This window comes from Mycobacterium sp. FW102-FHT13B02 (genome assembly GCF_058790275.1).
Map to the genome: position 1 here is coordinate 29437 of NZ_JBYTCM010000017.1, position 55196 is coordinate 84632.

General features: G+C 66.1%; 57 protein-coding genes and 2 pseudogenes (1 of these 59 running past the window's edge). 28 read left to right on the top strand and 31 right to left on the bottom strand.

The window, feature by feature from the left end; all coding sequences use genetic code 11:
- Nucleotides 1–31: 31 nt before the first annotated feature.
- From AC3WTE_RS23665 to AC3WTE_RS23680, 4 genes are all read right to left on the bottom strand, one after another.
- Entirely contained in the window at nt 32–1000 is a 969-nt protein-coding gene (locus tag AC3WTE_RS23665; RefSeq protein ID WP_492441442.1) for a hypothetical protein, read from the bottom strand.
- A 108-nt stretch (nt 1001–1108) separates the two neighbouring features.
- On the bottom strand, nt 1109–1981 hold the full coding sequence (gene mmsB / locus AC3WTE_RS23670; RefSeq protein WP_492441444.1) for a 3-hydroxyisobutyrate dehydrogenase: 873 nt from the start codon (nt 1979–1981) through the stop codon (nt 1109–1111).
- A 22-nt stretch (nt 1982–2003) separates the two neighbouring features.
- Nucleotides 2004–3170, bottom strand: a complete 1167-nt coding sequence (locus tag AC3WTE_RS23675; RefSeq protein WP_492441577.1) for an acyl-CoA dehydrogenase family protein — start codon at nt 3168–3170, stop codon at nt 2004–2006.
- A gap of 15 nt (nt 3171–3185) precedes the next feature.
- Complete coding sequence (locus AC3WTE_RS23680; RefSeq protein WP_492441446.1) at nt 3186–4706, bottom strand: CoA-acylating methylmalonate-semialdehyde dehydrogenase; 1521 nt, start codon at nt 4704–4706, stop codon at nt 3186–3188.
- A gap of 288 nt (nt 4707–4994) precedes the next feature.
- On the opposite strand from AC3WTE_RS23680, the gene AC3WTE_RS23685 reads away from it, so the two are divergent.
- The 3 genes from AC3WTE_RS23685 (at nt 4995) to AC3WTE_RS23695 (ending at nt 7565) form a co-directional block, all read left to right on the top strand.
- Nucleotides 4995–5252, top strand: a complete 258-nt coding sequence (locus AC3WTE_RS23685) for a hypothetical protein (RefSeq protein WP_492441447.1) — start codon at nt 4995–4997, stop codon at nt 5250–5252.
- A gap of 193 nt (nt 5253–5445) precedes the next feature.
- On the top strand, nt 5446–6888 hold the full coding sequence (locus AC3WTE_RS23690) for an RNA polymerase sigma factor (RefSeq protein WP_492441449.1): 1443 nt from the start codon (nt 5446–5448) through the stop codon (nt 6886–6888).
- A 98-nt stretch (nt 6889–6986) separates the two neighbouring features.
- Nucleotides 6987–7565, top strand: coding sequence for a hypothetical protein (locus tag AC3WTE_RS23695; protein WP_492441450.1), 579 nt, complete (start codon nt 6987–6989; stop codon nt 7563–7565).
- A gap of 9 nt (nt 7566–7574) precedes the next feature.
- Here AC3WTE_RS23695 and AC3WTE_RS23700 read toward each other — a convergent pair whose 3' ends face one another.
- Genes AC3WTE_RS23700 through AC3WTE_RS23715 form a run of 4 tightly spaced genes read right to left on the bottom strand, consistent with a single transcriptional unit; the run spans nt 7575 to nt 12527 of the window.
- Nucleotides 7575–8423 carry an LLM class F420-dependent oxidoreductase gene (locus AC3WTE_RS23700; protein WP_492441452.1) on the bottom strand — a complete coding sequence of 283 codons (849 nt, stop codon included), beginning with the start codon at nt 8421–8423 and terminating at the stop codon, nt 7575–7577.
- Nucleotides 8424–8438: 15 nt separating this feature from the next.
- Complete coding sequence (locus AC3WTE_RS23705) at nt 8439–9269, bottom strand: LLM class F420-dependent oxidoreductase (protein ID WP_492441454.1); 831 nt, start codon at nt 9267–9269, stop codon at nt 8439–8441.
- A gap of 57 nt (nt 9270–9326) precedes the next feature.
- Complete coding sequence (locus AC3WTE_RS23710) at nt 9327–10802, bottom strand: ATP-binding protein (protein WP_492441456.1); 1476 nt, start codon at nt 10800–10802, stop codon at nt 9327–9329.
- A 12-nt stretch (nt 10803–10814) separates the two neighbouring features.
- Complete coding sequence (locus tag AC3WTE_RS23715) at nt 10815–12527, bottom strand: NAD(P)/FAD-dependent oxidoreductase (RefSeq protein ID WP_459366619.1); 1713 nt, start codon at nt 12525–12527, stop codon at nt 10815–10817.
- A 264-nt stretch (nt 12528–12791) separates the two neighbouring features.
- Between AC3WTE_RS23715 and infA the strand changes: the two genes are divergently transcribed.
- The 8 genes from infA to truA all read left to right on the top strand — a co-directional run bounded on the left by infA (nt 12792) and on the right by truA (nt 17375).
- The gene (gene infA / locus AC3WTE_RS23720; protein ID WP_003886926.1) at nt 12792–13013 is read left to right on the top strand and encodes a translation initiation factor IF-1; all 222 of its coding nucleotides are present in this window, start codon (nt 12792–12794) and stop codon (nt 13011–13013) included.
- 48 nt (nt 13014–13061) lie between these two features.
- The gene (gene rpmJ / locus AC3WTE_RS23725; RefSeq protein WP_003879483.1) at nt 13062–13175 is read left to right on the top strand and encodes a 50S ribosomal protein L36; all 114 of its coding nucleotides are present in this window, start codon (nt 13062–13064) and stop codon (nt 13173–13175) included.
- A gap of 153 nt (nt 13176–13328) precedes the next feature.
- On the top strand, nt 13329–13703 hold the full coding sequence (gene rpsM / locus AC3WTE_RS23730) for a 30S ribosomal protein S13 (RefSeq protein ID WP_073696973.1): 375 nt from the start codon (nt 13329–13331) through the stop codon (nt 13701–13703).
- A gap of 4 nt (nt 13704–13707) precedes the next feature.
- Nucleotides 13708–14124: a 30S ribosomal protein S11 gene (gene rpsK, locus AC3WTE_RS23735; protein ID WP_020101461.1), complete on the top strand. Its 417-nt coding sequence runs from the start codon at nt 13708–13710 to the stop codon at nt 14122–14124.
- Between the two features lie 14 nt (nt 14125–14138).
- Nucleotides 14139–14744 carry a 30S ribosomal protein S4 gene (gene rpsD / locus AC3WTE_RS23740; protein ID WP_459366618.1) on the top strand — a complete coding sequence of 202 codons (606 nt, stop codon included), beginning with the start codon at nt 14139–14141 and terminating at the stop codon, nt 14742–14744.
- An 85-nt stretch (nt 14745–14829) separates the two neighbouring features.
- The gene (locus AC3WTE_RS23745; RefSeq protein WP_020101463.1) at nt 14830–15882 is read left to right on the top strand and encodes a DNA-directed RNA polymerase subunit alpha; all 1053 of its coding nucleotides are present in this window, start codon (nt 14830–14832) and stop codon (nt 15880–15882) included.
- A 61-nt stretch (nt 15883–15943) separates the two neighbouring features.
- On the top strand, nt 15944–16495 hold the full coding sequence (rplQ, locus tag AC3WTE_RS23750) for a 50S ribosomal protein L17 (protein ID WP_492441459.1): 552 nt from the start codon (nt 15944–15946) through the stop codon (nt 16493–16495).
- Nucleotides 16479–17375: a tRNA pseudouridine(38-40) synthase TruA gene (truA, locus tag AC3WTE_RS23755; protein WP_492441461.1), complete on the top strand. Its 897-nt coding sequence runs from the start codon at nt 16479–16481 to the stop codon at nt 17373–17375. Before rplQ ends, truA begins: the two co-directional genes overlap by 17 nt.
- Nucleotides 17376–17377: 2 nt before the next feature.
- On the opposite strand, the gene AC3WTE_RS23760 is transcribed toward truA, so the two are convergent.
- From AC3WTE_RS23760 to AC3WTE_RS23780, 5 genes are all read right to left on the bottom strand, one after another.
- The gene (locus AC3WTE_RS23760) at nt 17378–18103 is read right to left on the bottom strand and encodes a cutinase family protein (protein ID WP_492441463.1); all 726 of its coding nucleotides are present in this window, start codon (nt 18101–18103) and stop codon (nt 17378–17380) included.
- Nucleotides 18104–18123: 20 nt separating this feature from the next.
- Nucleotides 18124–18729, bottom strand: a complete 606-nt coding sequence (locus tag AC3WTE_RS23765) for a cutinase family protein (protein ID WP_492441579.1) — start codon at nt 18727–18729, stop codon at nt 18124–18126.
- 114 nt (nt 18730–18843) lie between these two features.
- Nucleotides 18844–19509 carry a cutinase family protein gene (locus AC3WTE_RS23770; RefSeq protein WP_492441465.1) on the bottom strand — a complete coding sequence of 222 codons (666 nt, stop codon included), beginning with the start codon at nt 19507–19509 and terminating at the stop codon, nt 18844–18846.
- Nucleotides 19510–19565: 56 nt separating this feature from the next.
- Entirely contained in the window at nt 19566–20234 is a 669-nt protein-coding gene (locus tag AC3WTE_RS23775) for a cutinase family protein (protein ID WP_492441467.1), read from the bottom strand.
- A gap of 15 nt (nt 20235–20249) precedes the next feature.
- Nucleotides 20250–21227 carry an EamA family transporter gene (locus AC3WTE_RS23780; protein ID WP_492441580.1) on the bottom strand — a complete coding sequence of 326 codons (978 nt, stop codon included), beginning with the start codon at nt 21225–21227 and terminating at the stop codon, nt 20250–20252.
- A gap of 120 nt (nt 21228–21347) precedes the next feature.
- Here AC3WTE_RS23780 and AC3WTE_RS23785 point away from each other — a divergent pair, with 120 nt between their 5' ends.
- The 3 genes from AC3WTE_RS23785 to AC3WTE_RS23795 all read left to right on the top strand — a co-directional run bounded on the left by AC3WTE_RS23785 (nt 21348) and on the right by AC3WTE_RS23795 (nt 23965).
- The gene (locus AC3WTE_RS23785; RefSeq protein WP_492441469.1) at nt 21348–21902 is read left to right on the top strand and encodes a CGNR zinc finger domain-containing protein; all 555 of its coding nucleotides are present in this window, start codon (nt 21348–21350) and stop codon (nt 21900–21902) included.
- A 106-nt stretch (nt 21903–22008) separates the two neighbouring features.
- Nucleotides 22009–23526 (top strand): glycerol kinase GlpK, encoded by a 1518-nt coding sequence (gene glpK / locus AC3WTE_RS23790; protein ID WP_492441471.1) that lies wholly within the window; start codon nt 22009–22011, stop codon nt 23524–23526.
- Between the two features lie 115 nt (nt 23527–23641).
- Complete coding sequence (locus tag AC3WTE_RS23795) at nt 23642–23965, top strand: type VII secretion protein EccB (RefSeq protein WP_492441473.1); 324 nt, start codon at nt 23642–23644, stop codon at nt 23963–23965.
- 96 nt (nt 23966–24061) lie between these two features.
- On the opposite strand, the gene AC3WTE_RS23800 is transcribed toward AC3WTE_RS23795, so the two are convergent.
- Both AC3WTE_RS23800 and AC3WTE_RS23805 read right to left on the bottom strand, forming a co-directional pair.
- On the bottom strand, nt 24062–24574 hold the full coding sequence (locus tag AC3WTE_RS23800; protein ID WP_071289619.1) for a DinB family protein: 513 nt from the start codon (nt 24572–24574) through the stop codon (nt 24062–24064).
- 51 nt (nt 24575–24625) lie between these two features.
- Nucleotides 24626–25015 carry a heavy metal-responsive transcriptional regulator gene (locus AC3WTE_RS23805; RefSeq protein ID WP_071289620.1) on the bottom strand — a complete coding sequence of 130 codons (390 nt, stop codon included), beginning with the start codon at nt 25013–25015 and terminating at the stop codon, nt 24626–24628.
- 60 nt (nt 25016–25075) lie between these two features.
- On the opposite strand from AC3WTE_RS23805, the gene merA reads away from it, so the two are divergent.
- The 5 genes from merA to AC3WTE_RS23830 are packed head-to-tail and all read left to right on the top strand — an operon-like array spanning nt 25076 to nt 28914.
- Nucleotides 25076–26485, top strand: coding sequence for a mercury(II) reductase (gene merA, locus AC3WTE_RS23810; RefSeq protein WP_492441476.1), 1410 nt, complete (start codon nt 25076–25078; stop codon nt 26483–26485).
- A 26-nt stretch (nt 26486–26511) separates the two neighbouring features.
- Nucleotides 26512–27165 (top strand): organomercurial lyase MerB, encoded by a 654-nt coding sequence (gene merB, locus AC3WTE_RS23815; RefSeq protein ID WP_071289622.1) that lies wholly within the window; start codon nt 26512–26514, stop codon nt 27163–27165.
- A gap of 30 nt (nt 27166–27195) precedes the next feature.
- Nucleotides 27196–27501 carry a mercuric ion transporter MerT gene (gene merT, locus AC3WTE_RS23820; RefSeq protein WP_071289623.1) on the top strand — a complete coding sequence of 102 codons (306 nt, stop codon included), beginning with the start codon at nt 27196–27198 and terminating at the stop codon, nt 27499–27501.
- Nucleotides 27494–28039, top strand: coding sequence for a TlpA family protein disulfide reductase (locus AC3WTE_RS23825; RefSeq protein WP_071289624.1), 546 nt, complete (start codon nt 27494–27496; stop codon nt 28037–28039). Before merT ends, AC3WTE_RS23825 begins: the two co-directional genes overlap by 8 nt.
- Nucleotides 28036–28914 (top strand): cytochrome c biogenesis CcdA family protein, encoded by an 879-nt coding sequence (locus tag AC3WTE_RS23830; RefSeq protein ID WP_071289625.1) that lies wholly within the window; start codon nt 28036–28038, stop codon nt 28912–28914. The genes AC3WTE_RS23825 and AC3WTE_RS23830 overlap by 4 nt, the downstream gene beginning before the upstream one ends.
- On the opposite strand, the gene AC3WTE_RS23835 is transcribed toward AC3WTE_RS23830, so the two are convergent.
- From AC3WTE_RS23835 to AC3WTE_RS23855, 5 genes are all read right to left on the bottom strand, one after another.
- Nucleotides 28911–29336, bottom strand: coding sequence for a transposase (locus AC3WTE_RS23835; RefSeq protein ID WP_071289626.1), 426 nt, complete (start codon nt 29334–29336; stop codon nt 28911–28913). The genes AC3WTE_RS23830 and AC3WTE_RS23835 overlap by 4 nt on opposite strands.
- Nucleotides 29333–31552: a site-specific integrase gene (locus tag AC3WTE_RS23840; RefSeq protein ID WP_071289627.1), complete on the bottom strand. Its 2220-nt coding sequence runs from the start codon at nt 31550–31552 to the stop codon at nt 29333–29335. Before AC3WTE_RS23840 ends, AC3WTE_RS23835 begins: the two co-directional genes overlap by 4 nt.
- Entirely contained in the window at nt 31539–32744 is a 1206-nt protein-coding gene (locus AC3WTE_RS23845) for a tyrosine-type recombinase/integrase (RefSeq protein WP_071289630.1), read from the bottom strand. Before AC3WTE_RS23845 ends, AC3WTE_RS23840 begins: the two co-directional genes overlap by 14 nt.
- Before the next feature lie 28 nt (nt 32745–32772).
- Nucleotides 32773–33984 carry an ImmA/IrrE family metallo-endopeptidase gene (locus AC3WTE_RS23850; RefSeq protein WP_162625662.1) on the bottom strand — a complete coding sequence of 404 codons (1212 nt, stop codon included), beginning with the start codon at nt 33982–33984 and terminating at the stop codon, nt 32773–32775.
- A 115-nt stretch (nt 33985–34099) separates the two neighbouring features.
- Nucleotides 34100–34807, bottom strand: a complete 708-nt coding sequence (locus AC3WTE_RS23855) for a hypothetical protein (protein WP_071289629.1) — start codon at nt 34805–34807, stop codon at nt 34100–34102.
- A gap of 167 nt (nt 34808–34974) precedes the next feature.
- Between AC3WTE_RS23855 and eccB the strand changes: the two genes are divergently transcribed.
- The gene (gene eccB, locus AC3WTE_RS23860; RefSeq protein ID WP_492441479.1) at nt 34975–36045 is read left to right on the top strand and encodes a type VII secretion protein EccB; all 1071 of its coding nucleotides are present in this window, start codon (nt 34975–34977) and stop codon (nt 36043–36045) included.
- Between the two features lie 141 nt (nt 36046–36186).
- On the opposite strand, the gene AC3WTE_RS23865 is transcribed toward eccB, so the two are convergent.
- The 3 genes from AC3WTE_RS23865 to AC3WTE_RS23875 all read right to left on the bottom strand — a co-directional run bounded on the left by AC3WTE_RS23865 (nt 36187) and on the right by AC3WTE_RS23875 (nt 39728).
- Nucleotides 36187–37437 carry a YeeE/YedE thiosulfate transporter family protein gene (locus tag AC3WTE_RS23865; protein ID WP_492441481.1) on the bottom strand — a complete coding sequence of 417 codons (1251 nt, stop codon included), beginning with the start codon at nt 37435–37437 and terminating at the stop codon, nt 36187–36189.
- A 387-nt stretch (nt 37438–37824) separates the two neighbouring features.
- Entirely contained in the window at nt 37825–39210 is a 1386-nt protein-coding gene (locus tag AC3WTE_RS23870) for an aspartate aminotransferase family protein (RefSeq protein ID WP_492441483.1), read from the bottom strand.
- Nucleotides 39207–39728, bottom strand: coding sequence for an Lrp/AsnC family transcriptional regulator (locus AC3WTE_RS23875; protein ID WP_492441484.1), 522 nt, complete (start codon nt 39726–39728; stop codon nt 39207–39209). Before AC3WTE_RS23875 ends, AC3WTE_RS23870 begins: the two co-directional genes overlap by 4 nt.
- 114 nt (nt 39729–39842) lie before the next feature.
- Between AC3WTE_RS23875 and AC3WTE_RS23880 the strand changes: the two genes are divergently transcribed.
- Nucleotides 39843–41339 carry a gamma-aminobutyraldehyde dehydrogenase gene (locus AC3WTE_RS23880; RefSeq protein WP_492441485.1) on the top strand — a complete coding sequence of 499 codons (1497 nt, stop codon included), beginning with the start codon at nt 39843–39845 and terminating at the stop codon, nt 41337–41339.
- Between the two features lie 844 nt (nt 41340–42183).
- Nucleotides 42184–43656 carry an APC family permease gene (locus AC3WTE_RS23885; RefSeq protein WP_492441487.1) on the top strand — a complete coding sequence of 491 codons (1473 nt, stop codon included), beginning with the start codon at nt 42184–42186 and terminating at the stop codon, nt 43654–43656.
- Between the two features lie 41 nt (nt 43657–43697).
- Here the strand turns inward: AC3WTE_RS23885 and AC3WTE_RS23890 are convergent, their stop codons facing one another.
- Nucleotides 43698–43937 (bottom strand): hypothetical protein, encoded by a 240-nt coding sequence (locus AC3WTE_RS23890; RefSeq protein ID WP_492441489.1) that lies wholly within the window; start codon nt 43935–43937, stop codon nt 43698–43700.
- Between the two features lie 325 nt (nt 43938–44262).
- Entirely contained in the window at nt 44263–44979 is a 717-nt protein-coding gene (locus AC3WTE_RS23895) for an SDR family oxidoreductase (RefSeq protein WP_492441490.1), read from the bottom strand.
- A gap of 71 nt (nt 44980–45050) precedes the next feature.
- Between AC3WTE_RS23895 and AC3WTE_RS23900 the strand changes: the two genes are divergently transcribed.
- Entirely contained in the window at nt 45051–45926 is an 876-nt protein-coding gene (locus tag AC3WTE_RS23900) for a LysR family transcriptional regulator (protein ID WP_492441492.1), read from the top strand.
- Nucleotides 45927–46045: 119 nt separating this feature from the next.
- Here the strand turns inward: AC3WTE_RS23900 and AC3WTE_RS23905 are convergent, their stop codons facing one another.
- Complete coding sequence (locus AC3WTE_RS23905) at nt 46046–47356, bottom strand: protoporphyrinogen/coproporphyrinogen oxidase (RefSeq protein WP_492441494.1); 1311 nt, start codon at nt 47354–47356, stop codon at nt 46046–46048.
- Between the two features lie 52 nt (nt 47357–47408).
- Nucleotides 47409–47681: pseudogene (locus AC3WTE_RS23910) on the bottom strand (molybdopterin-dependent oxidoreductase); the annotation flags it as partial.
- 407 nt (nt 47682–48088) lie between these two features.
- Between AC3WTE_RS23910 and fdxA the strand changes: the two are divergent.
- The 5 genes and pseudogenes from fdxA to AC3WTE_RS23935 all read left to right on the top strand — a co-directional run.
- Nucleotides 48089–48433 (top strand): ferredoxin, encoded by a 345-nt coding sequence (gene fdxA, locus AC3WTE_RS23915; protein WP_492441496.1) that lies wholly within the window; start codon nt 48089–48091, stop codon nt 48431–48433.
- Nucleotides 48433–49071, top strand: coding sequence for a helix-turn-helix transcriptional regulator (locus AC3WTE_RS23920; RefSeq protein ID WP_492441498.1), 639 nt, complete (start codon nt 48433–48435; stop codon nt 49069–49071). Before fdxA ends, AC3WTE_RS23920 begins: the two co-directional genes overlap by 1 nt.
- Nucleotides 49072–49454: 383 nt before the next feature.
- A complete protein-coding gene (locus AC3WTE_RS23925) occupies nt 49455–49919 on the top strand; it encodes a group III truncated hemoglobin (RefSeq protein WP_492441582.1) in 465 nt (154 codons plus the stop codon).
- Nucleotides 49882–50244, top strand: a complete 363-nt coding sequence (locus AC3WTE_RS23930; protein WP_492441500.1) for a DUF488 domain-containing protein — start codon at nt 49882–49884, stop codon at nt 50242–50244. Before AC3WTE_RS23925 ends, AC3WTE_RS23930 begins: the two co-directional genes overlap by 38 nt.
- A 135-nt stretch (nt 50245–50379) precedes the next feature.
- Nucleotides 50380–50889 (top strand): annotated as a pseudogene (locus tag AC3WTE_RS23935) (4Fe-4S dicluster domain-containing protein); the annotation flags it as partial.
- On the opposite strand, the gene AC3WTE_RS23940 reads toward AC3WTE_RS23935, so the two are convergent.
- The 4 genes from AC3WTE_RS23940 to AC3WTE_RS23955 all read right to left on the bottom strand — a co-directional run.
- On the bottom strand, nt 50852–51205 hold the full coding sequence (locus tag AC3WTE_RS23940) for a carboxymuconolactone decarboxylase family protein (protein ID WP_492441584.1): 354 nt from the start codon (nt 51203–51205) through the stop codon (nt 50852–50854). The pseudogene AC3WTE_RS23935 and the gene AC3WTE_RS23940 sit on opposite strands and share 38 nt — an antisense overlap.
- 504 nt (nt 51206–51709) lie before the next feature.
- The gene (locus tag AC3WTE_RS23945; RefSeq protein ID WP_492441502.1) at nt 51710–52855 is read right to left on the bottom strand and encodes a hypothetical protein; all 1146 of its coding nucleotides are present in this window, start codon (nt 52853–52855) and stop codon (nt 51710–51712) included.
- A gap of 117 nt (nt 52856–52972) precedes the next feature.
- The gene (locus AC3WTE_RS23950; protein WP_492441503.1) at nt 52973–53326 is read right to left on the bottom strand and encodes a hypothetical protein; all 354 of its coding nucleotides are present in this window, start codon (nt 53324–53326) and stop codon (nt 52973–52975) included.
- Nucleotides 53327–54916: 1590 nt separating this feature from the next.
- On the bottom strand, nt 54917–55196 hold the 3' portion of the coding sequence (locus tag AC3WTE_RS23955) for a hypothetical protein (protein WP_492441505.1). It continues 215 nt past the right edge of the window; 280 of the gene's 495 nt are visible here — the last part of the coding sequence; its start codon lies off the right edge, out of view; it ends in the stop codon at nt 54917–54919.

Genomic DNA, 55196 nt, shown 5'->3' on the forward strand with positions numbered 1-55196 from the left:
GTGGCTTTGTCCCCCCCCTCGACTTGGCCGATCAGAAGTGCGGGAGACCGATGCTCGGCAGGCCGATCGACGGCAGACCGATCTTCGGCAGACCAATCGACGGCAGACCGATCGGCGGAGGCGGCGGCAGCTGCGGCATACCGATCTGCGGTGACGGCAGCTTGGTCAGGTCCGGCATCTGCGGGGCCGGCAGCTTGGTGAAGTCCGGCATCTGCGGCATGCCAACACCAGGCATCTTCGGCAGGCCGACGCCAGGCGGCAGCTGCGGCATGCCGATGGGGGGCAGCTTCGGCGCGGCGAGCGCCGTGAGCGAGCCGAGTGCCGGTACACCGAGGGCCGGCAGCGCCGGAGCACCCAGGGCCGGCAGTCCGCCCACAGCCGGAGCCGCGATGGCCGGGGCAGCGATCGCCGGAGCCGCGGCAGCCACGGACGAGACCTTCGCGATGTCGCTGACGGCGGACATGGTGCCGAAGGTCGCGGCGGTCGCGACCGGAGCCACCGCGGTGGCGGCGGTGGGAACTGCGGCGGCGGGCACCGCGAGATTACCCAGGGCGAGGCCCGCGAGGCCCGTGACCAGACCACCGAGGCCGGCGTCGACCACCAGGCTGGGCAGGCTCAAGCCGGGCAGGCCCAGCGACAGCGGGATGGCGACGGTGGCCTCCGGCGGCTGCATGCTGGAGAGGTTGATCGGCGGGAAGCCGCCCAGGCTCCAGTCGTCACCCCAGTCGAGGCCGTTGTCGTTGTTGCGCGCCGTCTTGCCGGTGTGGCCCGCGGTGGAGCTCGAGGGCGAGTTGGAGACGTTCTTGGTGTTGGCCGTGCCGACGTCACCCGACGGGGTGGTGGCCGACTCGTTGTTCTTGCTGTTCTGCTGCTGCGACGAATCCTGGCTGTCAGGGCTCACCGGGTCGGGCGATGCGAACGCGACGCCGGCTCCGCAGAGCGCGACAGCAACCGCCGTTGCGGAGACGGTTGCCCCCCGGGCGAAAAGTTTGAAAGTCATGCGGCGCGAATCCTCCCTGTGCGACCCACGCATCCTATGCCCTAACGCGCGCGATGTCACAGTTAACTAACGAATACCACTGTGACGTGCGGTAATGGTGGGACGACGTCATTGACGCAGCAGATTGATTACCGCGCTGAAGTCGAGATCGGCGTGCTCGGCGGCAAACTTTGCGTAGATGTCCGCCGCGTGGCTACCAAGGGGTGCCGACGACCCCGTCGAGCGCACTGCAGCCATCGCCAGGCCCAGGTCCTTGTTCATCAGGGCGGTGGCGAAGCCGGGCTGGAAATCATTGTTCGCCGGGGAGGTGGGTACCGGTCCGGGTACGGGGCAGTTCACCTGGACGGCCCAGCAGTTGCCGGTGGCCCCGGTGATCACGTCGAACAACGACTGCTTGTCCAGGCCGAGATGCTCGGCGAGCACGAACGCTTCGCCGATCGCGATCTGCTGGACGGCGAGCACCATGTTGTTGCAGACCTTGGCGGCCTGGCCGGCACCGGAATCGCCGCAGTGGATGATCTTGCCGGCCATCGGCTCGAGCACCGCACGCCCGCGCTCGAAGGCCTCGGGCTCGCCGCCGACCATGAACGCCAGCGTGCCGGCCGTCGCGCCTTTCACGCCGCCGGACACCGGGGCGTCCAGCTGAGCGAAGCCGCGCTCACCGGCCAGGCGGTGCACCTCGCGGGCGTCGTCGACCGAGATGGTGGAGGAGTCGATGAACAGCGCGCCCGGGGCCGCGGCGGGCATGACATCGGCGTAGCAGCTCTTCACCAGGTCGCCGCCCGGCAGCATCGTGATGACGACGTCGGCGCCGGCCACCGCCTCGGGGCCGCTGTCGAAGGTGGTCGCACCGTGGTCCCGTGCCGCCTGCGCCGCGGCGGGCACCGGGTCGAAGCCCCGCACGGGGTGCCCGGCCGCGATCAGGTTGGCCGCCATGGGGCCGCCCATGTGGCCCAGGCCCAGGAATGCAATCGTCGCCATCGACGGTCCTCTCTCGTTCTCGTTATGCCGGTTTACGCGCGACAGCAGAGGCAGCTCGCCCGATGACCACACGCATGATCTCGTTTGTCCCCTCCAGGATGCGGTGCACCCGGAGATCGCGGACGATCTTTTCCAGCCCGTACTCGCGCAGGTAGCCGTAGCCGCCGTGCAATTGCAGTGCCTGGTCGGCCACCGTGTAACAGGCCTCGGTGACGTGCAGCTTGGCCATTGCGCACAGTTCGACCTTGCGCGGATTGTTGGTGTCGAGGGCAGTTGCCGCCCGCCACAACATGTTTCGTGAGGTCTCCAGGGCCGTCGCCATCTCGGCGAGGGTGAAGCGGATGGTCGGCTCGTCGATCAGTGCCGAACCGAACGCCTCGCGCGAGGCCAGATAACCGAGCGCCTTGTCGTAGGCGGCCTGCGCTCCGCCGAGGGAGCAGGCGGCGATGTTGAGGCGGCCGCCGTTGAGGCCGTTCATCGCGATGGAGAAACCGGCGCCCTCGCCGTCCGAGCCGCCGAGCATGGCCTCGGCCGGCACCCGCACGCCTTCCAGGATCACCTGGGCGGTGGGCTGGGCGTGCCAGCCCATCTTCTCCTCGTTGGCACCGAAACTCAGTCCGGGCGTGTCCTTTTCGACGATGAATGCCGAGATGCCGCGTGGTCCGTCCGCACCCGTGCGGGCCATCACGACGTAGACGTCCGAGACGCCCGCGCCGGAGATGAACTGCTTGACGCCGTCCAGCACGTAGTAGTCGCCATCCCGAACGGCCTTGGTGCGCAAGGCCGCCGCGTCGCTGCCGGCACCCGGCTCGGTCAGGCAGTAGCTGGCGATGGCCTCCATCGACGCGAGCTTCGGCAGCCAGGTCTTGCGCTGTTCGCCGGTGCCGTAGCTGTCCACCATCCATGCGCACATGTTGTGGATGGACAGGAACGCCGCGATGGTCGGGTCGGCGGCGGCGAGCTGCTCGAAAATCCGCACGCCGTCCAACCGTCGCAGCCCACTACCGCCCACGTCGTCGCTGCAGTAGATGGCCGCCATGCCCAGCTCGGCCGCCTCCCGCAGCACGTCGGTGGGGAAGTGGTCGTCGGCATCCCACGCCAAAGCGTTTGGCGCCAGCCGTTTTTCGGCGAACGCGGCCGCCGTCTCGGCGATCACGCGTTCGTCGTCGTCCAGTCCGAAGAGATCGATGCTCAACGCCGGCCCTTACTTGAAGGTCGGGATCGAGAACTCGGCCCCGTCCTTGATGCCCGACGGCCAGCGCTCGGTGACGGTCTTGACCTTGGTGTAGAACTGGATCGACGCTGTCCCGTACTGGTTGAGGTCGCCGAAGCCGGACCGCTTCCAGCCGCCGAAGCTGTGGTAGGACACCGGAACCGGGATCGGCACGTTGACGCCGACCATGCCGACCTGCACGCGCGACACGAAGTCGCGGGCGGTGTCGCCGTCGCGGGTGAACACCGCGACGCCGTTGCCGTACTCGTGTTCCGACGGCAGGCGCAGTGCCTCTTCGTAGTCCTTGGCGCGCACGATCACCAGGACCGGCCCGAAGATTTCGTCGGTGTAGATCGACATGTCGGGGGTGACGTGGTCGAACAGGGTGGGGCCCATGAAGAAGCCGCCCGACAAGTCGGAGTCGTCGAACGTCAGGTCGTCGCTGGCGCGTTCGCGGCCGTCGACCACCAGCTCGGCGCCGGCGTCGACGCCCTGGCCGATGTAATTGCGCACCCGTGCCAGGGCGGCACCGGTGACCAGTGGGCCGTAGTCGGCCTTGGGGTCCAGGCTGTGGCCGACCCGCAGCTGGTTGACGCGCTCAACGAGCTTGTTGCGCAACCGGTTTGCCGTCTCCTCGCCCACAGGCACCGCCACGCTGATGGCCATGCAGCGCTCGCCCGCGCTGCCGTAGCCGGCGCCGATCAGTGCGTCGACGGCCTGGTCCAGGTCGGCGTCGGGCATGACGATCATGTGGTTCTTGGCGCCGCCGAAGCACTGCGCCCGCTTGCCGTTGGCGGCGGCGGTCGAGTAGATGTACTGCGCGATGTCCGTGCTGCCGACGAAGCCGACGGCCTTGACGTCGGGGTGCGCCAGGATGGCGTCGACGGCTTCCTTGTCGCCGTTGACCACCTGCAGGACGCCGGCCGGCAGACCGGCCTCGATGAACAGCTCGGCGAGGCGCAGCGGCACCGAGGGGTCGCGCTCGGACGGCTTGATGATGATGGCGTTGCCGCACGCCAGCGCGGGTCCGGCCTTCCACAGCGGGATCATGGCGGGGAAGTTGAACGGCGTGATGCCGGCGACGACGCCGAGCGGCTGCCGCATGGAGTACACGTCGATCCCGGATCCGGCGCCCTCGGTGAACTCGCCCTTCATCAGGTGCGGGATGCCGACGGCGAACTCGATCACCTCGACGCCGCGCTGGATGTCGCCGAGGGAGTCCTCGAAGGTCTTGCCGTGCTCCAGGGACAGCAGCCGGGCCAACTCGTCCTTGTTCTGATTGACCAGGTCGATGAACTTCATCAGCACGCGCGACCGGCGCTGCGGGTTCCAGGACGCCCACTCCCGTTGTGCGACAACGGCACCCGCCACCGCGGCGTCGACGTCGGCGACCGACGCGAGGAGCACCTGGGCCTGGGTCTGCCCGGTGCTGGGGTTGAGCACGTCGGCGGTGCGGGTGGATTCGCCGGTGGTGCGCTGTCCGTTGATGAAGTGCGGAATCTGGGTCGTCATGACGTCCGTCCAAAGGTGAGCAGAGTTCGGGTTCTCGACTCGGGCCGAGATACTTGCATATCCTAGTAATTTGGTCGTGGCTTGGCAAGGGGCTGTCGGTACCGTCCGAATTCCGCTGGTACGCAACGCGGTCGTCATTCTCGGGAGCCGCACCCACGCTGTGTGCGGCTCGACTGAAATTCACCGAAAAAATCTCTTGGAAAAAGTGTCCGAGCTTGCCGGTGGCCGCGCTCCTACCTATGACAGAGCCCACTCGGGCACCTGCACCACCTGAACAAGGAGCACGAAATGAACATCAACAACACCCCGGTCAAGCGGCAGTCACTGGCCAAGCGGGCCGCCGCGGCAGCAGTGTTGTCCGGCAGCATGGCCCTGGCCGCGCTGGGCATGACGACAGGCACCGCCCAGGCCCAGCCGCTGCCCCCCGCCCCCCAACATTTCTGGTACGACTACGACTACTGCTCGTGGGCGTGGTGGGACTGGGAGCACTGCCACTTCTACTTCCCCGACTGGGATCACCACTGGCACGAGCACGAGCACCACTGACTGATCGTGACCGCCCCGACGTCGGCGGCAATCCGACGAGGCGCAGCCGGGCCCGGCGTTGAACCGGACCCGGGCTGCACTCGTTTTCCTCTTTGAACTCAGCCGCCGGTGCACATGAATCGGCGAATCAGCTCGCCTTCGCTGGACTAGCATCACTGGATACCGGCGACAGATCGGTATGGGAGCGCGTCTCATGACCGCAGTGCCAGATTGGGACATCGTCAGCGACGCCGACTTGGTCGGCGCCGCACTCTCAGGCGACCGTGCGGCGTTCGCCGGCATCTACGACCGCTACGCCGACCGGCTGCACGACTACTGCGTGGGTATGGTCCGGGACCGGGAAGCCGCGGCAGACTGCGTCCAGGACGTGTTCTGCACCGCGGCAACAGCTTTGAACAAGTTGCGGGAACCCGACAAGCTGCGGCCCTGGCTGTACGCGATCGCCCGCAACGAGGCGCTGCGCCGCATCCGGCAGCGGCGCCGGGAAGAACCGTCCGAAGACCTGCCCGAGGAAGCGTCCGGCGATGCCGGGCCGGACACCCTGGCCGCCCGCAATGAACTGGCACAACTGGTCGCCGAGGCGGCCGGCGGTTTGTCCGACCGCGACCGCTCGGTGCTGGAGCTGGGTTACCGCCACGGGCTCGACGGACCTGAACTCGCCGAGGCGCTCGGCGTCAGCACAGCCAGCGCCAACAAGATCATGCAGCGGCTCCGCGACACGATGGAACGGTCGCTCGGCGCGCTGCTCGTCGCCCGCCGTGGCCAGGCCGGTAACAGTTGCCCGGAGCTCGGCGCCATCCTTGCGGGTTGGGACGGCACGTTCACCATCCTGATGCGCAAGCGCATCGCCCGGCACATCGAGGGCTGCGCCGTCTGTGAGCAGGACCGTCGACGGCTGGTCAACCCCGTCGCGCTGCTCGGCGGCACACCGCTGTTCATCCCGGCCCCGGCTTGGCTGCGCGACCGCACGCTGAGCCACATTCAGCTGACGTCCGCGACCACCGATCTGAACGGCGCTCCTACCGAGGCGCGAGATTCGGTGCCGGATGCGCCGACCGAGCAGTTCGCCGCGGTCGACGAGGCCGACGGGGAACCCACCGCCGCCCAGCCTGCCGGCCGCGTGATGCTGACCATGTCACTGCTGGTCGGCATTCCCCTGATCGTGTTGGCGCTGACCATCGCCTGGCGGTACGAGACGCACGCTCCTGTCACGCCGCAGGGGGTGATCAGTTCCGTGACGCCGTCGTCCAGCCGCGCGCCCGAGAACCCGGTCTCCATGTCCGTCCCGGTGCAGCCGTCCGCCCCGACGGCCGTGGTGACGGCTCCCGCCGAGCCACCCGTGACGCGTCCGCCGCGGACGGTTCCGCCGCCGCAGCAGTCCCCGGTGCCCCTGCCGCCGGCCCCGCCGGTGATAGCTCCTGAGCCATCACCGCTGCCGCCGCGCCGTCATCGGCCGCCGATCATCAGCGAACAACCGTCGCCGAGCCCGGCGCCGCCCATCACCACCGAGCCGCCGCCACCACCCCCGCCGCCGTCCGGGACGCCGAAGCCGCCTCGGCCACGGCCGCCGGTGCCTCCGGTCGGCCCGGTCGAACCCGCGCCGGTGACGACGACGCAGCCGCCGATCATCTACTGAGAACAGTTCTCCGAAAAGTTGTCCCGATGTCGGGGCCCTACTGCTCCTACTTGTGAGAGCAGCCCACCAGGGCAGCACGGCAGACCCAGGAGAACACCATGTCCACCACGTTGACCGCCACCTTCCCCGACCTGGTGTTCACCCCTGACACCGCCGGCGGAAGCATTCATGGGGCGCCGACGATGCCGATGAGCGCGCTGGCTTGGTCGCTGGCAGACGGGGCCGAAGCCGACGCGCCCGCGCCCGTCGTCGTGCACCCGGCCGCCGTGGCCCCGACGACAGCGAAGCCGCGGATCAGCCGGATGGCGATCGTCGGGATGTTGTTCGGCGGGGTCACCGTGGTCGCCGCGCTCGGTGCCATCGTGCTGGGCGGCAATGACTCGCCGTCGACGCCGCTGGCCGTCGTCGACCACACCAAGTCGGCTCCGTATGTCCCGCCGGCGCCCGCGCCGCTGCCGACCGCCAGTCATGTCGCGGCGCCGGTACCGGTCGTCAACGTGGTCACACTTCCGGTCGGGGTGCCACCGAAAGCTGTGGCCCCGACGCAACCGGCCGCCACGCCGGCAGGCTCAGCGAGCCCGAAGCCGGCGCAGGGCCGGCCGCACTGGAACTGGCCGCGCCGCATCTGGCAGCACCACGACCAGGACGGCCACGACCTGCAGGACCAACCGCGCTGAGCGCCTGGGCTATCCCCGCAAGCTCAGCGGACCCGCCAGCGCCGTCAGCGTCGGCACCAGTTTGTCCCAGCCGCCCAGCACCTGAATGGCCACGTGATCGGCGCCGGCGTCGAGATGCTCGGTCAGCCGGGCGGCGATGGCGTCGGCTGTGCCGTGGGCGACCACCGCGTCGATCAACGCGTCGCTACCCGGCTTGGAGATGTCGTCCTCGGAGAAGCCGAGTCGGCGCCAATTGTTCAGGTAGTTACTGAGATTCAGATAGAAGTCGATGGTCTGTCGGCCGATGGCCCGGGCTTCCGCGGTGGCTTCGGCCGAACCGTCGGTCAGCACGACCTTGTGCTCAGGTGCGAGGAACGCGTCGGGGCCGATGAGTTTGCGCGCCTCGGCCGTGTGCTCCGGGGTGGTCAGGTACGGGTGCGCGCCGGCGCTGCGATCGGCCGCCAGGCGCAACACCTTCGGGCCCAGCGCGGCGACCACTCGGCGCCCCACCGGAATGCCTGCGGCGTCCAGGTCGTCGAGATACTCGACGAGGACGTCGTAGGGCTTGCGGTATTCCTTGGTGTGTTCGGGGTGGCCGATGCCGACGCCCAACACGAACCGGCCCGGATATGCGGCCTCGATCCGGTGGTACGACTCGGCGACCTGCGCCGCCGGCGCGGTCCACACGTTGAGGATGCCGGTGGCCACCTGCAGCTTCTCGGTCGCGGCCAGGAGCGGTTCGACGAACGCCAGGTCGCCGGCGGGGGAGCCGCCGGGCCAGACCGCGCCGTACCCCAACTTCTCGATCTCCGCGGCCTGCTCGGGCGTGGGGGCGCCGAACGTCCACACCCCGAAGCGGCCCAGGTTCAACTGGCTCATCTGTGATCCCTCCAGTTACCGCAGGCCCAGCGGGCCGGCGAGTTCGGTCAGTGCGGGTACCAAGTTCTCGGGCGCGGTCAGTACCTGAACCGGCACGTGGTCGGCGCCGGCGTCGAGGTGTTGCTTCAGCCGGGCGGCGATCGCGTCGACCGTGCCGTAGGCGACCACCGCGTCGACGAGCCGGTCGCTACCCGGCTTGGCGACGTCGGAGTCAGTGAACCCCAACCGCTTCCAGCTGTTCAGGTAATTGTTCAAGTTGAGGTAAATCTCCAGGGCCTTGCGCCCCACCGCCCGGGCCTTGCCCGCATCCGTTGTCAGGACCGCCTTGTGCTCGGGCGCCAGGAACGGGTCCGGTCCCATCAACTCACGGGCTTGGGCGGTGTGCTCCGGAGTGGTCAGGTAGGGGTGGGCGCCGGCGCTGCGCCGGGCCGAGAGTTTCAGCACCTGTGGGCCCAGCGCGGCCACGAGGCGCTGCTCCTTCGGCACGCCGTATTCGTCGAGCTTGTCGAGGTACTCGTTCAGCGCGTCGATGGGCTTGCGGTACTCGGTGTGCGCCTCGGGGTGGCCGACGCCGATACCGAGCACGAACCGGCCCGGATAGGCAGTGTTGATGCGGTGGAACGACTCGGCCACCGGCCCGGCCGCCGCCGTCCAGATATTGACGATGCCCGTCGCGACCTTCAGCCGCTCTGTCGCGCCGAGGAGCGGCTCGACCCAGTCCAGCTCCGCGGGCGGGGATCCCCCGACCCAGATGGCGCCGTAGCCCAGCGCTTCGATTTCCGTTGCCTGTTGCGGCGTCGCGCCGCGCCCGAATACGCCGTAGCGTCCAAGGTCTGGTTTGGTCACCTCTGCGGCAACTCCCGGGCGCGGGTGGCTATTCCGTTCGGTGCTCGGTGATCCGAACTATCCCGCAGCCCCGGCCGCGAACTCTTCCGGCGCCGGTGCGTGCACGGGCAGCGTGACGATGAACGTGGTGTCTCCCGGCTTGGACTCGACGTAGATGTTCCCGTGGTGCTTTTCGCAGACGATGCGCCACGCCAGGTCGAGCCCCAGCCCCGTGCCCTCACCGAACGGTTTGGTGGTGAAGAACGGTGTGAAGATGCGCTCGATGACGTCGGGGGGAATGCCCGGGCCGTTGTCGTTGAACTCGATCCGGACGCTGTCCTCGCCGACGCGCTTGGTCCGGATGGTCAGCACCCCACAGCCCGTCATCGCCTGCAGCGCGTTGTCGATGATGTTGGTCCACACCTGGTTCAGATCGGCTGGGTAGCACTGCAATTCGGGGAGCGCGGGGTCGTACTCCTTGACCACCTTGACGCAGGTGGTGCCGTCCTTGCCGATGCGGTCACCGAACATCATCAGCGTGCTGCGCAAGAGGTCGTGCACGTTGGCGCTCTGGTAGGGCGCACGGTCCATCTGCGAGTACTGCTTGGCGCCGGCCAGCAGAGTCGAAATCCGTTTACTCGCTTCGGAGATCTCGTGCATCAGCAGCTCGGTGTCGATGGTGTATTTCAACCAGCCCAGCGCGCCCTGCAGCGTCGCAGACGAGTCGCCGTCGCCGAGCGACGACGAAATGCCTTCCAGCCACGCGACATCCAGGCCGGCGTCCACGAAAGTGGGGGCGTAGTCCCAGGCGGCCGCGATGCCGTGGTCCTCCAGCCATTCGCCGATCTGGTCTTCTCGGTCGGACGCCTCGATGGCCGACAGCTCCTGGGTTCTGGCCTTGGCCACCTGGTCGGCGACGCCTTCCTGGATGCCCACCAGTACTCGCAGCGACTGCGGGCTGACCTGGCCGTCGGCCAGCATGGCGAGTTTGTGCCGCATCTTGCCGATCCGGTCGTGCAGGTCGGCCACGGCGCGGGCGGTCGCGGCCGCCGGGTTGTTCAGCTGGTGGGTCAGGCCCGCCGACAGTTGTCCCAGGGCGAGAAGTTTTTCCCGTTGGCCGACGATCTGTCGCCCGCGCCGGCCGCCGACCTTGTGGCCCTCCAACAGGTGTACCGCCATGGGGAATTCCGAACGCATGAAGTCGGCATAGGCGTTGGCGTCCAGGACGAAGAACCGAGACGTCTTGGTCACCCGCACCGACGCCTCGTATACGGGCTGTTCATCGGGGATGTAGGCCGACCAGGCGCCGCAGTACACGCCGCGCATGGACGTGCGGTTGGTCTCGATGTCGATGCCGCCGGACTTCATCGACATCACCAGTTCGCCGTCGAGCATCACGTAGAAACACGTCGCCGGTTCCCCCTCGACGCACACCGGGCCGGGTTCGAACGTGGCGATGTGACCGTTGGCGCACAGCGTGTCCAACTGCTCGTCGGTCAGTGCCTCGAACAGGAACAGCGTCCGCAGTTCACTACGCGCGCACGTTTCGCCCATACCGGTCTCCTCCTACGTCTCGGCCAGATACCGGTGCACCAGCATCACTGCCATCGAGCCTTCGCCTACTGCGGCCGCGACCCGTTTGGCCGATTCAGCGCGCACATCACCTGCAACAAAAACACCGGGCACACTTGTTTCCAGATGGTGCGGCGGACGGTCCAGGGTCCAGCCGCACACGTCCTTGAGGTCCGGTCCGGTGAGGATGAAACCGTGGTCGTCGCGGGCGATGCCGGCGTCCTCCAGCCACTGTGTCCGCGGGGTGGCGCCGATGAAACAGCACAGTCGCGTTGACTCGACATGCTCGCGCTCGCCGGTGCTGTTGTTCACCAGCCACAGCCCGGTCAGGTGTCCGTCCTCGCCGCAGGTGTCGACCACCTCGGTGCACGTGCGGACGCTGATGTTGGGTGTGTTCTCGATCTGCTGGATCAGGTAGTAGGACATCGATGCCTCCAGCGACTTGCCGCGCACCAGCAGCGTCACCGACTTGGCCTGCTGCGACATGAACATCGCGGCCTGGCCGGCCGAGTTCGCGCCGCCCACGATGTAGACGTCCTCGCCGGCGCATTCGGAGGCCTGCGACACCGAGGCGCCGTAGAAGACGCCGTTGCCGACGTAATTGGGTGCGACGACGCCGCCCTCGGGGTTGGGGTTGTCCCAGCACCCACTCACCTGCAGGTGCCGGTAGTCGACGCCGGTGGCCAGGATGACGGACCGGGCGGTGATGCTCCGGCCGTCGTCGAAGGTGAGGGTCTTGCTGGCCAGCGCGCTGACGTCCAGCCCGACGACCTCACGGGTCGTGATGACCTCGGCGGCGAAGCGCTCGGCCTGTCGCCGGGCCGACGTCGTCAGCTCGGCGCCCGAGATTCCGGTCTCGAAGCCCAGGTAGTTCTCGATCCGCGAACTGCGGCCCGCCTGGCCGCCGGTGGTGGTGCGCTCGATCAGGACAGTGCGCAGCCCCTCGGATGCGCCGTACACGGCGGCCGCCAGGCCGGCGGGCCCACCGCCGATGACGGCCAGGTCGTACATCTCCAGTGACGGTGTGGTGGACAGGCCGAGCATGCCGGCCAGCTGCGCGTCCGTCGGCTGGACCAGCGTCTCGCCTTGCTCGGAGATCACCACGGGCAGCTCGAGACCGTCCAGGCCGGCGGCGGTCAGCAGCTGCTTGCCCTTGGCCTCGTCCGACGAGTACGCGCGGTAGTAGTGCTGATTGCGGGCCAGGAACTGGCGGACCTCCCATGAGCGGGGATTCCACCGGTGGCCGATCACCTTGGTGTGCGGGACGGCGCGGTCGCCGACCTCGTGCCAGGCCTCCAGCAGGCCGTCGATGATCGGGTACAGCTTCTCCTCGGGCGGGTCCCACGGCTTGAGCAGATAGTGGTCCAGATCCACGAGGTTGATCGCGTTGATCGCGGCGTGGGTGTCGGCGTAGGCGGTCAGCAGCACGCGCCGGGCCAGCGGGAACACATCCATGGCCAGTTCCAGGAAGTCGATGCCGTTCATCTCGGGCATCTGGTAGTCGGCGATGAACATCGCCACGGTGTCGCCCCGTAGCTGCAGCTCGTTGACCGCGACCAGCGCGTCCTGGCCGGATTCTGCGCGTACGATCCGATAGCGTTCGCCGTAGTGTTTGCGCAGGTCGCGGGCAACAGCCCGGGACACTGCGGGGTCATCGTCGACGGTGAGAATCACCGGATTGCGGGCCGGGGAAGCGGGTCCAGTCATCGTTGTTCATTATGCGCCCTGACTTGCGAATACCATGAGCCCACCTGGGGTTGCCCGGGCCACTTCGCGGATTTTGGTACCTGGGGTCCGAGCGGGTATCGTGGACCAACGGTGCAGCTTCTGCGCCGGCTCTCGCGTGCTCTGTTCTGAAGTTCCACGGAATTTCCTGGCATTAAGTCCACGTTCTTGTAGCCGGGGTGGGCTCTGCGCCAAGCACGGGCGTATGAGATACGAAACCGAAGAACCAGAGGATTACCAAAGAGTATGGCCAAGAAAGACGGCGCCATCGAGGTCGAGGGTCGCGTGATCGAGCCCCTGCCCAATGCGATGTTCCGCATTGAGCTGGAGAACGGTCACAAGGTGCTCGCCCATATCAGCGGCAAGATGCGGCAGCACTACATCCGCATCCTGCCGGAGGACCGTGTCGTGGTGGAGCTGTCTCCGTACGACCTGTCCCGTGGCCGCATCGTGTACCGCTACAAGTAATACGCCCAGCATCACCAATTCAGAACTCCAGAAAAGGATCGCTAAGTCGTGAAGGTGAACCCGAGCGTCAAGCCGATCTGCGACAAGTGCAGGGTGATTCGCCGGCATGGGCGGGTCATGGTGATCTGCTCCGATCCGCGGCACAAGCAGCGGCAGGGCTAAACACCAGCTCAAGCAGCACCCAAAACTGAATGCAGACCTCCCAGTACCACTGAGGGCAGACGGCTCTCAACCACGTCCGGCACGGAGGCCGGACCCCGATAGACGGGGAACGGACTGGGAACAGACCTCCGCAACGAAAAGGAACACTGCCTGATGGCACGCCTCATGGGCGTTGATCTCCCGCGCGACAAGCGCATGGAGATCGCGCTGACCTACATCTACGGCATCGGCCGTACCCGCAGCCAGGAAATCCTGGCCGCCACCGGCATCGACCGGGACCTGCGCACCAAGGAACTCACCGACGACCAGGTGACCCAGCTGCGCGACTACATCGAAGGCAACCTCAAGGTCGAGGGTGACCTGCGCCGCGAGGTGCAGGCCGACATCCGTCGCAAGATCGAGATCGGTTGCTACCAGGGCCTGCGTCACCGTCGTGGCCTGCCCGTGCGTGGCCAGCGCACCAAGACCAACGCGCGTACCCGCAAGGGCCCGAAGCGCACCATCGCCGGCAAGAAGAAGGCCAGGTAAGTAAATGGCACCCACCAAGAAAGCCGGCGCTGCTTCGAAGCGCGGCAAGCCCACTCGTCGCCGGGAAAAGAAGAACGTCCCGCACGGCGCCGCTCACATCAAGAGCACGTTCAACAACACCATCGTCTCGATCACCGATCCCCAGGGCAACGTCATCGCCTGGGCCTCGTCGGGTCACGTCGGCTTCAAGGGTTCGCGCAAGAGCACCCCGTTCGCCGCGCAGCTCGCTGCCGAGAACGCTGCCCGCAAGGCGCAGGAGCACGGTGTCAAGAAGGTCGACGTCTTCGTGAAGGGCCCGGGCTCGGGCCGCGAAACCGCGATCCGTTCGCTGCAGGCTGCCGGCCTCGAAGTCGGCGCGATTTCCGACGTCACGCCGCAGCCGCACAACGGCTGCCGTCCGCCCAAGCGGCGCCGGGTCTAGGGAGGATCTGAAGAATGGCTCGTTATACCGGACCCGCCACCCGCAAGTCGCGCCGCCTCGGCGTCGACCTCGTCGGTGGCGATCAGTCGTTCGAAAAGCGCCCCTACCCGCCCGGCCAGCACGGCCGCGCGCGGATCAAGGAGAGCGAATACCGCACCCAGCTGCAGGAGAAGCAGAAGGCTCGCTTCACCTACGGCGTCATGGAGAAGCAGTTCCGCAAGTACTACGAGGAAGCCAACCGCAAGGCGGGCAAGACTGGTGAGAACCTGCTGCAGATCCTCGAAAGCCGTCTGGACAACGTCGTGTACCGCGCTGGCCTGGCCCGTACCCGCCGCATGGCCCGTCAGCTGGTCAGCCACGGTCACTTCACCGTCAACGGTGTCAAGGTGAACATCCCGAGCTACCGGGTGTCGCAGTACGACATCATCGACGTCAAGGCGAAGTCGCTGAACACCCTGCCGTTCCAGATCGCTCGCGAGGTCGCCGGCGAGCGTCCGGTGCCGTCGTGGCTGCAAGTTGTCGGCGAGCGTCAGCGCATCCTCGTGCACCAGCTGCCCGAGCGCGCCCAGATCGTCGTGCCGCTCACCGAGCAGCTGATCGTCGAGTTCTACTCGAAGTAATTCGAGGTCGTGGTGGCCCGCTCAATCCTGGGCGGGCACCTACCAAACCGGCATCAAATAGTGGGTGCCGAGAAGGAGATAGAAAATGCTGATTTCACAGCGTCCCACCCTGTCCGAGGACGTGCTGGCCGAAAACCGGTCTCGGTTCACCATCGAACCGCTGGAGCCGGGCTTCGGTTACACCCTGGGCAACTCGCTGCGGCGCACGCTGCTGTCGTCCATTCCGGGCGCAGCGGTCACCAGCATCCGTATCGACGGTGTTCTGCACGAGTTCACCACGGTCCCCGGGGTCAAGGAAGACGTCACCGACATCATCCTGAACCTCAAGGGCCTGGTCGTTTCCTCGGAAGAGGACGAGCCGGTCACCATGTACCTGCGCAAGCAGGGCCCGGGTGCCGTCACCGCCGGTGACATCGTGCCCCCGGCCGGTGTGACGGTGCACAACCCGGACATGCACATCGCCACGCTGAACGACAAGGGCAAGCTGGAGGTCGAGCTCGTCGTCGAGCGCGGCCGCGGTTACGTCCCGGCCGTGCAGAACAAGGCTTCGGGTGCCGAGATCGGCCGTATCCCGGTCGACTCGATCTACTCGCCGGTGCTGAAGGTCACCTACAAGGTGGAGGCCACCCGCGTCGAGCAGCGCACCGACTTCGACAAGCTGATCCTCGACGTCGAGACCAAGAACTCGATCGCCCCGCGCGACGCCCTGGCTTCGGCCGGCAAGACGCTGGTCGAGCTGTTCGGGCTCGCACGTGAATTGAACGTCGAGGCCGAGGGCATCGAGATCGGCCCGTCGCCGGCCGAGGCAGACCACATCGCCTCGTTCGCGTTGCCGATCGACGACCTGGAGCTGACTGTGCGGTCGTACAACTGCCTCAAGCGCGAGGGTGTGCACACCGTCGGCGAGCTGGTCTCGCGTACCGAGTCGGACCTGCTGGACATCCGTAACTTCGGCCAGAAGTCCATCGACGAGGTCAAGATCAAGCTGCACCAGCTGGGTCTGTCGCTCAAGGACAGCCCCGCCACGTTCGACCCGTCGCAGGTCGCCGGCTACGACGTGGCCACCGGCACCTGGAACAGCGATGCCAGCTACGACCTGGACGCCGACCAGGACTACGCCGAAACCGAACAGCTCTAAAAAGAAATTCCGTCCCGGCCCTACCTGATACGGGGGCCGGCCCCAATTAGGAGAAGTTGCAATGCCCAAACCCACAAAGGGTGCTCGCCTCGGCGGATCGTCCTCACACCAGAAGGCGCTCCTGGCCAACCTGGCCACCTCGCTGTTCGAGCACGGCCGCATCAAGACCACTGATGCCAAGGCCCGGGCGTTGCGTCCGTACGCCGAGAAGCTCATCACCCACGCCAAGAAGGGCGCGCTGCACAACCGGCGCGAGGTGATGAAGAAGATCCGTGACAAGGACGTGGTGCACACCCTGTTCGCCGAGATCGCACCGCACTTCGCGGACCGCGAGGGCGGCTACACCCGCATCATCAAGGTCGAGAACCGCAAGGGCGACAACGCCCCCATGGCCGTGATCGAGCTGGTCCGGGAGAAGACCGTCGTCTCCGAGGCCGACCGCGCTCGTCGTGCCGCCGCCGCTCAGGCGAAGGTTGCCGAGGCCGAGGCTCCCGCTGAGGAAGCCGCTGTCGAGGCTCCGGTTGCCGAGGTCGAGGCTGCCGACGAGGGTATCGCCGACGCTCAGACCGCTGAGGCCGAGGCTGAAGCGACCGAGGATGAGGCCAAGTCCTAATCAGGCTGTGAACGACGTGCCCGCCATCGAATCCGATGGCGGGCACGTTCGTTTGCGCCTGGACATCTCGTACGACGGCACCGAATTCGCGGGTTGGGCCCCGCAGGTCGGGCAGCGTACGGTCGCGGGCGTCATCGAGGAGACGCTGTCGACGGTGTTCCGTGAGCCGGTGCGCCTGGTCACCGCCGGCCGCACCGACACCGGGGTACACGCCACCGGTCAGGTCGCGCACGTCGACGTGCCTGCTGCCGCACTGCGATTCGTGTATCCGCGCACGCCCCGTCCCGGCGACCCGGAGTTCCTGCCGTTGGTGCGCCGACTCGCGCGGTTCCTGCCCGCTGACGTACGGGTACGTCAGATCGTCCGTGCGGCACCAGGTTTCGACGCCCGGTTCTCCGCGTTGCGGCGGCACTACGAGTATCGGTTGTCGCTGGCGCCGTACGGCGTGGAGCCGCAACAGGCCCGCTTCGTCACCCCGTGGTCGCGGCCGCTGGATCTGGAGGCGATGACGGCCGCTTCACAGGAGTTGTTGGGGCTGCAGGATTTTGCCGCGTTCTGCCGATTCCGGGAGGGCGCGACGACTATCAGGGATCTGCAGCGGCTCCAGTGGCAGCGTTCGGGTGATCTGGTCACCGCGTACGTCACAGCCGATGCCTTCTGCTGGAACATGGTGCGCTCGCTGGTCGGCGCGCTGCTCGCAGTGGGGGAGGGCCGTCGTGAACCCGGTTGGATCGCAGGCCTTTTGGCGGCCGACAGCCGGTCCAGCGAGTACGCGGCCGCGCCGGCGCTGGGCCTGACGCTGGTGTCGGTGGATTACCCGCCCGACGATCAGCTGGCGTCGCGGATCACCGTCACCCGGGATTTACGCACGCTCGGCTGAGCTCACGGGGCGGGTGGCGGTGGCGGTGCCAAGCGGGCGGCGACGAAGTCTGCGGCCTGATCGACCATGCCGGACCCGATGTAACCGTCCTGCAAGTGGTTCAACCAGTCGCCCTGCAGTTGGGCGATGGTCTGGGGCAGTCCGTCCATGCAGACGGGATCGGCGCCGTTGCATTGGTCGATGGTGCGATCCACGTAGATCGGGCTGATGTTGGAGCCGCCCATGCGGTGGGTGACGTTGCCGAACAGCGCCACGGCGGCGATATGAGGGTCCATCCCCGGCGGCAGTGGCCTGTCGAATCCCCAACCCCGGCCGTCGGAGGTCAATGCCACGGCCGCCGACGCGGCGCCCAGCGAGTACCCGCCGATGACCAGCCGGGTGTCGGGACACCGCGCCGCCATGTCCTGAATGCGTGAGCTGATGTCGTTGGCGCCCTGCGCGATTTCGACGTTGGCGGGATAGTTCACCGCGTAGACCCCGACATTCAGAGGTGTTTTGGCGCGCAATGCATCAACGAACGCGGTTCCCACCCGGCCGACGCCCGGGCGTTCGTTGCGGCCCCGGGCGAACACAACCTCCACCTGCGGACACGGGGCTGCCGATGCGGCACCGATGAATCCAGACGGCGCTGCGGCCGTCGACACCATCAGCCCGGTGGCAACGGACGCTGCCGCGCCGACCAGGGCGACAGCAGACCGAACGGACGTCGTGACGAAGCGGGTGGCCATGGCTGGAGTCTAGCCGCGAGTCACAGGCGCGCCGCGACGAACTTTGCGGCCTGGTTCACCATCCCGGAGTTGATATAGCCCGGCGCGAGGTGATCCTGCCACTCGGTACGCCATTTGTAGGGGCTGCTCGGATTGCAGATCGGGTCGTCGGAATGACACAGGTCGATGGTTCGGTTCTGATACGTCGGGCTCAGCGCGGTGATGGGCACGGCCCAGTTGGCGCCGTTGCCGAAGAGGGCCACCGCCGCGATGTGCTGATCGGTGCCGCGCGGCAATGGGTTGTTGAACGTGAACGCCGAAATGGGCACCGCGAGAACCAGATCGGTGGCCGCGGCGCCCAATGAGTAACCGCCGAGCACGATCTTGGTGGCTGGGCAGTTACGGGTAAGCCATTGCACGCGCCGGCTCATGTCGTTGGCGCCCACGTCGACCTGGGTGTCGGCCGGGTAATTCACCGGGTACAGACCGATATTCGGGCCGCGGAGCTGACGCAGCGCGGTGACGAACGCGGCGCCGACCTGTCCGGGGCCGGCCGGTTCCATCCGGCCCCGGGCGAACACCACTTCGGCGGGGGCACAGGTGGCAGCTGCGTTCGCCGCGCCAATGTCCGTGATTAGCACGGACATTGGCGCGACGGCGACGGTCAGAACGGTGATCAGCACTGCAGTTGTACGGCGGCCGATCACAAATCCGATGGTATCCCGGCGAATTGACGGCTTCGTCGAGAAAAGATGCCAGCCTTACAACAATCCGGCGACGAAGTGGGCCGCGTCGTTGGTCGGGCCACCCGCGTAGGTCTTGTGCGCGGGCACGCTGTCCCCGTCGGTCTGGCAGATCGGGTCACCCGGGTTGCACAGATCGATGACCTTGCCGCCCCACACCGGGCTGGCGGTCAACGGCAGTCCGAGTTTGGCGGAGGGATTGCCGAACACCGCGATGGCTGCGACGTGGCCGGCGGCTTCGGGAGGCAACGGGTTGTTGAAGCCGACGCCGGGGACCGGAACGGCGCCGATGACGTCCATCACGGCGGCGCCCTGCGAGTAGCCGCCGAGCACCTGGCGGGTGTTAGGGCAGTTGTCGGCCATCCACTGGATGTGAGCACTGGCGTCGTTGGCCCCGTCGGCCGCGGCCAGGAAGTCGTACGACGCGGGGTACACGACGGCATAGGCCCCCACGGACCGGCCGCCGACCTTGTTGCGCAACTGGTTCACGAAGGCCCCGCCGACCCGGCCCAGGCCGGGGTCCTCGCTCGTGCCGCGGGCGAAGGTCACCTCGATGTCAGGGCAGTTGGCAGCGGCGGCGGTGCCAACGACACCCAGCGACGGCGGCGTCAGCACAGTGATGCCGGCGATGATTACGGTGGTGGCGGTGCCGGCGACGGCCCGGCGCAGTGCACTGATGATCACACCGAATATTAACCGCGATTTCGGATGTGGTTCCGCGACTGGCGTTTAAGGGCAGGTCAGAGGCGTGACGCGATGAACTGCGCGGCCTGCCCGATGAAGTCGGACGACTCGTACTGCGAGTGCGCGAACGGGTTTCGGCCGCGCGAGCAGATCGGGTCGCCCCACAGGCACAGATCCACCGAGCGGTTGGAGAACAGTCCCATGGAGTCCAGGGGATGGCTGAACTTGGCGGACGGATTACCGAATACGGCGGCAGCCGCGACCCGGCTCGCGAGTTCAGTGGGTAGCGGCGGGGCGGAGCCGACTTCGCCGACCCGGTCGCCCAGCGGCGGAACGCCGGCCAGCATGTCGACCACCGCCGCGCCCTGGGAGTAGCCACCGAGCACGATCTTGGTGCTGGGGCACTGCTGCGCCAGCGTCGCGATGCGGTTCTGCGCGTCGGTGGCGCCATCCTGCGCGGTGAGGAAGTCGTAGGACGCCGGGTAGTCGACGGCGTATCCACTGACGGTCCGGCCGCCGACCAGGGGCTGCAGCGCGTCGACCAGGACCGAGCCGACCCGGCCCATGCCGGGGTCGTCGTGCGTGCCGCGGGCGAAGATCACCTCGATGTTCGGGCACGGGTCAGCCTTGGCCGGCGCCGACGGCAGCAGTGCTGTTCCGGAGATGACGGCGGCGGCGATGGCGGCCACTCGGACCGCCGTGCTGAACAAGGTCACGCGGGCCATCTTCACATATCGGGTTCAGCTACGGCCAATTGTTTGACCTGCTGGCAAACCCTCCGGACTGTCCGGCCAATCGTCGTGCCAGGTCGCTTCGCCGCGGTCGCCCTGCCGCGCGAGTGCCAGCCCGGCCAGCACCACCGCGCCGCCCAGCAATTGGATCCCGGTGATGGCCTCGCCCAGCAGTGCCCAGGCGGACAGCACGGCGAACATCACCTCGGACAGGCCGACGAGGGAGGCGAACCGGGGCTGCAGGCGGGCTATGCCCATGATGCCGAACGTGTACGCCATCGCGGTCGGCACGATGGCCAGCGCGATCACGGGTACCAGCCAGGACGTCGTCAGACCTGCCAGCGTGGTGTCGTGGCTGGTGAACGCGAGTGGCATGACGCCGGATACGCCCAGTAGCGCGACCGTCGCAGCGCCGACCAGCAGCCCACCGGTGGCCAGGGTGATGGAGTGCAGGCCGGTGCCGTCGGCACTGGCCTTGTCGGACATGACGAAGTAGCACGCGGCGCAGACGGCCGCGCCCATTCCCCAGGCGATGCCGGCAAGGCTGATCTGGGCGCTGCTCCTGCTTGCCGGGCCGATGAGGCCCAGTACCAGCGTGATGCCGGCGATGGCGATCGCGACGCCCGCCAAGGTGAGGGTGCTGGGCCGGTGCCGGGTGGTGGCCCACACCCAGCCCACCACCAGCAGGGGTGCGGCGTATTCGAGCAGCAGCGCGATGCCGACGGGGACATAGGTGACGGCGTTGAAGTAGCAGAGCTGGGCGCCCGTGATCGGGATGGCGCCATAGGCGATGACCGTGCTCTTGTGGCTCAGAGCTTCGCGCACCCAGCCGCGGCGCAGGACCGTCGCGACCACTGCCATGACGAGCGCACCGCCGGTCAGCCGGGCGACCACGGCCGCGGTGGGACTCCACCCCGCCTCGATCAGGGACTTGCCGAGCGCGCCCGCCATCCCGAAGGTGAAGGCAGACATGACGGCGAAGATCATGCCGGTCCGGAAGTGGCCGGCCGCGGTACCGTTCGACGCCGTCACGGGCCGCCTCCAATGATGTAATGAGTCAACTTGAGATTGGTCATGACGCTACGGAGGGCGGGTGTAACGAGTCAAATGAATTTCAGTCATGACACGGAGCTCACGCTGCGTTCGGCGTGCGTGCTGATCAACAGCGACCGGGTCGACGGTGACCAACTCGCCGACCTGGCGGCCCTGGACGACTATCTGAACGACTTCGGGTGGACCGGCCGACGTGACCACGACGCCGCCGAACTGGCCTCGGTGCACGGCCTCCGGCGGCGACTCGGCGAATTGTGGGCCACGGCAGGCGATGAAGAGGCGGTGGTCGGCCAGGTCAACGCCCTGCTCAGCGATAACCGCGCCATGCCCTGGCTGACCCGGCACCCGGAGATGCCCGAATGGCATCTGCATCTCGCGGCCGACCAGGACCCGCTGGCGCAGCGCATGGGCGCCGAGATGGCCATGGCCCTCGCCGACCTGATTCGGGCAGGGGAACTGCGCCGGCTCAAGACCTGCGCGGCGTCGGACTGCACCGCGGTGCTGATCGACCTGTCGCGCAACCGATCCCGCATCTTCTGCGACACCGGCAACTGCGGAAACCGCCAGCACGTCGCGGCGTACCGCGAGCGCCGCGCGCGCGAGAGCTGACGCGTGGCCGCCCGACGCGCCGACGCCGGTTGCCGCAATGCGTCGCGTGACCAGGCTGCGTCTCCTACCGTGATCACCGACAGCGTTTGAGCGGAAGGACGGGCCATTGGCCGAATTCGTAGCGGCCATCGACCAGGGCACCACCAGCACCCGGGCGATGATCTTCGATCACTCAGGTCGTGAGGTCGGACGCCACCAGCTCGAACACGAGCAGATCCTGCCGCGCGCCGGCTGGGTCGAGCACAATCCCGTCGAGATCTGGGAACGCACTGGCTCGGTGCTGCAGTCGGCCCTCAACAACACCAGGTTGTCGGCATCTGATTTGGTTGCGCTCGGCATCACCAATCAGCGCGAGACGACGATGGTGTGGAACAAGCACACCGGCCGTCCGTACTACAACGCCATCGTGTGGCAGGACACCCGCACCGACCGCATCGCCTCGGCGCTGGAACGTGAGGGTCACGGCGACGTCATCCGCCGCAAGGCCGGTCTGCCGCCCGCGACGTACTTCTCCGGCGGCAAGATCCAGTGGATCCTCGAAAACGTCGAAGGGGTGCGCGAAGCCGCCGAACGCGGTGACGCCATCTTCGGCACCTGTGACACCTGGGTGCTGTGGAACCTCACCGGCGGTATCCGCGGCGGTGTGCACGTCACCGATGTCACCAACGCCAGCCGCACCATGCTGATGAACCTCGAGACCCTCGACTGGGACGACGAACTGTTGTCGTTCTTCGGGATTCCGCATCAGATGCTGCCGACCATCGCGTCGTCGTCGGTGTCCGAGCCGTACGGTCTGACCGCGGCCGACGGTCCACTGGGTGCACCGGTGCCGGTCACCGGCATCCTCGGCGACCAGCAGGCCGCGATGGTCGGGCAGGTGTGTCTGTCTGCTGGGGAGGCCAAGAACACCTACGGCACAGGCAATTTCCTGTTGCTCAACACCGGCGAGAAGATCGTCCGCTCGGAGCACGGGCTGCTGACGACCGTGTGCTACCGGTTCGGCGACGCGAAACCTGTTTACGCACTGGAAGGTTCGATCGCCGTCACCGGATCGGCCGTGCAGTGGCTGCGTGACCAGCTCGGCCTCATTGCCGGCGCCTCGGACAGTGAGACGCTGGCGCGCCAGGTCGAGGACAACGGCGGCGTCTATTTCGTGCCGGCGTTCTCGGGACTGTTTGCGCCGTACTGGCGTTCGGATGCCCGCGGGGCCATCGTCGGGCTGTCCCGGTTCAACACCAACGCCCATCTGGCCCGGGCCACGCTGGAATCCATCTGCTACCAGAGCCGCGACGTCGTCGACGCCATGGCCGCGGATTCGGGCGTGCATCTGGAGGTGCTCAAGGTCGACGGCGGCATCACCGCCAACGAACTGTGCATGCAGATCCAGGCCGACGTGCTGGGTGTCGACGTGGTGAAACCCGTTGTCGCCGAGACCACCGCACTCGGCGCGGCCTACGCGGCCGGTCTTGGCGTGGGGTTCTGGTCTGATCCCGACGAGTTGCGCGCCAACTGGCAGGAACACAAGCGGTGGGCGCCGTCGTGGGACGACGCGCAGCGTGCCGCCGGCTACGCCGGCTGGCGGAAGGCCGTCGGCCGCACCCTCGACTGGGTCGACGTCTCTTAGTGATTCGTGCATGAAAAGGTTCGCTCAGCGTCCCAAAACGTGCATAAATCACTGGGAAGAATTGGCGTCGGGGGTCCTGCCCGGCCGCGGTTAGGCTGCTAACCGGGGGATGGACATGGCTCGGGGACAGGGCGCGCAGTTGGAGGCCAGTGGCCGGCGCTTTCAGACGCGTCGGCTGATCCACGCGCTGGTGCGTGGTGACGCCGCCATGGTCGAGGAACCTATTCGCGCGCAATCGGTTTCATACGCGTCGGGATGGCTCGCGGGGTTGCTGGCGGTGGCAGTCTGTGCGGTCATCGCGATCGCGTCACCGGCCGGCGGGCTGGGGGACGCACCGATCGTGATGGTCCGGAACACGGGCGCGCTGTATGTGCGGATCGGCTCGACGTGGTTATCTGGGGTCAGAATTGGGTGTGTATTGATGTTCCCGCTTGGGTGATGCGGTGAGAATGAGCCTTGGCGGGAACGGTGTGCGGCACAGGTGTTCCCGCTGGTGTTGTCTGGCCCGGAGGTGTGTGCGCGGCAGTGCCGTGGGCTAGGTGAAGGTGAGCTGGGCGGCGTGGAAGTCGAAGTGGCGCCCGGGATAGCGGTAGAGGTCTTCGAGCGTCATGTAGTCGGCGAAGAACGGGTCCCAGCGGGTCGGGAAATGCATTCCGTGGCACAGGTTGTCGGCGGTCTCGCGGGAGAGTTGGCGTTGCAGTGCGTCGATGACCCGGTCAAGTTTGGCGCCCATCCTGCGTCGGTTGTAGATGAGTGCGGCGGCGCACGATCCGTAGTAGTTGATCTGATGAAACGGCGTGGTCGCCGCGTTGAGCAGTTGCGCGTATGTCGCGCTGACGGGGTCGGGGAGTCGGCTCATCACCCGCACGAGTGGCAGCAGTCGTTGGACGATCATGTAGCCGAACACCATGTGGAACAGCAATTGTTCGTTGGTCCACCGGGTTTCGCGGGTGGGTTTGTGCCAGTCGGCCGGGGCGGCGGCTGCTAGCAGCTGGTGAAACCTGGCGCGTGCGCGCTCCAGATCGGCTGCGATGGCGTCGCGGTCCATGGCTCGATCATGCGCCTAACCGCGGCGGGTGCGCCATGGTGTTGGCGCTGGCTACAGGTAGCGGCAGACCTGGTTCGGGTTGCACGAGTGTGGGTCGAGGGTTTCGGCGTCCTGCCGTAGCCGGGTGATGGTGTCGCGCAACGCAATCAGTGTGTTGATCTGTTCGTCGAGCTCAGTCAGGCGGGTGTCGAGCAGGTCGCGTACGTGCGTGCACGGTGCATGGCCACCGTCGCGGATGTCGAGGATTTGCCGGATCTGGGTGAGGGTGAGCCCGGCTGCCTGACCGCGGTGGATGAAGTTCACCCGGGAAACCGTGTCGGCGGTGTAGTCGCGATACCCCGACGTGGTGCGATCGGCCGCGGGTAGCAGGCCTTCGTCTTCGTAGTAGCGCAGCGTGGCGGTGGTGGTCCCCGTTGTTTCGGCTAGTTTCCCGATTCTCACGACCGTCTCCTCAGAACAACACTTGACATTCAAGTGTACTTGAAGGTTCAGGATGGGTGCATGAGTCAGCGATTCGACCTGGCGGTCATCGGTTCCGGCGCCGCGGCGATGGCTGCGGCGATCCGGGCCACCGTACTGGGTAAGTCCGTCGTCATGGTCGAGCGCGGCACCTTCGGCGGCACGTGCGTGAACACCGGTTGTGTGCCGTCGAAGGCGCTGATCGCCGCAGCAGAGGCCCGCCATGGCGCCGCGGATGCGGCGCGGTTCCCGGGCATTGCCGCGAACGGCGGCCCGGTGGAGATGGCGGCGCTGATCGGCGGCAAGCAGGCTTTAGTGGAGTCGCTGCGATCGGAAAAATACGACGGGGTCGCCGAATCGTACGGCTGGCAGCGCATCTGGGGTGACGCCGCGTTCGCCGGCACGCCCGATGACCCGGTGCTGCGGGTCGGTGTCGAGACGATCGAGGCGGACCACTACCTGATCGCCACCGGGGCGCAACCGTGGATTGCGCCGATCGACGGTCTCGACCAGGTCGATTACCTGACCTCGACCACGGCGATGGAACTGTCCGCGGTGCCCGAAACGCTGCTGGTCATCGGCGGCGGCTACGTCGCATTGGAGCAGGCGCAGCTGTTCGCGCGGCTGGGGTCGTCCGTGACGATGCTGGTCCGGTCCCGCCTGGCCTCTGCGGAGGAACCGGAGGCGTCGACGGCACTACGCGGCGTGTTCGCCGACGAGGGTATCGAGGTGGTCGAGGGCGCCGCTGCCACGCACGCGGCCCAGTGTGGTGGGCGGATAGCGGTGACGGCCATCGTTGACGGTTCCGCACGGCAGTTTCGTGCCGAGAAACTCCTGATCGCTACGGGACGCAGGCCGGTGACCGGCGGGCTGCATCTGGCTGCGGTGCAAGTCAAAACGGGCGCGGCCGGTGAGGTCGTGGTGTCCGATACGCTGCAGTCGTCGAACCCCCGAATCTGGGCGGCCGGCGACGTCACCGGGCACCCCGAGTTCGTCTACGTCGCCGCCCACCAGGGCGCGATGGTGGCCGACAACATCTTCACCCACGCGGACCGGTCGGTGAACTACACCAACCTGCCGCGGGTGGTGTTCACCAGTCCCGCGGTCGGCGCGGTCGGGATGACCGAGGCCGAGCTGGCGGCCGCCGGGATGCGCAGCGATGCCCGGGTGCTGCCCCTGACGTCCGTGCCGCGGGCGGTGGTGAATCGTGACACCCGCGGGTTCGTCAAGCTTGTCGCCGACCCGGCGACCGGCCGGGTCCGCGGGATCACCGCGGTCGCCAAGGATGCCGGTGAGATCGCCGCCGCCGGGGTGTACATCCTGGCGGCCCAGATGACCGTCGAGCAGGTTGCCGGGTCGTGGGCACCGTATCTGACCATGGCCGAGGGCATCAAGATCGCCGCGCAGTCCTTCACCACCGACGCGTCCCGGTTGTCCTGCTGCGCCTCCTGACCGCCACCTAATCCGAGAGGTTCCCGATGACGAATTTCCTTGACCGCCTGGCTGTTCCGGGTGAGTCTGGGCTGGACCCGGTCGTGCTGGTGCCGCTGTTGCGACTGCTCGCCGACGGCCAGCCAGTAGAACCCGGTGACCTCGCTGCGGCGGCGGGGTTTTCCCTCGACGAGCTCCAGCGGCGACTGGCCGCGGTCCCCGACACCGAGTACGACGACCATGGTCGCATCGTCGGGCAGGGCCTGACCCTGCGCCCGACCCGGCACCGGTTCACCGTGGCCGGCCGCGAGCTGTACACCTGGTGCGCCCTGGACACCCTGATTTTCCCCACCATCGTGGGCCGGCCCGCCCGCATCGAGTCCGCATCCCCGGTCAGCGGGCAGCTGATCCGGGTGAGCGTCACCGATAGTGCCGTGACCGAGGTGCACCCCGCGGCGGCAGTGGTCTCGCTGGTCAACCCCGAGGACCTGAGGTCGATCCGGTCCTCGTTCTGCGACCAGGTGCACTACTTCACCTGCGCCGAGGACGCCGGACCGTGGCTGGCGCAGCATCCCGGTGCCCAGATCGTCAGCGTCGCCCAAGCCCACCAGCTCGGCGCGGCGCTGACCGCACAGGTGCTGTCCCAAGCGCAGGCCGGTGCCGCCGGGCCGGGCCCGACTGGCCACCGCTGCTGCGGCTGACCGCTCGACCAACGTCATGAGGAGAAATTGATGAATCAGCTTCCGCCACAACGCAGTCGCCCAGATCGCCGCCCCGGACTGCTCGGCGCCGCGGCGGTCCTGCTGCTCGCTGTGTGCTGTTTCGGGCCCGTGTTGATCGCCGGTGGCGCGCTCGCCGGGATGGGCGGTGTGCTCGCCGATCCGTGCCTGATCGGGGCGGGCGCCGTGCTCGTGGCTATTGCCGTGGTCGCCGCCCGACGCCGCAGACGGGACGGTGACAGCTGTTGCCCGCCCGGCGAACCCCATCCCGAAACGCAACACCGCACCTGGACCGAAGAAAAGAGCGACCATGCCTGACCGACGATCAAGGCTGACACGGCCCGTATACGGTGTCGCGGCGGCCCTGTTGACCGCCGGTGCGCTGACCGCCTGCGGACCGGCGGCCACAACCAGCACCACAACCCCGGCACCGCCCACTGGCGCGGCCGCACCGGCGGCGCTGACCACGGTGGACGGCCATTCCGTTGACCTACCCGCCACGTCCCCAACGGCGGTGCTGTTCTTCTCCGCCGGGTGCGGCGAATGCGTCGGCGGCGGCACCGCGGTGGCCGGCGCCCGGGCCGCCGTCCAAAAGGCCACGGGCACAGCCCGATTCCTCGCCGTGGACATGGTCCCCACCGAGAACACCGCTGACGTTCACCGGTTCCTGGACCAGATCGGCGACACGAACCTGCCCGCCGTGATCGACACCCATGGAGACCTGACCAGCCGCTACCAGGTGACCGCGCAGACCACGCTGCTGGTCATCGACCCGTCCGGGCGGATCACCTACCGCGGCCACGCCCCCGCGCAGGACCAGATCCTCACGGCCCTGGGCCCGAGCGCCGCACGGTGAACCTGCTGCCGCTGGCGTTCACCGCCGGCATGCTCGCCCCGGTCAACCCCTGCGGCTTCGCGCTGCTGCCGGCGTTCATCGCGGGCACCATCACCAGCAGCAAGAGCGATCCGGTCCCGGTACGGCTGGCCGGCGCCCTGCGCACCGGCCTTCTGCTCACCGCCGGGTTCACCGGCACCCTCGCCACCGCGGGCCTGGCGATCAGTGCCGGTGCCCGCGTCCTGGTGACGGCCGCACCCTGGCTCGGGATCGCCATCGGGATCACCCTGATCGTGCTGGGTGTGATCATGCTCGCCGGCCGCTCGGTTGGGCTACGCGTACCGAACTGGATGCGGCACCGGGCCGCACCATCCACGGCGGCCGGCGCTGTCCTGGCCGCCGGCGTCGGGTATGCCCTGGCTTCACTGTCGTGCACCTTCGGGGTGCTGCTCGCGGTCATCGCCCAAGCCCAGGCCACCAGCGGCTGGGGCGCACTGGCAGCGGTGTTCGCCTCCTACACCGCTGGCGCGGCGACCGTGCTGCTGCTGGTCAGCGTCGGCGCCGCCACCGCCGGGGCCGCGTTGGCGCCGCATCTGCGCATCCTGGCCCGCCACGGGACCCGCGCCACCGCGGTTGTTCTCCTCGCCACCGGCGCCTACCTGGCGTGGTACTGGCTACCGGCGGCGCTTGGGCGCACCACCGGCGGCGCCACCGTGCTCACCGCTTGGTCGGCCACCGCGACCGGATGGCTGCAAGAGCACACCATCGGGGTTGCCGTGATCGCCGCACTCGCGGTGGTGGCCACCACCGCGGCCTGGTACTGGGCGCTGCGGCGCCGCCAGCGCGAATCAAGCACAGATCGCGGACTGCGCACACAGTACGGGCACCGCGGCTAACTCGTGGTGTTGCCGTAACGGCGGTCCTCGAGTTGTCCGTAGAGCAGTTCGATGGTGGCTTGCTGTTGTGCCACAGTGGTTTTGAGTTCGTTGATTTCTGTGTCTTGGGCGGCTATCTTGCGGCGCAACGCGGCCATGATGCTGTTTTCACGGCTCGTGGCCGGAGGGTCGTCACCGCCGGCGGCCGGCCGGTTGCGGTACTGGTTGATGATCACCATCAGGTCGTCGTGTTTGAGGACCGTTTTGCGTTGCACCTTGGCGCGGCGGGCCACCGTGGAGACGTTGATCGTGGCCTTGGTTTTGCGCAGGTAGTTGATGGCCTTTTCGATGTCGCGGCGCTTGTCGGCGCTGACACCGTCACGGTATGTGGCCAGCGCCGCTTTGGCTTTGGCTGTCGGCGGCGGCGGGGGTGTGCGGGTCACCGGGGTGCTCCCGGGTCGGCTTTGCGGAGCACCGATTCGTGGCTGCCCCGGGTGCTGACCTGCAGGCCGGGTCCGCGGCCCGTCGTGCCGGCGCCCCCGATCCCGGCGGCGTCATCAGCGTCGGTGGCTTGCAGGCGTCCGATGATGGCGTCCAGCGAGGCCACCTCGCGGCGCCGCTGGTGAATCCAGACGTTGTCGTCGGTCAGTTCGCGGCCGGTGCGGGCCTGGAACTGTTCGCGGCGCACGTCGATCAAGGTCAGGGTCTTGGTGCGCTGGTCGACCAGTTCGTCCAGATGGGTGGCGTCGGTGGCGAAATGCCCGCACGACAGGCAGGCGTTGCCTTTGTCGCAGGTGGTCACCGGAGGCAGCAGACACACCCCGTTGGGCAGCACCCGGTCGGTGCGCGCCGCGAGTTGGGTCATGTCGTAAATGTCCGACGGGCTGATCGCAATGTCGGTGCCGTGGGCGCCGATCTTCTTGTGTTTCAAGAACTCTGCCTCGGCTGTGGCCTGCAGGGTCGCCGCGTAGCGCAGCGTCATCTCCGGCGAGGCATGCCCGAGGTAGCGCTGCACCACGTGAATCGGCACCCCGTCGTTGAGCAGTTCGGTGGCCCGGGTGTGCCGCAGACGGTGGGTTTGGCTGAACTTCAACGGCCGCCCGGCGCTGTCGGTGAGGCCGTGGATGCCATCGAGCCGGTCGAGGATCAGCCGGTAGGAGTTGTAGCTGCGGGCCCGCTGGCCCTGGTGCTGGAACCGCACCCCCAGGAACAAATACTTCGGGGACAGCTCCGGGTGGTGCCGGCGCACCCAGTCCTGCTGCTCGACAATCACGTTGACGATGGCCTGCTCGACCAGGATGGTCGGGCACACCCCGTCGACCTTGGTCTGCTGGTAGCGCAGCTTGGCCACAAACCCCTCCGGGTCCGCCGCGGCGGCGCGGTCACGGCCGGGGATCGCCTCCAGCGGATCGGCATCGAGCATCAGGATTTCCGACGCCCGCCGCCCGGTCAACGCTTGCAGCAGCCACGCACGGGCCGCCTGCGGATCACCCAGACCCGCGACCACCGAGATGGTCGAATCGGGATGAGTGATCACCACCGGGGCGTCCTTGTCGGCGGCCAAAACATCCAGATAGCACAGCATCTGCTGCAGCTCGGCGGTCGAATACCACGTCAACTCCGTCGGGGTGCGGGCGCGGCGGGAGCGGAACGCCGCACCCCACAACCGGGTGTGGGTATCGGTCAGGGTTGCCCACCGTGGCTCACCGGTCGCGACCGCGGCTTCCTCGGCGTGATCGACCATGAAGGTGTAGAACGTCTGGATACGGGACTGGATCCCACCGATCGCGGTCGAGGACAACGGCCGGTCCGGTTTCGCCTGCGCCGCCGGTGATTTGAGGTAGTCGGTGAAGTCGGTAAACAACAACCGCACCGCGGCCCGGTCGGCGTGCAACGCCGGGTCGGCGATGTGCCGGTCGGTCAGGAACGGGCCGAGATGACGGCTCATGTCCCGGACCCGTGAGGTGAGTGAGGACCACCGCAGCAGTTCCGCGGTCAGCGCGGTGCGCAGCCAGAACCGTACGCCGTCGCGCAACCAGGCCGGTTCGATCCCACCGAGGCGCACCACCTGGTCGTGATGGGGTTCGTGTTCACGCCGCGGAATCCTGGGGTCGGCGTACAAGTTCCAGATGTCGTGGTCCCACCAGGGCCGCGGGGTGCAGCGCACCGCCACATGCAGGTGTAAGTGTTCGACGAAGTTGGTGACATTAGTGCGGAACCCCGCCGACGGCAGGCGCCCGTTGCGACGCTCGAAGTCGAGCACCCCGTGGCGCACAATCGATTCGGGCGTCAGCTCAGCGATGGAGGCCAGAGGCCGGCGATACTGCTGACGGTAATCGGCGGCCGCGATCCCCACCGCGCGGCTGGTCCACTTCAGCAGTGACGGCTCGACCTTGCGGGTGTCCTCCTCACCGCATAGCCACACCCACCACGCCAGCTCATCGCAGATCCGTTGCGGCACACCGGCAGGAGTGAAGTCATGCCCCTCAGCGACCGGCCGATACCGGGGATTGGGCACAAACAGCGCGTTGGCCGGGGCCTGATCGAGGTGATACACCAGGGTCCGCCACGGCGGCGGGACCCGGTCCCACTGCGCTGCCCACTGCTCCTCGGCGCCGCCCTGCCGGCCGCTGTGTACAAGTCGGTCATTGCCCGCCACTGTGCACCTTCCACCCCGCAACATAGTTCGTCCATTCGGTTACCGTGCGCATCGCGGCATCGGCGGTCACCCACCCGTAAATCGACAACGTCGTCTGCACGTCGGCGTGGCCCAGCCGGCGCATCACCACATGTGGCTCGACCCCAGCCAGCAACAGCGCGGTGGCGTGGGTGTGCCGCAGCCAGTGCGGTGTCCAATCCGCCGGCAGCATGTCCGGGCAGCGCGCCGTGATCAGATCGACCTTGTCGTAGATGGTGTCCGCGCTCAGCGCCGCGTACTTCACCCCGCGCACCAGGTTCACGAACACGAAATGCGTCGCCAGGTCCCCGACCGCAATGTCGGCGCCATCGGAGATCAGCTGCCAGACGTACTCGCTGTAGAGGGCGACCAGGTCATCGCCGATGAAGATGCGCCGCGGCCCCGACTTGGCCCGCAGCCCGCGCCGATGATCATCGCGCCCGGCCACCAGCACCGACGGGGTGCCGCCACCGGCGATGTCAAAATCCTGGTGCCGCAACGACAATGCTTCACCAATCCGCATCCCGGTCTCGGCGAGCAACGCGAAAAAGAACCGGTCCCGCAGGCCTGCCGGGCCACCGGACCACACCCCCGTGATGGTCTGCACGCTGCACGCATCCAGGATCGCGTTGACCTGCTCAGGCAGCAGCACCGGCGTCTCGGAACGCTGCACCGCCCGCAGCCGATAGAGTGGCCCGTTGGTCTCGGTCGTGGGTCCGACGCCGGCCAGAAACGGCGCATAGCGGCCTCGGCGGCTGGTGCGGGCATGCGTCGAGTACAGCCGCCGGTACGGGCGGTCCAGGTCGTGCGCGTCGGCGAAATACCGGTACATCGCCAGCACCGCCGCGCTGCGCGGCCCCAGCGTGGACTCCGCCCTCACCACGGCGGGTTCGCCGATACGCGCCACCCCCGGCAGATCCCCGCGGCGCAGATAGGCCAGGAACGTGCCGAACAGGCTGGGCGGGAAGTCATCCCACGCAGTGCTGGTGTGCTCCAGCACCGTCCACCACGCGGCCAGCCCATAGGCGTACGCGCGCACCGTATTTGGCGACGCGCCCTGATCACGCAGGAACGCCAGGTACTCCCGAGCCGGGGCAACGGGCAGCTTGTCGGGGCCCACCACCGTGTAGGTGGGTGGGCGGTCGATAAAGCACATCCGCTGCACCGCAGCCATCGTCAGCAGCGCCCCCGCGCCATGGTGGTCACCGCGGCCGGCCCTTGCGGAAATCATCCAACCGCACCACCGGCGACGGCGCTGCGGCCGCTGGCGCGGGGGTGCGGACCGCACCGACGCTGGCCGCGACCGGCTGGCGCTCCGATGCCGGCGCCGGCCGCTGGGTCGCCAGGAACCAGTCCAGCACATCGGCCGGGTAGATCATCGTCTCCCGGGCGGCCAGCATCGGCACTGATGCGCCGCCGTAGCAGCGTTCCACCCACTTGCGCAGCAGCCGGGGCCGCTCCGGAGCGCGGTCATCAAAGCCCGGCTCGGTCATGCCCCAGGTGTGCCCGGTTGCCGGGTTGATCCGTGAATGCAGTTGCGTGGTCAGCGCTTTGGCGCGATCGGCCGGGATCAACTGCGAATCACGCAGGTGCATGATCAGCGAGCCCAGCGACAACCCCCACTTGTCTTTGAGCGGCCGCAGATTCAACAGCGACAACAACCGCGGCACCTCATCGGCGATGGCCGCCGCCGGGGCGAGCAGTTCGGTGGCGAACCGGTTGGCTTCGAGCTCATCGGCCGGGCTCACCGAGCAGTAGGCATGCGAGTGCAGCACCAAATGCCCGAGTTCGTGGGCGATCGTGAACCGGGTCCGCTCCCAGGAGTCACTGTCCCGCAACACAATCAGCGGCCGGTCCCGCATCCGGCCTACCCAGCTCGAATAGCCCAGATGCTTCTCATCGCGGGCCGGGGCCGGGGACGGGGATGCGGCGAACTCGCTTTCCCATTCCCCGGCCACCCGGCGTCGGACGATCACCGGGGCACCGAGGCGCTCGGCTTCGTACATCAAATCATCAAGGGGCTCATCGTGATCCACACCCATTGCTGCCCGCAGACGTGCCGCGGCCGCCGCGATCGACCGGTGCGTCAGCTCTTCGGGGGCCATAGTCGGAATCTTCACCGGCGGCAGCTTCGACCGGCCATCGAGGTCGGAGAGGAAATCGCCGGCCAGCGACGCGAACGTCGCCAGAAAATCCTGCTCGCCCACCGTCATCGACTTGGGCGCCCGGAACAACAACTCGCCCGCCGATACCCGGGTCTGCGGCTCTGAGTCGAAAAATGCTTCAGGGAAACGGAACAACCCCGCCAGCAACTCGACATCGGCGTCATCGAGTCGGATAATCTGCGCTTTTTCGATCTGGGACTGCCGGGCAGGGCTCCACCCGGCGGCTTCGACCACCGACTTTGCTGTCATTCGTCGCAACAACCGGGCCTGTCGGACCCGGACACCAAAAACCTCAATCATCGTGCGCTCAATTCAACGTCACCGGGTTGGGATACCGGCAAGCACCCAACACTGTGCCTGATAGCTACGACAACTCCGGCGGGGTGCCATCCTCCTCGTCGAAGGCGGGATTCTCGTCGACCTCGGTGAAGTCCTCGTCGCGGCGCCGCTTCGCCAGCCTCGTCGGCCCCTGAGAACCCCCACTGGGCCGACCCAAGCCCACCGTGGTGCTGCGTTCCTCGAAGATCGGTGCCGGCAGCGGCGTCCTGCCGTACAGAACCTGAATGTTGTCCAGCAACAGGCCCGCAGCCAGCGCCGCGCCGCCGAAGAACCCCCGGCTGTCCGGCCACCACAACAGGTACTCCCGATACCCCTGCGGCTCGGGGATGCCGTCCTCGCCGCCGATCGGGTGACCGATCTCCTCCTCGATGCTCAGCTGCTCCCCGCCGGGCACATACTTCACCGGCTCGATCAGGCTGCCGTCGTACTTGCGCGGATGCTTGCGCACATAGATCCGCGACCCCTTCCCGTCCAGGAGAAGTACACCGATCCCGTTGCCCGCCTTGACTTTCAGTGTCGAATCCGGTGTCTGGCGCCGTCGTCTCGACATCAAGAACGTCTCCAGCACCGAGTACGACGTTGCGATCGGCCGCACCTCGCTGCCCTGATCCGCGAAACGGTCCGGGACTTCCACATGACGTGCGGCCAGGTCGCCGTGTGCCTCGCCCAACACCAGCGTGTGCTGGGTGACAAGCTTCTCGACCACCGCCTGAGGATCGTCGTGCAGTTCCATGGGGTAAAGATTTACCCCGGTACACCACATCCAACTTCGCGCCACGCCGCAAGAAACCATACGATTTTCTGGCCCTCATACCCTAAAAGGGTACATGTTCCCGTTGATATTTACGCAGATCAACACGCATAAATGCCGATTATTTAGAATTTAACCCCAGATAAGCGTTGCACCCCGCGCTGAATCTCGCGTCGGCCCGGCTGGTCGCCAAGTCCGCGGTGAACCCGGTGATCGTCGGCGCCGACGCGATCGCCGCCGCACCGCGTGGTCCGCTCGTCGGAATCCCGGGCGCCCCAGCCGAACTGGGGAGGCCGCTCACGGTGGCATCGTGGCAGGTCTGCGACAGTGGGCGCACGGTACTGGCCGCCGGCGCCGAAGGACCCGACCTGGCACGGCCGATCCTGGCGGCGGCCGCAGGCGAACACCTGGCCGCCACGTATCTCGTGTACGAGGGCAAACGCGCCGAAGTCGACCTGCGTGACCTGGCGGTAGTCCGGGCGCTGCGCCTCGATGGCGTCATACCCCGGAAGGTGTCACGCTCTGTTCTCGACCTCGTGCCGGAACTGCCCCCGATCACGGCCCCGGCGATCCCGGGCCTCGGCGGCAAAGGGCCCGGCGGTTTCGTCGTCGGCCAGGTTTTGCGGGTGAGCCGGGCTGACGCTGCAGAACACCACGTGGTGCTGGCGGGCGGTCTGCAGCGCGTCGGCGACGTCGCGGCCGACGTCATCCGCTTCGCCCATGGCGTGGCAGACGGTGAACTTCGGACGGTGCCTCCGGCGGCTATCGCCGCCATTGCGGCCGTCCGGGAGCTTGCGGTGTCGACTTTCCCGGAGCAGGCCCGTCCGCCGTTGCCGAGCGAGGTCCCGGTGTGCGTGCACTGGCGATCGGACGGCGTCCGTGCGGATACCGTTGTGTTGCAAGGTAAACCGGGGACAGGTGCGGTGCCGTTGGCGCAAGATGACGGCGACGGTCCGAATATCGATGCCGTGTCGATCCCCGCGGGACGCTACGCGTACGTGCACGCCACCGGAGTGCTGGGCGGATCGGTCACGGGCCCGCTGTATCTGGTGTCGGACCACGGCGTGCGATACGGCATCCACGATGCCGAGGCGGCGAAATATCTTGGCCTGGAGGATGAGCCGCTGCCCGCGCCCTGGCCGCTGCTGGCCCGGCTCCCGGGTGGTCCCGAATTGAGTGTGGCCGCGGCTGAGGTGCTGCGGGACGGGCTGATGCCGTGACGGTCGACGACACGTAAGGGCGCTGGCAGCCACGGCAATGCCGGCGGCGGTGCCGAGGAAAGCGATTCGTCGCGGGAAGGTGGGCAGCCAACTTCCCGAATACCGGCAGTTGTCAGTCGCGAGGTAACCCGTTGTCACCGATTAGCGCGGCGCGGATTGGCTGGTCTGTGCGATTGCGGCAACCTGCCATCTCGCGTCGCGGTAGACATAGCGGGCCGTGATGACCATCGCCACCACCAACGAAGCTGTGAAGACCCAAGCGCTGACTGATAATTGGACGCCTCCGCTGAGAGTGTGCCCGCTCGTGCAACCACCGGCCATCCGAGCGCCGAAGAGGGTCAGGAACGATCCGCCGAACACCGCCGCCGCGCGCTTGCCAGGCGCTGGACCGAAGCGATTCCGCCACGACGGTGGGGTTACCGGGCGGAAGGCGGTAAACCGCCGGCTCAGGAAGTACGCGGATAGGAACGCGCCTATCAAGACGCCCAGATCGCTCAGCGGTTCCCAGCCGATAGTCGCGGCGACCTCCCGCGAGTAGGCGAAATTCGGCATGAATAGTTGTCCGACGACCCACGAGTAAGTCGTCGATTGCCCGAACTGTTGGCGCAGGAACAATGACAGTACTGCCAACATGGCGACCAGCGCGGCGGCGATTGCAGTGGTGCGCATCAAGAATCCGGGTTCTGTCACGCGGTCGCGAGAGAGCCGCCTCAGCAGTGCGTGTCGCGGGGCGGGGAGGGCACCTTCGTATAGGTATTCGGCGGTGTCGCGCGCCATTTCACGATCGTGGTCGTCAAGTGATGTGCCACCGATATCTCGCAAGCAACAATGCTTGCTGCCCCGGTAGCGGGGCAGGAAGTACAAAACACTCAGCGCCAGTACCGCGTACACCGCCGCGATGGCCAACATCCTGCCGGGAGCAACCTGGTGGATATTGCCTCCCGCGACGAGGTCGCCAAGGTTGCCCGCAGACACCAGCCAGTGTCCAAAGGGCGTGCTGTACAGGGCAGTCCATGCAGCGGCTCCCAGTAACCCGCCTGGTATCGCGGCCAGTGAATCACGGCGGCCTTCCCCCAGCGCCACGAGCGCCGTGCCCGGCAAGTAGCCGCTGACGGCAATGCCGATCCCGAACAAGATGCCGCCGGCCACCACGCCATAGAGATAGGTGGGCTTGGGCGAGAAGTGCATCGATACTCCGAGCGCGTACAGTCCGTAAAGGACGACGGCACCCACGGCGGTGACGAGAAGAAAGCACCCCAGCAAGAGTCTATCGACTAGTCGCGCTGCCCGAATGATGGTCTCGGGGTTCCCGATTCCCCATAGTGATGCCACGATCCCGAATCCGATGCCGATCAGCAGACCTACCCACAACGGCGCGGTAACACTGAGCATCGAGCAGTCCCCTTACCGGCTTAGTCTCGCTCAGCTGTATGCCGACCGGAGCGATGAATAGCAAGCGGTGTTTTGGCTGCGCCTTTTGTTCAGCGCATCCTCACGTCTAAATATACTATAGGGGGTATGGTATCGACCCGACTTGGTGTGGTACGTCACGGCATGCGTGAATCCGGGGTCGGTACTGCCAGCGGCTTGTGTCTGTGGTGCGCGCCTTGATGACGGGCTATCGCGGTGACCGCCGTCCCGCGGTCGCTACGACAGCCGCTGCCGCGATGCAGGCGGCGGAGTTTCGACAGTTTTGCCACGGAAATTCACCAGGTAATCGCCTGCCGAAGCGCGACTACGCCTGGGAATTTGCCGAACTGCCACCGCCGCCTCAAGCATCTACAGGCGGCGCCCCGCTTCGGTGAGGACGTTGTGCAGGATGCTGTAGATCTCGTCGAACTCCTTCTGACCGCTGATCAGCGGGGGAGCCAGCTGGATTACCGGATCGCCACGATCGTCCGCACGGCAGTACAGACCTGCCTCCCACAGTGCGGGGGTCAGGAAGCCGCGCAGCAGGCGCTCGGACTCTTCGCTGTCGAAGGTCTCCCTTGTGGTCTTGTCTTTTACGAGTTCGATGCCGTAGAAGAATCCCTCACCGCGGACATCGCCGACGATCGGAAGGTCGTACAGCTTCTCCAGTGTTGCCCTGAACATCGGGGCGTTCGCTTTCACGTGAGCATTGATGCCCTCGCGCTCGAAGATATCGAGGTTGGCCAGCGCCACCGCGGACGACACCGGGTGTCCGCCGAAGGTATAGCCATGGGCGAACATCGTCTTGCCGTCGTTGAAGGGTTCAAACAGGCGGTCGCTGGCGATCATCGCGCCGATCGGGGAGTAGCCCGATGTCAAACCCTTTGCGCTGGTGATGATGTCGGGGATGTAGCCGAAATCGTCGCAGGCGAACATCGAGCCGATGCGGCCGTAGGCGCAGATCACCTCGTCGGACACCAGGAGTACGTCGTACTGGTCGCAGATCTCACGGACGCGCTGAAAGTATCCCGGTGGTGGTGGGAAGCACCCGCCTGCGTTCTGCACTGGCTCCAGGAATACTGCGGCGACGGTATCGGGACCCTCGAATTCGATGGCCTCGGCGATGCGGTCGGCGCAGTACTGGCCGAATGCCTCCTGGTTGTGTGCGTAGGCATCGGGCGCCCGGTAGAAGTTGGTGTTCGGTGCGCGAAAGCCGCCGGGGGTGAGTGGTTCGAATGGCGCCTTGAATGCCGGGATGCCGGTGATCGCCAGTGCACCCTGAGGCGTTCCGTGATACGCGATGGAACGCGAAATGACCTTGTGCTTACCGGGCTTTCCGGTCAATTTGAAGAACTGTTTGGCCAGCTTCCAGGCACTCTCCACCGCCTCGCCGCCGCCAGTGGTGAAGAAGACTCGATTCAGGTCGCCTGGTGCATAGTTGGCGATGCGCTCGGCCAGTTCGATCGCGGGCGGAGTTGCGTAGGACCACAACGGGAAGAAGGACAGTTGCTCGGCCTGGCGGGCAGCCGCCGCCGCGAGTTCCTCGCGGCCGTGCCCGACCTGCACAACGAATAGGCCCGAAAGCCCGTCGATATAGCTTTTGCCGCGGTCGTCGAAGATGGTGACGCCCTCGCCGCGGGTGATGATGGGCGCGGCGATTTGCGCACCGTGCCGTGCGAAATGGCCCCATAGGTGGCGCTTGGCCTTGGCCGCTAGGTCGGTTGAAAGTGATTGTGCTGCTGCAGATGTTGTCATCGGGTTCCCCAATTGTATTGCTGTTTGACGAGTTTGAGGTAGACCAGCGTTTCGGTTGATAGCACCCCGGGTACGGCTCGAATCTTGGCGTTGAGTAGGTCGAGCAGGTGGCTGTCGTCTTCACAGACGACTTCGATGATGATGTCGAAGGTTCCGGCGGTCAGCACGACGTAGTCGACGGACTCGAGGGCGGCAAGTTTGTCGGCGACCTGGGTGGTATCGCCGGTGCAGCGAACGCCGATCATGGCCTGGCGTCCGAAGCCCATTTGAACGGGGTCCGTCACGGCGACGATCTGCATGACGCCGGCGTCGACCATCCGCTGGACACGCTGGCGCACGGCCGCTTCCGACAGGTCGACCGCTTTACCGATGCCGGCGTACGACTGCCTGCCATCCTGCTGCAGTTCCTCGATGATCGCTTTCGAGAGTTCGTCGAGCTGGAATGTGGCGCCGCCCCGAGATTGGTTGCTTCGCGTAGGCAGCGCAGCAGCATCGGGCTGTGCTTCTGGGATGGCCATGGCGTCGATTGTGCACGGATTTCGTTGTTCAATGCAAGCTGATCGACGGAATCAATCGTGAAGGCAATGTTTTGGAGTGGAATCCGTAATGATGTTGGGGTAGCGTGCAAGATCGTGAGTGCAGGTGGAGGCCAGGTCGTCGCAGGTAGTTTCATCAACGGAAAGACCGTGACAACGGCTGGGAGGCCGTTCGAGATCGTCAGTCCGGCCACGGGTGTTGTAGTGGCGTCATATGCGCTGGCGACGCCGGCCGATGTGGACGCTGCGGTGGCCGCCGCCCGCGCCGCACAGCCGAACTGGGCCCGGGCAACTCCGGCCGAGCGGGCCGCGGTTCTGGCGCGGTTGGCCCGACTGATCGCCGAGAACGCTGACGAGCTCGTGGACCAGGAGGTGAGCCAGACCGGTAAGCCGGTTCGGCTAGCGGCAAACTTCGACGTTCCCGGCAGCATTGACAACATCGACTTTTTTGCCGGTGCCGCCCGACACCTTGAGGGCAAAGCCTCCGCCGAGTACTCGGCCGATCACACCTCAAGCATCCGACGCGAAGCGGTCGGCGTGGTCGCCACCATCACGCCGTGGAACTATCCCCTGCAAATGGCGGTCTGGAAAGCACTGCCCGCCTTGGCGGCTGGATGTGCCGTCGTGATCAAACCCGCCGAGATCACTCCGCTGACCACGCTCACGCTGGCCAGGCTGGCCACCGAGGCCGGACTGCCCGAAGGCGTGCTCAATGTAGTGACCGGGCTGGGCGCGGACGTCGGCGCGGCACTGGCTGGACATCGCGATGTTGACATGGTGACGTTCACCGGCTCGACGGCTGTTGGTCGCCGGGTGATGACGGCGGCAGCAGCGCACGGCAACCGCACTCAGCTCGAACTGGGCGGCAAGGCGCCGTTCGTGGTGTTCGACGACGCCGATCTGGACGCCGCAGTCAACGGCGCGGTGGCTGCATCCCTCATCAACACTGGCCAGGACTGCACCGCGGCGACGCGCGCCATTGTGGCGAGGCCGCTGTACGACGACTTCGTGGCGGGCGTCGCCGAACTGTTCGAGAAAGCGGTCACCGGCGACCCCTATGACCCGCAAACCGACCTGGGACCGGTGGTATCGATGCCGCACAGGGCCAAGATTGCCGCGATGGTGGACCGCGCGCCGCAGCAGGGCGCCCGGATCGTCACCGGGGGTGCCCTGCCGGCGGGTCCCGGTTCGTTCTACCCACCCACATTGATCGCTGATGTCGCCGAGGATGCCGAGGTGTACCGCGACGAGATCTTCGGCCCCGTGCTGACCGCGCGGCCCTTCGTCGGCGACGATGATGCACTGCGGCAGGCCAACGACACCGAGTACGGGCTGGCGGCCTCGGCATGGACTCGCGACGTGTACAGGGCACAGCGGGCAGCGCGCGAAATCCAGGCCGGGTGCGTGTGGATCAATGATCACATCCCGATCATCTCCGAAATGCCACATGGCGGTTACGGCGCTTCCGGGTTCGGCAAAGACATGAGCGCCTATTCCTTTGAGGAATACTTGACGATCAAACACGTGATGAGCGATATCACCTCAGTTGCCGAAAAGGACTGGCACCGAATTGTTTTCGCCAAGCGGGGGTAGTCCGCGCGATCGCCGACGCTAACCCCAGGTGCGTGCCGCTCGTCGTCTCAGTGTCATGGGGTGGTGAAAGGTCGGATTCTCAGTTAGCGATCGAGTGCTATTGATCCGAATTGCGTTGCAATATGTTGCGCATGGGATATTAAGTGCTACGTGTGCCCGGCGAACGTGCCCACGTTTCTGTGAAACGCTGCGTTAATCATCGGTGCTGGCTCCGGTTACCTCGGATTGATAGCGTTCTTGGCTGTAAGTATCTGGCGAACCTAAGAAGTCCCGCCATCCGTCGAGTGTAACTGCCGCGCAGTGTGTTTCATCTTTTCTGGTCGTGAGGATTGATCGAGATGAGTAATGAACTGTTTACTGGGTTCGCCGAAATGGGATGGGACTACGCACCTTGGGAGAGTGAACCTGTGTTCTCCGCCAACGAGTTGCGGGTTATCCTAAATTCCGCACTGCCGGCAGCGGAGGTCGCTGAGCAGATCGGATGTGTTGAACACGACGTACTTAGGCTCCGCCGTATGGCGTACGAAAAGCGGAGCCATCAGCAATAATCCATGCGCGCGTTCGCTATTTCGAAGGTGATCGCGAACGCGCTCAACGCTGGCCGGCTGACTTCTGTGACAACCGACACGAATGACAGAGCAGTCTTGTTAGCGTACGTAACATTCGACGCAACTGCTTGTAACACCCTCACCCTAAGGTTGGTCGAGGGTGGCAGTGAACCGAAAGCGGTTGCCCCGCTAGGTCACTCCGACCTATCCACACATCATCCGTCGGCGCCGTAGCCGGCATGCGGTCCATGCCGTGTTGCCGTGGACCGACCAATCATCATCGAGGAGGCCGATCAATGCCGTCATTACCCAATGTCGAGCGGCTCGAGGAACTCAGAGATGCCCAGCAGAACTCAGATACCGGACTTGCCGCCGCCAGCATGACCGGTGTCGAGCTTGTCGCGCAGTCGACCGCAGGTATCGCGCCCAGCGCCGTAATGGTTTCCGGCGCAACCCTTGTGGCTGCGAGCGCCGGCGTAGGCACCTTGTATTCCTACGCCGTCTCCTTGTGCGTGCTGCTCCTGGTGGGCTGGTGCGTATCCCGGGCCGCGCGGCTGCGGCCGGGAGAGGACCTGCTCTCGCATATCACCGCCGCATTCGGCAGAGCGGTCGGGTTCGTCGGTTCGACCGGTCTCGCGTTCGGGTACCTGCTCATCTCTGTCGGCTGTGTCGCGCAATTCGCGCAGTACACCAAACCCCTTCTCGGAGTGGCTCCACCGACGAGCGCCGGCGCGCCCGCCACCTCGATTTCGGTCATGGTGGTCCTGGAGATCCTGTGCGTGGTCGGCGCGGCATGGATGATGATTCGCGGCGTCCGAATCTCCGCATGGACCGGCGTGGTGCTCGAGGTGCTCTCTATCGGAGCAATTCTGTTGGTGTGCACCATGGTTCTGCTTCGGCACGGGTTCAGTCTCGCGCCGCTCATGCCCACCGGAATCACCGTGCAACAGGTAGTTAGTGGCATGGTACTGGCGACCCTGGGTTTCGTCGGGTTCGAGTCGGCCGCCTGTTTGTCCGTCGAGGCCAAAGACCCACAACGGACAATCCCGCGGGCCGTCACGGGCAGTGCGCTCCTGGCCGGCGCGCTCTACCTGTACGCGTCTTACGCGCAGATCGTCGGATTCGGCGGTGCCGACAACCTGGCCGCCGATGCAACGCCTTTGAATACATTGGCCGATGGCCTTGGCGTGCATTGGCTTGCGCTGGCAATCGATCTGGGTGCGGTGGCCTCCAACTTCGCCTGTGTGACAGGCTCACTCACGGCGGCCAGTCGGGTGCTGCGATCGATGGGTGAATCGCAGCTGGTGCACCGCAAGGTCGCCGCGACGCATCCCACTCGTAAGACCCCGCACGTGGCGATCATCTTGCTCAGCGTCGCCGCCCTGATCGCCGCAATCGGCTTGGGAACCAGCGGAATCAACGAGCTCGATGTGTACTCCTACACCGGAACCCTGGGAACCTTCGGTTACATGATCGCCTACATGCTGATGGGGTTGGGCATCCCGGTTCTGGTCCGGCGCCTGGCGCCACAGACCAGCGTTACCGTCGCTGCCATCATCGGGATGACCGTCACGTGCTGCCTCGCGTATGTCTTTTACCGCAACGTGTATCCGATCCCGACCTGGCCCGTGGACTTGTTGCCGTGGATCTTCCTGGCTGTGCTGCTCGCGGCGGCCGCGTGGTATGTCGCGGGACCGGCCCGCATCGCGCGCAAACAGACCAGGGAATCGTCGTCGGCCGCGGAGCCGGCGCCCGAGCCCGCGAGGTGACGGTCAGGGCACTCGAATCGACTCGGAGCCGTCCCGGGCACCTAGCGTCGTGATTGCCGGCGACCGGTCGCTGCAACGGCCGCCACCGCGATGCAGACGGCGGCGCCGAGGAACGCGATGCGCCGCGATGGTCGACGATCCGGGCCGGCTGCGGGTGCTGCTTGTGCCGCAGCCACCCGCGCCGGTCCGCCGCCGCTCACCGCGGCCAGGGGATCGAGCACCCCGTGTCCCACCTGAGCGTTCCAGCCGTCCGCTCCCACATTGATCAACACTGCGGACAACAAGGATTGTTGGAAGCTACCGGCGAGTTAGCGACGTGTCACGGTGCAGCCGCGGCGCCGTTCGAGGATCCTGCCGATGGTGCTGACACGGGCGTAGCCCAACATCGAGTCATGTTTGGACTGTCTCACCGACTACCGACCATGGGGACTCGAGAAATGCGGTGTGAGAGAAAGGGAATGAGAGATCGCGACCCGGCCGACAGGTGAAGAGGGGAGTCCATGTCTCGTTTCTCTACGATGCGAAGCGATCTGTGGGTAGCGGACGGTTTATGCATCAAACCTCCCATGTCGTGTTGCCTGCCAGGTCTAGAGCCTGGATGGCGCATCAGACCAATAGGGAACCGCCCTCGACCGTGATGACGGCGCCGGTGCTGAAGGTCTGTTCCATGCAGTAGATGTAGGCGCGTACTGCGTCGTCTACTTCGCCGATGCGGGCCAGGGGAATTCGTTGTACCTCTCGGTCGTGCAAGGCCCTTCGATCGGCTTCGGGCATCGCATCCCATATCGGGGTGCGGATCATGCCCGGCGCGACCGCGTTGACGCGGATGGGCGCTAGCTCGAGCGCCAGCGCGGCGGTCAATGCGTTCATTGCGCCGCACAGGCTGGATGGGAGGGCACCGTAGCTGGGGTTCCACGCAGCCGTGCCACTGGTCAGCGTGATCGATCCGCCGGAGCGCAGCCGCGGTCCGAAAACCCGCGCTGCGCTGAGCGCCCCGATGAAACGCGTCTGAAAGAAGCCGTTGGCGACCGCTGGCGTGATGTCGGCCAGCGACGGCAACTCAAGCGGTTCGCCCGCGGTGTACACCAGATGATCAATCTCGCCGACGTCGGCGGCCAGCTGGTCGAGGGCTGAGGGGGCGGTCAGGTCGATGGTCGCGCCGCGCGCTCCGCTGGGCAACTCCGCCAGCGTGCGGTCGACGCTGGCTTGACGGCGTGACGCGACGATCGGGGTGGCACCGCCTTTGGCAACGGCGTGTGCCACGCCCAGGCCGATGCCCGAGGTGCCGCCGATGACGAGGACGTTCGTGTTCTCAAGACCCATGACTTCACGGTCCGCCTCGAAGAGGGTGCTCGTCCAAGACCCTTTTCGTCGCCTGGCGATACCCTTGGGGTATGACGGGCACCGACCTGGACATGCGTAAGCTGCGGTACTTCGTCGCCGTCGCCGAGGAGCTGAACTTCGGGCGCGCCGCGCAGAGGCTGCACATCGCCCAGCCGGTGCTATCCCGACAGATCCGGGCCTTCGAGGTCGAGCTCGGCGTCCGACTGCTCAACCGCGATACTCGTGGCACCACACTCACCGCCGCCGGTAGCCAGCTGTTGCAGGACGCACGGTTCCTGCTCTCGGAGGCACAGGCACTGCGGGAGAAGCTGTTTCGCGTAGCCGTTCCCACGCGCGTCGTGCGGGTCGGCGTGATGCCAGGGCTGTTGGCGACCACCGCCGTGCGGACTTTCGAATCGGCGAACCCCGCCCACCGCGCCGAGGTCGTCCCGATTGGTGCCACCGAGCAGCTCGACGCGGTGCGCGACGGCACCCTCGACGTGGTCTATGCGCGCGAGCCCATCGACCACCGCGGGCTGGGAGCCGTTGCCCTCCTCGAAGAACCACGGGACGCGCTGCTGCCCGCCGACGACCCCCTTGCCGGCCGACGGTCAGTGCGGCTGGCCGAGTTGGGCTCACACTGCCCTTTGCAGAATCCTTCCTTAATTCCGGAGTGGTACGCCGTCGCGACGCCCGAGCGCCGGCGCGCCACTCCCCGCCCCGCGACCTCCATGGAGGAGAAACTTGAGCGCGTCGCCGCGCACGAGGGCTTCGCGATCCTGCCGCGGTCGGCAACGGCGTTCTACCGGCGGCCTGACGTGTGCGTCGTACCCATCGAGGACATGCCACCTGGTGGGGTCACGCTGATCTGGGATGCCGCTGCCGCCGACCCCGTCCGCGACGCATTCGTCGCCGCTGCAGTTGCCTCCGCCGCTCACACGGTCTGACCCGCGGCATATCAACGCAGCGAAGAAGTACCTACGTCCGAGGCTGAATCTGAGCCGTCTTCAATCTTTAGATGTGAGACCTGCAGCGGACGTCCGAGGCCGCCGGGAAGCGAACCGGGTTAGGCAGCAAGGAGACGGCTGGCGGCCCTGCGTCCGGCGAGCACCGCCGATTCTTGTGAGGGTAAGGCCATGTAGTCGCCTGCGATTTGGACTCGGCCGTCGACCGGATAACGGTCAAGAAATTTCTGGAGGGCTTTGTAATACCCGACATCGGCTTGGCTAGCGGCATGTTGCCAACGCTTGAGGTGGGCACCTTGATAGTGGTCGCGAAGCTCAGGGAACAAGCGCTCGATCAGATCGCGGGCCGTGGTCGTCAACCGTTCCTCGCTCCAGTTCATTGAGTCGATACCAGGCTGTTCAGGGAAAAATCCAGTGATGAGGCTCGCTCCTGCCGGGGCGCGATCAGGTGCCTTGACATGCTCCAGGAACAGGCTGCTTATTTCGGCGGAAGCCGCCTTTGGCACCATCACGAGGAACGGGTCCGTCTGGGGACGCCTGGAGTACTTGAGCTGTACAGAGCAACAACCCGAGTCGGTCGACTTTGAAAGTACCTCGGCTCCAAGTGCTTTCAGCGGCTCGTATATGTCGAGGACAGTTCGCAATGGCGTTGCGATGACACATGCGTCCGCATGCTCGCACGCCGCGATCCCAGCCGCGTTTCGGTAATGGACTTCGATTGCTTCATCGGCATCTAACACTCGACTGACCGGCGAATTCACGCGCACGTCGAGGTTCTCGGCCAACTTCAGGGGCAGGAGTTGCAAACCGCCCTTTAGCGTCTGCATCTTCCCCGACGCGGTGATCGCACCGGCAAGAAAACCGACGACCGACGCCTCATCAGGAGTGCTGGACACCATCGAGCGTGTGATGCCGTCGATTATCAAGTCGTTGAGCTCGCGTCCGAATATTCGCTCGATATAACTCTCGATGGACTCGGTGTCATAGTGGACCCGATTACTCAGGTCATACGGGTTCATGCCTGTGAGCGGCTTGATCAGACGCATGCCGCGTGCGAGCAACTGCAGCTTGGCAGCAGAGGGCAGAAGCTTAGTCGTCAGAAATGACCGAAGAGGCTTGCGCAAATCCAGAATATGAAGCTCACTACCCTTCACCACGGCTAATTTTGGTGGGCAGTCAATCAACTTGTCCGACAGGCCCACGTCGCGAACCAGCTCCATATATTCGGTGTAGTTGTCGGTCACGATGGTGGGTCCGACATCGAACAGAAACCCGTCTTCAACCTCGGACAACACCCGGCCCCCGACCCGGTCGAGAGCTTCTAACACTGTGACCTGACAGCCCTGCTCACGCAGCCTATATGCGGCGCTCAAACCGGCCAGTCCACTCCCGACAACGACCACACGCTTCATAGCGGTTTCTCCTCAGCGGCCTCCGAGCCTCTTGATCGTAACGCCCGCAGCGGCCCCGTACGTAGCGATAGCGCACCCGCGTGGGCGAGTAGGTGTACCAGGAAAATGACGCCTCCCTGGGGCATCCGCGGGGCTCGTATCCGGGGCTGTCCGGGCCTATCGACGGGTAGCCGGTCTGCTGGGTCTCCCAGGTGATGATGCCGTCCTTGACGAAGACCTTCCGCGAGCACGACCCGGTGCAATTCACCCCGTGCGTCGAGCGCACCTCCTTATCGTGGCGCCACCGCTCGCGGTAGAACTCCTCGGCTCCCCGTCCACCGCGGCGCTGCCGCGCTTGAAAACCCGTCCAGCACAACTGATCACGTGCCGGGTAACAACAGAGAAGGGTCGTAATGAACACCGATGTGTTTCGTGCACCGTCGCGCTTCGGGACAACGCACCCTGGGCTGCCGATAACTCATGTGGCCCACTGAGGCTGAATCTGATTGGCGTGCATCGCCGAGCGGCTGCGTCGTTATGACAGTGCGGCATACACCCACACCGAAGGTGGGGTCACGTTTCTCGAGGGCTGCGACCCCGACGGCGGGAGGATCATCGTCGCCCGGCGTCGCGAATTCTCGTTCTGCACGATCGGCGCCGGTCATCCCCGGCATCACGATGTGGGCCCGGCGACTTCATCGGGCAGCCCTTGAACCCTAGTTTTTACAACTACTGTTTGTGTAAACTCCGGTTATGGCATACGTGATCGGCAAGGCCTGTGTGGACGTCACGGACCGCGCGTGCGTGGAAGAGTGCCCCGTGGACTGCATCTACGAGGGCGGCCGGGCACTGTATATCCACCCCGAAGAATGTGTGGATTGCGGTGCGTGCGAACCGGTGTGCCCGGTCGAGGCGATCTACTACGAAGACGATCTGCCCGCCGACGAAAGTGAGCACCTCGGCGACAACGCGACCTTCTTCTCCGCCACCCTCCCGGGCCGCGACCGCCCGCTTGGATCGCCAGGTGGTGCCGCGAAGATCGGCCCGCTCGGGGTGGACACCCCGCTGGTGACCGGCATGCCGCCACGGGAGCAGTGATGGCCGGCCGACGGGACGAGGTATTCGCAGTTTTACAGGGCGCGACCGAGCCGCTGAGCATCACCGCAATCGCCGACGCGTTGGGGATTCATCCCAACACCGCGCGTTTCCATCTGGATGTGCTGGCCAAGACCGGCCAAGTCGAACGCGTCGAGACCGAGCCCGCTAAACCGGGGCGTCCGGCGTCGATGTTCCGCGCAGCCGCGGGCATGAACCCGGCCGGGTTCCGCGACTATCGGATGCTGGCCGGCGTCCTGGCCGATGCGCTCGCCCGCGAGCCCGCTGCCGTACGTCGGTCCGCGGCCGCCGGGCACGCATGGGCCGAACACGCCGCCGAGCCCGTCACAACACCCCATCGGCAGCAGGCTGTCGATCGGCTCACCGGGTTGCTCAGTGAACTGGGATTCGACCCCGAGATACGGCCTGGGGCAACCGATGTCGGCGAGATCGGGTTACGCAGCTGCCCGTTCCTGGAGCTAGCGCGGGTCCGCAGCGACGTGGTGTGCTCGATACATCTTGGGCTGATGCAGGGCGCCTTGGCGACCTGGGATGCACCCATCACCGTGAACGAGCTCACCCCGTTCGCTCAACCAGATCGATGCGTGGCACATCTGGCTGCCGTGAAGAAGGCGTCATGAGTACCGATGCGGGTGCTGGCATGAGCAACCGACCCCGCCGTTTCGCGGCGACTATGGCACCGCCATCCCCGGTGCGACTCACCGAGTGTGAGCTAAACAGCATCGCTTGGCAGTTTCTCGGGTCGGAATTCACCGGCCTCCGCTACGCCGATTGGCCCGTCGAACGCCGCATCGACGCCTATCTGGGACGACGGGGCATGAATCACCTCATCAATAACGGCGACGCCTACGACGCTGTCCTGCAACACATCATGACCAATATTGGTCCCGCACTACGGGCCGGCATTTTGGCCAAAGCGACATGGCTGACATCACGACGCCACCACAGCGAAACGCCTGTCGCAGCGGAGCCATCCCCGCAGCCACGCCGAAGCCGCGACGCGATGCTGCAATCAGCGCTTCCCCCCGGTCGTGGCCCGACCGACATCGTCAATCGGGCCGATGTCGAGGCGCTACTGAGCAGGTTCTACGGTCGCGTGTTTCGCGACGAAGTCCTCGCTGAGCCGTTTGCGGAGATCCGCAGCCGCGGCCTGCAATCCCACCTTCCCGTGATGTGTGACTTTTGGGAGACCGTGCTGTTTCGTGCCGGCCTGTACCGACGCAATGCTTTGAGCGCTCACCGACTCGTCCACGCCCGCACCCCGCTGACCGCGCAGCATTTCACGCGCTGGCTTGAGCTGTGGAACTCCACCACCGACGAAATGTATCGGGGACCGGTCGCTGAGCACGCCAAGATTCAAGCCGCCCGGATCGCCTCTGCCATGCAGCGGCGCCTCGTGGCGTCAACCCAAACACCCCGAGAGGAATGTCATGACAGCACACAACATTCGGGTACGCCGAATCTATGAGGAACCAAGCGGTGGTGACGGCGTACGCGTGCTCGTCGACCGGATCTGGCCGCGCGGCATGACCAAAGCCCGTGCCCATCTCGATCAGTGGTTAAAAGATGTCGCCCCGTCCACCGAGTTGCGCAAGTGGTATCACCACGATCCGGCCAGATTCGACGAGTTCACCCGCCGCTACCGTGACGAGCTCGTGGATGCCGAACACGTCGCGGCGCTCGCCGAACTGCGCACTCTGGCCGAACAGGGCACCGTAACTCTGCTTACCGCTACCACCGACGCCGATCACAGCGAAGCCGCGGTCCTGGCCGACCTGATACGCGGGCATTGATTACCAACTTGCAGAAGAACCGACTGATGACCATCGGCGCTTGAGAAATGCGCCGTCGGATGAGGCGGTGATCGGAACTTCACGACGAAGTGTCAGAACCATGCGTCCGCGCGTGATAGGTGGAATGGTGGGCCTATGGGCACAGCGGTGATCGACGTCGCCGGATTGCAGCAATTGGTGTCGGTCTTGATCGAGCAGGGCTATCGCGTGGTCGGCCCCACGTTGTCCGATGATGCGATTGTGCTCGCCGAGTTGAGTTCCGTCGAGGATCTGCCGCGTGGCTGGGGTGTGGACGTCGGGCCCGGGCACTATCGCCTACGCCGCCGCGGCGACAACGCCCTGTTTGGTCATTCGGCCGGTCCGCAGACTTGGAAGCAGTTCCTGCACCCGCCGCGCCAGAAGCTGTGGTCTTCAGGCGCAGACGAGCGGGGCGCTTCGGGGAGCGATCCCGACTGTGCCGAGCCCGAAGAAAGTCCCCGGTATGCCTTCATCGGGGTGCGGGCGTGCGACCTGTCGGCCATCGCGATGCTCAACGGCGTGCTTGGCGTCGGCCCGCACCCGGATCGCGGCTTTGTTGGCCGATTGCGGCGGATCTTCGTGGTAGCCGTCAATTGCACCGAGCCCGGCGGACTCTGTTTCTGCGCGTTTCGCCATCTACGACACCTTCGCCGACCTGCCGAAGCTCCCCGGAGTGAAACGCGCAGCAATAGGCACATCCGACGAGCTGGGCGACGCGGAGCTCGGCCAGGGCGACCAGCGTCTCGTCGATCTCGGAGACGCGAATGGCGTGGTGGGCCTTGTAGAGGTGGCCGATGACGTCCTTGGAGATCGACTTGTAGTCCACCGAGATTCGCTCCTTGAGCCTGCGTCCAGCGCCATTCGCTGGATGGTCGCATTGGGCCAACCCCCAGACGACGCGCAATATTCCTGGGGCCAATTCGAGAAGCCCCGGTGGGGCCATTCTCAGGTTGGCATCGTCTCGCGGGCCCACGTCACGTCATCGCGTGTTCTCCGATCGCGCGCGCCTGCTGGACCATCTTCCGAATTAGGTGCAGCAACCCCAAAGGCTGTCATCGTCGAGACCTCCCACTCGCGGGGCACCGCAAACTCTTCACCGACGGCATCCCTATCGAACGCTCGAAACTGATGAGCGTCGACCCCTACCGCCTTGGCCTGCAGTGTCATATAGGCAACCGCCTGACCCAGGTCATACCGCGAGATGCCGCCACTTCGGTCACTAACGGTGGGGCCAAAACAAGCCGCCAACCTGGGGCCACTCATGGTTGACATAGCCAGACGCCTTTGCTGCTGCCAATCGGTCGGTCTCGTACGACAACCACAAGGAAAGGGGTGTCGTGCACGTTCTGACCCAGCGCGTAATCGTCAATGAGAAGTGGGGGCGCACCGCGCTCGTGCGGTGCGCCCCCGTTCCTGCTCGTGCTCGTTGAGATGACCGTATCTTGGGTCAGCTATGCATTGCCGCCGGTCGTGATGCGGCGTCGTGTGCGCCGGCGCTGGCGTGACTGTTGGACGAGCCACTCTCGCCGCCCGCCCCGGATCCGTTGTTGCCCTTGGCGATCGAGGTGGGTGCCGGGCCGCTCTTGGATGTGGCCGCCTCCCCCGCCGCATGAGGCTTGGTCCCGTCGAATCCGGTGTTGCCGGGCTGGGCCTTGGTCCCGGTTGTTGTGCCGGTCCGGTCGCCGGGCCGGTGCGTGTTTGTCGTGGGTGAGACCGTGACCGGCCCGCCGGCTACCTGGTCCGCTGGGTTGCCGGTGGTGGTTTTACCCGACAGAGTTTGGCTGTCGGTGGCCGGGTTGCCGCTGGGCGGTGTCGTTGCCGTGGCGTTTGGCGTGGTCAGCCGGGTGGTTGCTTGCTGTGACGGGGGCTGTGCCGCGGTGTGATCAATTGCGTTACCCGCGTTGGCATCAGCGGTCGACGCGGTGGCCCGGCTGGCCACCGGTGGCGGTGTTTGGCCTGCGCCGGCCGCCGCGGCGCCGGGCTGCGTCGCGGTCATCGTGTTGGCAGTGACGCTGAGCGTGACGGCCGGCAGAGCGGCACTGGGCGGTGTGGTCACATCCAGGACGGAGCCGCCCGGCGCCGCCGCCGTTGGGGCGCCGTCGGTCGCCTTAGCCGACGCCGTGGCCAGCATTGGATGTATTGGGGCGGGCAGCACAGCGTGCAAGACGGTCGTAACGAGGCCGGCGAACGCGTTGTACGCCTGACTAATCAGGCCACGCGTACCGGTCGACAAGTCATCACCAAGGGGCGACGGCAAGACTCGGCCTGCCGCTACGAACGGGCTCGCCAGGGCTGAAACCAACGACGACATGGAAAAGCCCGGGTTCAATACGCCGTAAACGAGGCCGCTGAGCAGGCCGGGTATGTTGGCCGGGTTCGCGATGGCGGCCTCGATCGCCCTGTCCACTTGCGCGGGCTCCTGCCCTAGCCACGACGCGGCCCTGGCGATCGACACCAGTGGCGATATGACGGCCACGCTGGAGGCCCATAACAGCCGGTCCACAGCATTGTTCTCGACGAAGTCGCCGAACGCCTGGGCGCCCGGCGTTGGATCGGGCAGGTTGGCCAGTGCCCCGGTGATGAGGTTGTTCAACGCGTTGACCGCGTTGAGGATGACACCCTGATCCGTGCCGGTTGGGCCCAGCGGGGGCGGCAGCAGTCGAGCCAGCGGTTGCAGGACGCCGTAGTTGAACTGCGCGAGTGGGCTGACTCAGAACGCTTGGTTCGGGTTGAGGTAGTCATTTACTAGCAGGCTGGCCAGACTCGGGATCAACGAAGGATTGCCGAGCGCGGTACCCGCGAGCTGCGCCACCTCGAACGGCAGAACAGCAATCGATTCTCCGGCGATTATCACCGATGTTGACGCGGCGTTAACGACGGTCGCGAAGTTGTCGAGGAGGCCGGTGACCACCGAGGTCGGCTTGACGGCGACGGCGCGCAGCGGAGCGGCGACGTCGTGGGCGGGTGCGGCGACGGGCGTTATCGCGATGACGCTGGCACCGACGATTGCCAAACCCGTTGTGACATAAGGACGCAGATAGGGACGCAGTGTTGCAGTGGTCATGCTGAATTCCTCGAGTTATTTGTGAAGGTTCGCTATTAGCTGCTTGCTATGACGGAGACGTTAGGTTGCTCGAAAAGACATCCCTTAGGGGACTAAGGCCCCCAGTGGGGGAGGAAAGTCATTTGCGGGCCATCCGTGAGCACGCCGGCCGGTGGCCTGGCGCCAGCCGAATGGCTGTGCGGTGGTCTGGCTAATGACCAAGGACTACATCAGATTAACCAGCCAGACCAATGTGCCCATTGGGTGTCAATCGGGAGAATGTCGACATAAACCGGCAACATCGCGGCCCTGATGAAGTTTGCTGAGATGAACGCGATATTGGCGGTGTGACAGTGTCCGCGAACGCTGTAATCGTTGCAGTTCAGTCACATGGAATGTGACACCGCGTTTGAGTACGGACACCGCGATGCGGTGCAGTAGGTGCGCTGTCGTGACACCAAGTGTCAAGCGGACGTCGGTGCAGTGATAGGCGTGAGTATCGTCGTCAGTCCAGGTGCGGTTGGCGATGCGGTGCTGCACCTAGCCGGGGCGGAACCATTCGACCAGTAGTTCGGTGGCGGGCCGGTTGCGAATCAGGCTGGCGATCAAAGAGATGCCGAAGACCATGCCGGGGATGTGCTGGCCGAACATCGTGGTGACGGGGGATTGCGACAGTAATCCCCAACGGCAGGGTGACGCCGTCGGCGGCGAGCAGGAACGCGGCGATGGGATGGAGTCGGCGGATACGTAGTGCGGCATAGCGGACGCGCAGGGCGGAAACCACCGTGCTGATCAGCAGTGTATTCAGTGCGCCGGCGTCGAGGTAGCGGGCGCCGTAGTAGAAGCTGATCCCTAGCAGCAGACTGACTATGCCGCGGCGTAGTTCACTTAGGCCGGCGGTGGATGGGGTGCCGATATGCGGCCTGGGGGCGACTGCGGGGATCGCGCCGGTCCGCCCCCAACCGCCGCGATGCCGCTCGACGAAGTACCGCAGTCAGCGCGACGGTATGTCGCATACTGACACCGGCGTTCCATCTGACGCGACACCGTGGGCCACGACCTCCGCATCGCAACCGGTTGGCTGAGCGTGTGCTTGACCCCCAATGTCGACGGTCGAGCGTGGCCCGTCATTTTGACCGCTGGTGCGCCGACCTAGCTCCGCTGCGGGCGCCCTACTGGCGGCGGCATCACGATGCAAGTAGTCGGTGACCCACACCGTCGTCGTGTAGGTCTGGGTCTCGGTGGTCCAGGTCTCCGTGGTGTACGTGTACGTCACCGTGACATAAGTCGTATAGGTCATTGTGTCGTCAGCCAGCCACGGCCCGTCAGCCCTTGCCCCACCGGCGGACTGCAGCCCGTGCACACCCAACAACGAAAGCACAGCAACCGCAACCGCACTCACCGCGATCCGGGCGACCCGCAGAGTCCTTGCACCCCTACTCGTGTGCGCCCCGACCCCTGCGGGGCCCAGACGATCGTGGCCACCGTCGAAGCACACCGGCGAATGCAGTTGGCCCACCGGCTGATCCGCTTTCCGGCCCCGAAGCCACGTTGCGCTGAGGCCGATATCCGACCACCCCATGGATTTCACCCCCGACGGTTTGGTTTGACCTAGAAGCCCTCGGCGTCATATGCAGACACCCACCAGTTGAACAACGGTATGAGGTCCGGTCCCCACGCTTGTCCGAGCATCAGGTCGGAGTTGCTTGCCCAAACAATGTCGGCATCGTCAGTGGCGATCGCATGACCGCAATCCAATCCGCCAGCAGTACGCGTGTTGTGCCACGATCCCTTATTCGCCGACCCGGGGCATTGCAGACTCACGCGGTTCTTGTAGGTATTGACCTTCCAGAAATATTCCGTCAGCGAATCAACGTCAGGGAATCGGAAG

Excerpts from the sequence above, each read along its gene's own strand:
- AC3WTE_RS23700 (WP_492441452.1), bottom strand. The coding sequence starts at position 8,423 with ATGAGCCAGTTGAACCTGGGCCGCTTCGGGGTGTGGACGTTCGGCGCC.
- AC3WTE_RS23950 (WP_492441503.1), bottom strand. The coding sequence starts at position 53,326 with ATGACCACTGCAACACTGCGTCCCTATCTGCGTCCTTATGTCACAACG.
- mmsB (WP_492441444.1), bottom strand. The coding sequence starts at position 1,981 with ATGGCGACGATTGCATTCCTGGGCCTGGGCCACATGGGCGGCCCCATG.
- AC3WTE_RS23775 (WP_492441467.1), bottom strand. The coding sequence starts at position 20,234 with ATGGCCCGCGTGACCTTGTTCAGCACGGCGGTCCGAGTGGCCGCCATC.
- AC3WTE_RS23845 (WP_071289630.1), bottom strand. The coding sequence starts at position 32,744 with ATGGCTGCGGTGCAGCGGATGTGCTTTATCGACCGCCCACCCACCTAC.
- AC3WTE_RS23865 (WP_492441481.1), bottom strand. The coding sequence starts at position 37,437 with ATGCTCAGTGTTACCGCGCCGTTGTGGGTAGGTCTGCTGATCGGCATC.
- truA (WP_492441461.1), top strand. The coding sequence starts at position 16,479 with ATGAGGCCAAGTCCTAATCAGGCTGTGAACGACGTGCCCGCCATCGAA.
- AC3WTE_RS23825 (WP_071289624.1), top strand. The coding sequence starts at position 27,494 with ATGCCTGACCGACGATCAAGGCTGACACGGCCCGTATACGGTGTCGCG.
- AC3WTE_RS23925 (WP_492441582.1), top strand. The coding sequence starts at position 49,455 with ATGCTGCAATCAGCGCTTCCCCCCGGTCGTGGCCCGACCGACATCGTC.
- rpsD (WP_459366618.1), top strand. The coding sequence starts at position 14,139 with ATGGCTCGTTATACCGGACCCGCCACCCGCAAGTCGCGCCGCCTCGGC.
- AC3WTE_RS23905 (WP_492441494.1), bottom strand. The coding sequence starts at position 47,356 with ATGAAGCGTGTGGTCGTTGTCGGGAGTGGACTGGCCGGTTTGAGCGCC.
- merT (WP_071289623.1), top strand. The coding sequence starts at position 27,196 with ATGAATCAGCTTCCGCCACAACGCAGTCGCCCAGATCGCCGCCCCGGA.
- fdxA (WP_492441496.1), top strand. The coding sequence starts at position 48,089 with ATGGCATACGTGATCGGCAAGGCCTGTGTGGACGTCACGGACCGCGCG.
- AC3WTE_RS23760 (WP_492441463.1), bottom strand. The coding sequence starts at position 18,103 with ATGGCCACCCGCTTCGTCACGACGTCCGTTCGGTCTGCTGTCGCCCTG.
- infA (WP_003886926.1), top strand. The coding sequence starts at position 12,792 with ATGGCCAAGAAAGACGGCGCCATCGAGGTCGAGGGTCGCGTGATCGAG.
- merB (WP_071289622.1), top strand. The coding sequence starts at position 26,512 with ATGACGAATTTCCTTGACCGCCTGGCTGTTCCGGGTGAGTCTGGGCTG.
- AC3WTE_RS23780 (WP_492441580.1), bottom strand. The coding sequence starts at position 21,227 with ATGATCTTCGCCGTCATGTCTGCCTTCACCTTCGGGATGGCGGGCGCG.
- rpsK (WP_020101461.1), top strand. The coding sequence starts at position 13,708 with ATGGCACCCACCAAGAAAGCCGGCGCTGCTTCGAAGCGCGGCAAGCCC.
- AC3WTE_RS23765 (WP_492441579.1), bottom strand. The coding sequence starts at position 18,729 with ATGTCCGTGCTAATCACGGACATTGGCGCGGCGAACGCAGCTGCCACC.
- rpsM (WP_073696973.1), top strand. The coding sequence starts at position 13,329 with ATGGCACGCCTCATGGGCGTTGATCTCCCGCGCGACAAGCGCATGGAG.
- AC3WTE_RS23895 (WP_492441490.1), bottom strand. The coding sequence starts at position 44,979 with ATGGGTCTTGAGAACACGAACGTCCTCGTCATCGGCGGCACCTCGGGC.
- AC3WTE_RS23665 (WP_492441442.1), bottom strand. The coding sequence starts at position 1,000 with ATGACTTTCAAACTTTTCGCCCGGGGGGCAACCGTCTCCGCAACGGCG.
- AC3WTE_RS23900 (WP_492441492.1), top strand. The coding sequence starts at position 45,051 with ATGACGGGCACCGACCTGGACATGCGTAAGCTGCGGTACTTCGTCGCC.
- AC3WTE_RS23875 (WP_492441484.1), bottom strand. The coding sequence starts at position 39,728 with ATGGCCATCCCAGAAGCACAGCCCGATGCTGCTGCGCTGCCTACGCGA.
- AC3WTE_RS23850 (WP_162625662.1), bottom strand. The coding sequence starts at position 33,984 with ATGACAGCAAAGTCGGTGGTCGAAGCCGCCGGGTGGAGCCCTGCCCGG.
- AC3WTE_RS23785 (WP_492441469.1), top strand. The coding sequence starts at position 21,348 with ATGAATTTCAGTCATGACACGGAGCTCACGCTGCGTTCGGCGTGCGTG.
- AC3WTE_RS23690 (WP_492441449.1), top strand. The coding sequence starts at position 5,446 with ATGACCGCAGTGCCAGATTGGGACATCGTCAGCGACGCCGACTTGGTC.
- AC3WTE_RS23855 (WP_071289629.1), bottom strand. The coding sequence starts at position 34,807 with ATGGAACTGCACGACGATCCTCAGGCGGTGGTCGAGAAGCTTGTCACC.
- AC3WTE_RS23710 (WP_492441456.1), bottom strand. The coding sequence starts at position 10,802 with ATGGGCGAAACGTGCGCGCGTAGTGAACTGCGGACGCTGTTCCTGTTC.
- AC3WTE_RS23800 (WP_071289619.1), bottom strand. The coding sequence starts at position 24,574 with ATGGACCGCGACGCCATCGCAGCCGATCTGGAGCGCGCACGCGCCAGG.
- AC3WTE_RS23870 (WP_492441483.1), bottom strand. The coding sequence starts at position 39,210 with ATGACAACATCTGCAGCAGCACAATCACTTTCAACCGACCTAGCGGCC.
- AC3WTE_RS23715 (WP_459366619.1), bottom strand. The coding sequence starts at position 12,527 with ATGACTGGACCCGCTTCCCCGGCCCGCAATCCGGTGATTCTCACCGTC.
- AC3WTE_RS23930 (WP_492441500.1), top strand. The coding sequence starts at position 49,882 with ATGACAGCACACAACATTCGGGTACGCCGAATCTATGAGGAACCAAGC.
- AC3WTE_RS23795 (WP_492441473.1), top strand. The coding sequence starts at position 23,642 with ATGGCTCGGGGACAGGGCGCGCAGTTGGAGGCCAGTGGCCGGCGCTTT.
- AC3WTE_RS23695 (WP_492441450.1), top strand. The coding sequence starts at position 6,987 with ATGTCCACCACGTTGACCGCCACCTTCCCCGACCTGGTGTTCACCCCT.
- AC3WTE_RS23685 (WP_492441447.1), top strand. The coding sequence starts at position 4,995 with ATGAACATCAACAACACCCCGGTCAAGCGGCAGTCACTGGCCAAGCGG.
- merA (WP_492441476.1), top strand. The coding sequence starts at position 25,076 with ATGAGTCAGCGATTCGACCTGGCGGTCATCGGTTCCGGCGCCGCGGCG.
- AC3WTE_RS23885 (WP_492441487.1), top strand. The coding sequence starts at position 42,184 with ATGCCGTCATTACCCAATGTCGAGCGGCTCGAGGAACTCAGAGATGCC.
- AC3WTE_RS23940 (WP_492441584.1), bottom strand. The coding sequence starts at position 51,205 with ATGGCCCCACCGGGGCTTCTCGAATTGGCCCCAGGAATATTGCGCGTC.
- AC3WTE_RS23680 (WP_492441446.1), bottom strand. The coding sequence starts at position 4,706 with ATGACGACCCAGATTCCGCACTTCATCAACGGACAGCGCACCACCGGC.
- AC3WTE_RS23920 (WP_492441498.1), top strand. The coding sequence starts at position 48,433 with ATGGCCGGCCGACGGGACGAGGTATTCGCAGTTTTACAGGGCGCGACC.
- rplQ (WP_492441459.1), top strand. The coding sequence starts at position 15,944 with ATGCCCAAACCCACAAAGGGTGCTCGCCTCGGCGGATCGTCCTCACAC.
- AC3WTE_RS23745 (WP_020101463.1), top strand. The coding sequence starts at position 14,830 with ATGCTGATTTCACAGCGTCCCACCCTGTCCGAGGACGTGCTGGCCGAA.